We start from the raw sequence: 57,671 nt of genomic DNA, 5'->3' as shown, positions 1-57,671 counted from the left end.
GCGAAGGCGCTGATGCTGCAGCGAAATGATGCGGCGCATAGCGGAATGCGGGCGGCATTGGAGCGGCTGGGTTGAAAAGGGAGGCTCGGCCATGAGCGGGGAGATACGGCTTTTCAGCGCCATTGCGGTTCGGCCCGCCGTCCTTGCTCTCCTTCCCCGGTTCGAAGCGGCCACGGGATTGAAGGTGGCGGTCAAATGGGCGCTCAATCCGGCGATCAGGAAAGAGATCGAGGCGGGCGAAGCTTTCGATCTCGTCATCACCAATCCGGATCATGTCGAGGATCTGACCGCGCTCGGCAAGATCAGGGCGGGAAGCCAGGTCGCCTTCGGGCGGATAGCGATGGGAGTGGCGGTCCGATCGGGCACCCGTGCGCCCGAGATCGGCTCGGTGGAAGCCTTCAAACATGCCCTTACGACCGCCCGGTCGATCGCCTATGCCAGTGACGGAACCAGCGGCGCCTATTTCACCGGCCTGCTGAAGCGGCTCGGAATGGACGGTGAGATCGAGCCCAGGCTTGTCGCCATCGAAGGCGGCCGGACGGCGCCGGCTGTCGGACGCGGGGAGGCAGAGCTCGGCGTCGTTCCCGTGACGTCGATCCTTGCCGCTGCGCCCGAGGTCATGCTTGTCGGCCGGTTTCCGGACGAGCTGCAAAGCTATATCGACTTTGCCACCGGTATCAGCACCGATGCGACCAATGCCGAAGCCGCCGGAACCCTGTCGGAATTTCTGGCGTCGGCAGAGGTCGATGACATCCTGACGGCAAAGGGCCTTGAATGCCGCTGAACGATCAAGCTCCTCTGCACAGGCGTTTCCGGGGCACCTTCGCTCGCTTGTCTCCAATGCCGTGATGTGATGGACTGACCCTGGGCAATCCCGGGCTTTCCGCCAGCACTCAACTCACTGGTACGGTTGTATGCGCAAACTGGCTGCCGTTCTCTGTATCGATGTCGCCGGCTACAGCAAGCTGATGGGGCGCGATGAGGCCGGCACGCTCTTGCGCGTCAAGGCGGCCTTTGCGGCATTCGATCCCGCATTGGCGCGTTACCATGGCCGCATCGTCAAGCTGATGGGCGATGGTGCCCTCATCGAGTTCGCGAGCGCGGTCGACGCGGCCGTGTGCGCCATTGCGCTTCAGAGCGCGGCTTCGGCAACCGATCCGACGCTTCGCTTCCGCATGGGCCTCAATCTGGGCGATGTGATCGTCGATGACGGCGATCTCTTCGGGGAGGGCGTCAATATCGCAGCGCGGCTGCAGGCCCTAGCCCAGCCGGGCGGTATCGTGCTCTCCGAAACGGTGCGTGAACACGTGGCGGGAAAATTGAATGTCGCTCTCGAAGACCTCGGGACGATCTCGCTCAAGAACATCGAGCGCCCCATCCGCGCCTTCGCCATCCAGGACGAGGCGCCGGCACAGGCTTCCGCCAGCCGCGAGCGGATCGGCATCTGCGTGCTGCCTTTCGCCAATATCGGCGGCGATCCGGAGCAGGATTATTTCAGCGCCGGCGTGACCGAGGATATCATCATCGACCTCAGCAAGCTCTCGGCTCTCACGGTCGTTTCCCGCGCGACATCCTTCAGCATCAAGGCCCAGCGCGCGCGTGCCATCGCCCAACAACTCAATGTCGCCTATGTGCTGGAGGGCAACGTGCGCAAGGCGGGGGAGCGAATCCGCCTCTCCGCCCAATTGATCGACGGGTCGAACGAAACGACCGTCTGGGCCGAGCGCTTTGACCGGGACATCAAGGATGTGCTGGTGCTGCAGTCGGATCTCGCCAAATCCGTCGTCGAGGCACTGAGGCTGCGGCTATTGCCTTCGGAACGCCAGGCGCTGGAGCGCACCGGGCCGACCGATCCCGAGGCGTACAAGCTGTTCCTTCTGGCACGGGAATACAATATCAGCGGGTCGGAGCGACACCTGCCGCTGATCATCCGCCTCTGCCGCCGCGTCTGTGAACTGGAGCCGGGTAACGCACGTGCCTGGGCGCTTCTCGGCGAAACGCTCAATCGCCAAAGGCGCAGCGCCGGCGGCGCCGAGACGGGCGAATTCGAAATCGACCGCGCCCTCGAACTCGATCCCGAGCTTGCCAGCGCCCATGCCGGAAAGGCCTTGCTGTTTCTCTACAGGGGACAATTCGGGGAGGCCGAGCGCCAGAGTGCAATCGCCCTGCAGCTCGACCCCGACGACTACACCGCCAACCTCGCCGCCGGGCGCACCTTCGTCATGCAGCACCGGTTCGACGATGCCATAGGCCATTTCGAGCGGGCCGCAGCACTCGCCCCCGGAGACTACAATGCCGCCGCCATGGTCATCCAGTGCTACCAGGGCAAGGGCGACGAGCCGGCAGCGCTGGATGCCTGCCGCCGCGCGCTGGTGCGCATCGAGCGTATCGTGGCGGCCGAGCCCGACCATAGCGGTGCGATCGGGCATGGAGCCGGCATCCTGGCGCTGCTCGGCGATCACGAGCGAGCCCGCGAATGGGCCTCGCGTGCCAGCCTGCTGGAGCCTGACAATATCCAGCTCCAGTCAAACCTCGTCTGTGCCTGGGCGATCAGCGGCGATGCGCAAGCCGCTCTCGATGTGCTGGAACGCATGGCGCCGAAGATGAGCTCGGAACTGCTGGTCTGGATGGAAAACGACAATGACCTGGACAGCCTGCGCCCGCTGCCGCGTTTTTCCGAGATCATGCTCGCGGCGAGGGCGCATCTTCGGGATCAGGTTTCGCCGACTGCGAAATGACCGAAGACCCCGCCCGTCCTGTCGTCGCCGCTTGCCGGATCTCCGGCGGGCACGGCGACGATTGCAGCAGGTCAGTTTTCAGGGCATCTCATCCAATAGCGTTTGAAGGCCGCAGGCCCAGTGCCGTAGCTGGGAGCCTGGCTCCATGGGTTCTTCGGCGTTTCAATAAACGTGTCGTCGTCGATCGAAACAAGCGTCACCGGCATTACGAAGGACAATGTCGCCTGGCGGTAGCGCGCAACGGCTGCCTGTTGGAGGCGTTTGGCAACCAGGTTGTCTTTCTCAGCGGGTGGAACGCGAAAGCGTTCGGGATCCTGTTTCACCTCGACCAGCGGATCATGCAGGGCCACCCGCAACAGTTCACCGTCGCCGGCGAGGCGCAATTCGAACTCATCCTGTGACGCCGGCGCCGGGCGATCCTGCTCGGAAGACGTGTCGGCGACATGCGCGGTCAGGATTGGCAGAGGCTGATGGTCCGGCCGCATCTCGATGCGGCGGATATGGCACAGGTCAGCGAGTGTTTTGTTTCGCACCTCGGGGCGGGCGGGTTCATCGACCAATGTCCAGTTGCCCTGCATCTTGCTGACGAAGGGAACGGACCCATCCGGGGAATATGACAGGAATGCAGCCCGTTGCGCTATCGTCTCCGCGATCGTCTTCACGGTTTGGATATTCTGCGCGGTCCTTGCTGTATCCTCGGGCTCACCCGGGCATCGCACAAGGAAAGTTGGCGTAGTGGAAGTGGCTGGATTGATAAAACCGACCACATCATCGTTTACCGGAAACACCTCGCCTTGCTGAACGCTGTTTTGCATGACCAGATTGCGCCGCATGCGTGCCACTTCATTGGCTTCGGGATTGTCATAGCCCAGCACATGCATCTCATCCTGAACATTGGAGATCCAAAAGATGGCTGCACCAACAGACAGGCGCAATTCAAATCGCCTTGAGCTGCCCTCCCGGCCCCTCGAACCGTCAAAGATCGGATAGCGTGGATCGGGTTGCTTGAGATTGATGCCGTTGAACTTGCACCACGTCTTCAGTTTGCTTGCGGGCAAGCCGTGATCCGGCGGCAATATCGCCCAGTCGCCAGGCAAGGTCTTGATGAGCGTTTTCGGGCTTAAATCCGCGCCGAAATCGAACATCCGCACCAGCGCCTCGGTTGAAGCCTGCACGCGTTCGCCGACGGTTCCGGCGTTGACAGCGATTGGCGCAGGGGCTGTATCCTGCGCCCGAAGCGGCGATGGTCCGGTCGTGAGGAAGGCGAGTCCCAATATTCCAAGCGTCGTATAACCCAGCTTCGAACCTGGAGATTTGCAATCAATATTTGGCCGCATGCTCTCATCCATCATTGCGATGGTGGCGGGTGTTAACGGCCTGGCATTAACAATTCCCCAGTCGGCTCGTTAAAGTTGGGAATTGTCACAATAATCACATCCACAGGTTAGGGATTGAGGAGAGGTCTTTCGAGGCAGCGGCATCGCTGCCGTTCAATCCACCGGTTGCGGAGCCGGGAATTTCCAGCTTCCGTCCAGTATGGCCTGTTGCGGCCGGTAAAGGCGGACCGTGTAGTTCCAGCCGGCCTCGATCGGCAGGCAGTTGGCAAGCTTGCCGTCGCAGCCTCCGAACTGGATGTCGACGGAACCATCCGCGCCCTTGGCGGCGGTGATATTGTTGACCGAATAGGCGTTGAACGGGTTCTCGACGAAATAACCTGCCGCGTCGTAGCGGCTGATCGACCAGAAACCGTCGACCGGCACGTCACCGGGAACATGCAGCCTGTAGAGGATTTTGCCGTCGTTTCTCTCGGGCGTGACGCTCAGATAGGTCGCTTCGCTGTCGGGATTGCCGCCCCAGCCGGCGGCCGTGCCGATGAGGTGATGAACGGGATCGACTTCGCTCTTCTTGCCGAAGGCCTTGTTGAAACTGCCCATGGACGCATTGAGCGCCAGCAGCGCATTGCGCACGGCATCCTGGCTCGTCTTGTCCCAGACGGGCATGTCCAGCGTACCCGGCCCGCCGGGCTGATCGATCTTGATGGCATCCTGCAGCCTGTGCACCTCGTCGGCATCGCCTGCTCTGGTCGGGTCTATCAGCGTGCGCGCGGCGACCAAGACATAACGCGTGCCGACGCCATCCCTGGTGAGCGTGTGGCTGCCGGCGCCATGCGAGACATCGACCACATAGTGATCCTCGTCGATGACCATCAGCGACATGAAGCGTTTGCCGGCATCCGGCATTGATATCGTCACCGGCCCGGCATTGAGATCGAAGACGGCGCTGGAATAGAGCGTATCGCGGTTGCCGCGAATGACCGTCTGATGTTTCACATCGAAGGGCTCGCGGCGGTGGAAAAGCTTTCCGAGCCCGGCTTCCCCGGCCGAGACCGCCATGTACATGTCGGTTTCGGCGCGCGCGAAATTATCCGGCGTGACCTTGATGGCATCGGCGGCGGATGCTGCCCCCGTCATGAGGAGCAGAGCCACCGACGCGGCGGTGAGAATTGTCTTCTTCGCGGTCATAACTTTGATCTCCTTACATCGGCTCCACATCCGCCAGCGTCCAGGCCTTGTCGAACAGGCGCTGCGTTGGCGCATAGAGGCGAAACATCAGTTCGAACTGGCGGCCTGGAATGGTCGGCACCCAGTTCGTTTCCATGCCCTCCGGCGCCTTCGGCCCGAAATAGATGTCCACCGACCCGTCGGCATTCTTCTTGACATCGGCTGCATTGGAGGCGCGGCTGGCGCGATCGGCACCCTTCAAAAGCGCGTGCGTCTCACGGTCGTAGACGGTGACAGACCAATATTGCTTTACCGGCACATCGGCCGGCACATGCAGCTTGTAGGCGCGGGCGCCGTCATAGCTCTTGCCGGTCTTGTCCTTGATGTTGATCAGGTAGAACTGGCCGACGCCAAGCCGCTTGATCGCGATATAGGCGTAGGTATAGGCGATGCCGCGCGCATCCACGGCATATTTATCCGGTTCGGCATAAGTGGTGGCCTGACCCTGAACGGCATCGGCCAGGGCCGGCATGGTCCAGTGCGTGCCTTCGAAAAAGGCCGGAAAGCCGGCCTCGTAGCGCGCCTCGAGCCAGGCCCTGGCATCGGCAATGCCTTCCTCCTGGGCTTTGCTCGCTGCGGCATCGGGCGCGTAAGGCTTGCCCCTTTCGATGCCGATCGAGCGCAGCTGGTCGATCATCGCCCGGTCGCGCGGCAGCCATGGCCCGCTCTGGACGACACGGTCGAGCAGCGTGAAGAAGCTCGGGTCGTATTTGATGGTTGAAACGAAATCGGCGTCCTTGACGTCGCGGTAGACGGTCTGCGGTGGCGCCTTTATCGCGGACAGGGGATAGAACCTGACGCGCTTGCCATAGGCGATCGATTTCTCGACATCCGCCTCGCCATGGCTCCTGAGGTTGGAGCGCATCAGGAAATAGCCGGTATTCGTTTCGGCCGCGAGCCGCTGGACGCCCTTGGGCAGCTTGCCCTTGAAGCCGGGCGGGGTGATCACGAACTTGACGCCGGCGCCCTTGTCGATGCCGAGCAGGCCGGCATCTTCCAGCGAGGTCTGCCACAGGGTCACGAAATTGGCGTTGAGCGAGCCGTCGTCGCCGGCTGGCGGAATTTCCACCACGACGGGGCCGCTCTTGCCGAGATCATAGAAGCCCATGAAATAGAGCGTATCTGGATTGGGCGTCAGCGTCTGATTGTGCCAGTCGAGCGGCCGGCCCCAGTAGATGATCTCGCCGGTCTTGCCGCCGGCCGCGATCATCTGATCGTACATGAGCAGGGTGTTGACCGCCGGCATGCCCCAGATCACCGCTTCCGTCGCCCGGCTGCGCGCGAGGCGCTCTTCCACCTCCTGCGCCGCGGAATGATCCTGCGCGGCAGCCACACCCGCCGACAGCAGGCCGATCGTCAATGCAAATACCAGGCGCAACATGCGTCACCTCCGGCCCAGATTTCCAGGGCCGAAAGGTGCCACGGCTGAAACCGCCGGCGGAAGTACGTAACGGTAAATGCTGGTGTAAATCGGACCGTAAGCGCGGAGCACGTGCTTTCCAGATTCTCGACGTTCTCTCACGCCCCGCGCGCCAGCCCATGCTCCACCAGCCGGTCGATCACCTCCGCATAGGCGACCCCACTCGCCGCCATTGCCTTGGAATACATGCTGATATCGGTAAAACCCGGAATGGTGTTCACCTCGTTGACGACGAAGCGCATGTCTTCCATCAGGAAGAAATCGACGCGGGCCATGCCGTCACAGCCGAGCGCGCGGAAGGCGCGGGCGGCCATGTCGCGGATCCTGGCTTCGACATCGGCGGGCAGTTCTGCCGGGACTTTGAGGGCTGCGCCATTCTCGTCGATATATTTGGCGTTGTAGCTGTAGAAGCCGTGGCTTTCGGCCGGCGCGATCTCGCCGGGGCGGGAGACGAAGAGGCCGCCGTTTACATCCTCCAGCACGCTGCATTCGATCTCGCGCCCGGCGATGAATTCCTCGGCGATGAGCTTGTGGTCGTGGCTGAAAGCTTCACTGAGGGCGGGGCCGAATTCCTGGCTGCCGGAGACCTTGCGCACACCGACCGAGGAGCCCTGGCGGGCCGGCTTGATGAAGAGCGGCAGGCCGAGCGCGCCTTCCAGCGTTTCCAGTGCAGGTGGCGCCGCCTCATCGAGCGTCACCGAGCGGGCGACCGGCAGGCCGGCGGCCTTCAGGAGCTGCTTGGCGATATCCTTGTCGAGCGCCGTTGCCGAGCCCAGGATGCCGCAGCCGGCAAGCGGCACGCGCGCCACCTGGCAGAGCCCCTGGACCGCGCCATCCTCCCCATGCAACCCATGCAGCACCGGGAAGACGATATCGATCCTGCCGGCTTCGGCGGCTTTTCCATCCGGTGCGATCGCCAGCAGGCGTCCGCGCCCGCCGGGCACGAGGCAGAGTTCGGTGCCGACTTCGGGCCCGTCGAGTTCGCCATTGCTGACGCGGCTTTGCAGCCAGCGTCCATCGCGGGTGACGAAGACCGGCAGGGCGTCATATCGTTCCGGGTCGAGTGCGCGCATCACGTTGGTCGCCGACATGATGGAGATGTCGTGCTCGCTGGAACGTCCGCCGAAAAGCACGGCGATGCGTAGCCTGGGTGGGGAAGGGCTCATCAAAATCTCCTGGCGAAAAACAATTTCAGAAGGCGACCGCGATGCCTCTGTTGGCGAAGAAGCGGTCGAAGGTAGGAAGCGGCAGGATGACATCGGCCTGGCTGGCGCGGTCATGGCCGGAGGGATTGTGGAAGCGGACGCTGGCTTCATCAGCCGCCGTCACCAGCACCAGATGGCCACCCTTGCCCGGCGGCTCGCGCTCCGGCCAGCGGATCGTGCTGCTGACGGAGGCGATGAAGAAGCGATGTCCCGAGAGGATTTCGGGAATGCTTTCCGCCGGCACCTGTGTCCTCACATCGGCTGAAAGCCCGAAGCGCTCGCGCACGAAGGTCACGAAGGGCGCATAGATCAGCCCCTTGATCGAGGCGTCCGCCTCGTTGATCACATAGCCGCCGTAGCTGGTGCAGGCGCGCGCCAGAGACAGGATCGGATGCGCCTCGCCGCGGGCGGCCAGGATCATCTTCAGACAGGCCATGCCACAGACATTCACCGCCCAGCGCGCATATTCCTCAATCGTCTCGGCGCCGGAATTCTTCCAGAGCGGATCACGGTGAAGCGCTGTCGCCCCATCCGTCAGCACGGGCAGGGTCATCTCGGGCGTTTCCCACTGGCTGAAATAGGGCACGTCTGTTTTCACTGGGTTCATGTCGTCTCCGTCAGGCACTGCGATTACGAATCCTGCTTGAAAGTGGCTCAATCTAAATGCATGTTCGTGTTAATATGAAGATCCACTTTGCTCATTGCGCGTGAGCCACTTGAATAAACCATTGGGGAAGTTTGATGACGCTGACGAGAAGACGCGAAGGGCCATCGGCTTCCTTCCGGCCTACGATCGATCCGTCGTCATCAGCGCCATTGCCGCGCCAGCTTTATCTCTCGCTGCGCAACGCCATAACCGAGCGGCGGTTGACCGGCGGGCAGCGGCTTCCCTCGACACGGCTTGCCTCGGCGGAATGGGCGATCTCGCGCGGCGTCATTGCCGAGGCCTATGAGATCCTGATGTCAGAGGGTTTTGCCGTCGCCCGCCATGGCTCGGGCACCTATATCGCCTCGTCCATTCCCGAGGGTGCGGCGCGCATCGATCCCTTGGGCGCAGGCAGCGCGCAGGCGATCCGCCGCGGCGTGTCGGCCGCTGCGACCGCGATCCTCACGCGCGGGCCGAGCCTGGAGCCGCAGAAGGCGCTGCCATTCGTCACCGGCCGCATCGCCCATGACGAACGCACGGCGCGGCTTCTGAACCGCATTGCCGTCAGACACATGAACTATGCCTTTGAAGGCTATGGCGATATCCAGGGCGAAAGGGAGCTCAGGGCGGCCATCAGCGCGCATCTCGCCGTCTCGCGCGGGGTGCGCTGCAGCCCGGAGCAGATCTTCATCACCGCGGGAACACAGCAGGCGCTCGACCTTGCCTTCCGCGTGCTGATGACGCCGGGCGATACGGCCATCGTCGAGGACCCGTGTTATCCTCCCGCCCGGCAATGCCTGGCGCTGAACGGCATCGATATCGTCGGCCTGCCGGTCGACGCTGATGGCATCGACATGGCACGGCTGTTGGACGGTACCATTCCGCCGCCCGCCGCCTTCTATGTGACACCCTCCAACCAGTATCCGGTCGGTTCCGTTCTCTCGCTCTCGCGCCGTCTCGGGCTTCTCTCTTATGCTGAGGAGAACGATTGCTGGATCATCGAGGACGATTACGACAGCGAATTCCGCTACCAGGGCCATCCGATCGCCTCGCTGCACGGCCTCGATAAGACGGGGCGCGTTCTCTACACCGGCACTTTCAGCAAGGCGCTGCTGCCGAGCCTGCGCATCGGCTATCTCGTCATCCCTGCCGACCTCGTGCCCGCCTTCCGCGCCGTGCGCCCCGCCGTCGACCGCTGCCCGCCAAGCTTCCAGCAGCGGGTGATCGCCGATTTCCTGGAGGAGGGCTATTTCCCGGCGCATCTGCGGCGACTGAGGGAGCGGCTGCGGGCGTCGCGCGATATGCTGGCCGGGTTTCTGGGGGAGCGGCTGGCGGAGCATGTGGCGGTGCTGCTGCCGGATCAGGGGATCAATCTGACGGTCAGGAGCACGGGCGGATGGGACGATGATACCGCCGTCTCGGCTGCGGCGCTGAAGAGGGGCGTGGTGGTGATGCCGCTGTCGCGGATGAATGTGGTCTCCACGGATCGGTCGCGGTTGCTGCTCGGTTTTTCCGGCCTTTCCGAGGAGGAGGCGGATATGGGGACGCGGGTACTTGCTGAGGTTTTCAGGGGCGGGGCTTTTGTGGAGGATTAAGGTGCGGGGGCGTCAAGGATCGCGTATGGAGCAAGGTGGAGGCCAACTGTGAGTTCTCTTTCGGCCGCGATGCGCACCAGCTAGCTTATGTTTTCCTTTTGCTTTTTAATTCTGTTTCGTCGCGTATGAACAATAAATGATAATGCCTCAAGCGCAATTAAGAACTCTACCAATAGGATTACTACGAATAGAGCCACGTGCTTGATTATTTCAAAGTCATTTCTGGCCGGTGTAAAAAAATAGTCGATCGCTGTTATCACTCCAAGCGCCACCCATAATTTTGCCCAATGGCGAAAACTCGGTGGAAAATTTATCGCGTCCGAGCAATTTTTCTTCAGCATATTGACGATTTCTTCCTCTGCACTTCCCGTGGCGAATTTCCACGCTTCCTTGGCGCCTTCCGTAACTGGATCAGGATCGTACCTATGAGAACGTGCGGCTGAAACGGTACGCCAAACTCCGAGCGCAACGGCACACGCAATCACAATGGGATTTTGCAGCAACTTTTTGATGCTTCCCAAAACAGACCAGAATAGATCAGGGGCGATCCAGGGTGTGCTTGCAATAAAGGCGGCAATCGAAATTCCGACGGGAGAAATTACCACAATACTTTTTCTTCCAGTCAATAATACTCCTGCAACTGAAATTGGAAATATAATTATTATCGATATTATTGCTGCAATTAATAGATTTAATAATTTCGTTGATATAAATACTAAAAACGCCAAGGCAACATAAAAAAACTTCAATCGCAATTATATTAGAATTTACTCCAGCATCAAATAGTGATTCATAATAGTAAATATATTTATTGGAAATATTTTCTGAAATAGATTCAATTGAAGAAACAATGTAATTTAATTTTTGAAAATATCTGTGGGCACCTTTGGTGACGGCGATGCACGCCAGAAGACCTACTCCAACGGATAAAAGTGAATGCAAGATCAGCGAGTCTTTAGACTTCAGCGCAAGAAGGGCATTCCGCCGTTGGCGAAGCATTCCTATTATTGATCGCTTTATACGCAGTCGTCCAATAGGCATGGTCCACCCTACGCAGTCTGCACCTCGGCATGACGCCGCAAGAGAAGCGAGGCGATGGAGAGGATAATATCGCCGTTGCCGGGCGGGCGCCAAGTATATTTTCCTGATAGGCTTTCACCTGTCTCTTCGCAGGATTCCGATGTGCTTGTGGACCAATTTATCTCGCCTGCGATGACCGCACTCGGCGCCTTGTGGAAGAGGCGGTAGACGCCCTGTCGGCCTGAGCCGTCGTTACCATTCGGCGTTCTACGCTTCCCCTTTACCACTTCACCCGCAGGCCCGCGGTGCCGCTGAGGGCATGGCTGTCGCCAAAATCCTTCAGCGAGGATTTTGCGGAGACTTCGCCGTAGAGCGAGTAGCGTTCGTCGTTCCAGGTGTAGGAGCCGCCCAGCGTCAGGCCGGCCCAGACGGGGTCGTTCCTGGTCTCGAAACCGGTACCGGAGATATCGACGGCGGTCCCGTCCAGGAACTCGCCGTAGAGGTTGGCGATGCCATAGACCTTCGCCAGTGCCGTCTGGCCGTCGGCCCGCTGCAACGTCTCCTCACGGTCCAGCGCCACGCCGAGCCGGCCGACCAGGCTGTCGCCGTCATCGAGCGATACCCGCGCGCCGAAGCGATCATTGAACGTGTCGAAGTCGACGGAGGAATAGATGAGCTGGGCCTGCGGCGTGATCGACCATGGCCCGGAGGCTGCAAAGCGCCGTCCGGTCTCCAGACTCAGCGCGTAGCCGAAGCCGTTGTTGCCGCTCTCCATGGCGCCGTCGACGAGATCGGATTTGAGGTCGGTGTCATACCAGGTGGCCTGGCTCTGCGCGTCGACATAGAAGCCGTTGTCGCCATACCAGGTCAGTGCCGCGCCAAGCCCGAATCCTGTCGTGTCGATATCGCCATTGCCGTAGAGGGAGTCGATATCGCCGGAGATGGTGCCGTAATGGACTGTCAGGCCGCCGATCAGCCGGCCGCTTTGGTCCTGATAGAGTTCGCCGTCCAGGCCGCCCTCCAGCTTGAACAGATCGTAATCATAGCTGTCGATGGTCGTGCTGCTGTCAGGCTCGAGGCTCGCATGCATTCCTTCGGCGCGCAGCCAGACATTGTCAGGACCTTTGGCCGATGATGCTTTGCCATCTTCCGACCGGTAGCGGTCGCCGATGCGCTGCTGCAGCGTGGAAAGCCCGTTGAGAGCGAGCAGGAGTTGCGGATAGGCTTCGTAAAGCGGAACCCCGGGCTGATAGATGGGGCCGATCACTTCGCCGGAGGGATCAATGCGTGTCGAGCGAAGATACCAGTCGCCGTCTCCAGGGGTCGCGACACCGTTCTGATAGAGCCGATAGGCGTATGCACCGCCGACGACGGCCTGATCTCCCCGAAAAACATAGTCGCCGAGCAGCGAAAAACTGCCGGCCGAGGTGCCGCCGACATCGACGATCTTGATGCCCTCGACGGTTTGCGCCCCACCGCCACCGAGATTGGTCACCTTGACACTGGTCGTGCCCGAGGTGTTGCCGGTGACGACGAGGCGGTCGGTCGGCGAGGCATCGCCGCCGAGCACGCTTTCGATCGCGAGCGTGCCGCCATTGCCGATATAGTTGCCCGATATCGTCAGCGTTCCGATCGAATTGCCGGGGGAGACCGTGCCCGAGTTCGTCACGTCGCCGAAGATGGTGCCGCTGCCGCCCAGCGTGCCGAAGTTGGTGATATCGCCGATGACGCTCGAAGCGGCGCTGTGGTCGCCGATCAGCAGCGTGCCGTCATAGATCGTCCAGTCCGTCGCGGTGGTGGCGACGCCCGTCAGCAGCCAGGTGCCGGTGCCGGTTTTCTCGAAGATGTCGAAGTTCTGGTATTGGGCGGCCGCACCGATCGCGGAGACGTTAAAGCTGTCCGTGCCCGAGCCGCCGAGGCGCAGCGTATCAGTGGTGGGCGTGACACCAGCAACGACGTTACCTTCGATCACTGACCCGGCCCGGAGCTCAAGCGTGACTGTGCCCGTCGTCGCCGCAGCTGAGCGCGTGATAGCATTTGCCTGGCCCGCGCCAGCCCGGATTGTGCCGCTATTGATGATGGAGAGATTTGTGCTGGCCGAGTTGCCGACGACGGCGGCCGCGCCCGTTCCGCCCTCGATTGTTCCCGTGTTGGTAAGGGTGCCCGCGCGGTAGAGAATCCCTGAGCCACCGACAGTTCCGCTTCCGCCGCGGATCGTTCCGTTGTTGACCAAAGTCGGCGCGGCGCCGGGTCCTCCGAGCTCGAGACCGGACCCGCCGGTGCTGCCCAGGCTGTTTCCTCCCTGGATCACGCCGTTGTTGGTTGCCGTTGCCCCAAACGTTAGTCGCAAGCCTTGACCGCCGACGCCCGCAGCCGCGTTGCCGCCCTTGAAAGTCCCCATCAATGTATAGGTTCCACCGCCGCTCCCCAGCAGGGTCACCGTGGTGCCAGGGGTTGCGCCGGTACCATCCGCGCCCGAGAGAACAAAGCCCTGCGTATCGATCGTGATCGGCTTGGTTGCCGCAGCGAGGCTTGGTGCGACTCCGACGCCTACGTCGCCGGTCAGCCTGATGATAGAACTTGCGGCGCCATCGGCATTCGCGGCTCTGATCTGATCGTCCAGCTCCCCTCTGGTGGTGGCGGTGTATTCCCCCGCTGACACGGGAGCCGGCAGACAGCAGGCAATGGCCAAGGCCGCGATGCTAACGCCAGCCAGAAGATTTCGTTTTCCAACTATGCCCGCAGCGCCGCCGCCCATGTCTGCTCCTCGATGAATTGATTCGAATATGTTCACACGCTTAAAGGATGTGTTTTTCTGCGCTGCTTCGGCCTATCCCGCAAGCGATCAGCGGATCACATGCAAGGCTTGCTGTTCCAAAAGCGACAGCTTGTTGCAGGGCGGCAACAGGATCTTCAAATGCGACAGTTTTATAAATCAATATGTTATGGCTTTGGTAACTTCCGGGTAGTCGCGGTCGGGACATGGGCAAGCCGGCTCTGCAGCGCGCCGGAAGCGCTCTCGTAAAGGTTGTGGCAAACCGGAGGGGCGAGTGTGGTCAGCGCCGGTAAAGGGAAGGTTCCTCCGCCGGATTTCTGTCGGCCGGGCGCATTCCGCTCTACCCGGTCATTATGCTCACCCGGCCGTTTCGCGCTTCGGGAGCACGAGATCCGCGGCCGTATAGGCATGGAATTCGCTGCTGGAGACCGTGTCCAGCCGCTTGAACTTTTCGGCGAAACAGTATCGGAAAAGAACTCGCCGACATTGCCGGCTTCCTGGATCGCCTCGATGTTGACGACCGTCAGGCCGTCGCTGCTCTTCGCCAGGCTGCTCCAGAGGAAACCTTCCTTCCGTTCGGCGACGTAATGCACTACGTCCTGGATGATCTCGAAGGCTTCTTGCTGCTTTCCGGGATGGGCATGATGATGTTGACGATGAAGGTGGTGGGAGCGGGAGCGCCCGCAAAGGCGACGATCGTTTTGGTGGGATACAGTTCTTGAAGCTGGCCGGGCGGATGTTGCCACGCGGTCGCTTTTGGCAGATTGCGTTGAACAACTCAGGAACTCCGGGATAAGTCGAGGATGGCCTGCGCAAACGCTTTCGGTGCCTCTTGCGGTAAGTTGTGTCCGACGCCAGGAACGATGCGCCGTTCGTAGCTAGCTTTAAAATGCGGCTCATCGCGATCGATCGAGGTGGGTGGGTCGACGCCATCGTCCGCACCCTGGAGAACAATCGTCGGAACCGTAATGTCCGGCTGTCTGGCCAAGAGACCTTCTATTGCTTCGACTTCCGGATCACCGGGGATACCACCGAAGCGATGGCGGTATGAATGGATCACAATGTCCACAAAATCGGGATTATCGAAGGAAGCGGCTGTTTGCTCGAAGGTTGCCTGGCTGAACGACCATGTAGGCGACCAAGTTTTCCAGATGAACCCGCAAACATCAGCGCGATTCTGTTCAAGAGCCCGGCGGCCACGCTCTGAATGAAAGTAATATTGATACCAATAGCGAGCCTCCTCTTCGGGAGGTACTGGCTTTCCGGCTTCGGCGATGTTCTGGATGTTATAACCAGTCCCACAACTCACTAAGCCTAATACCCGTGCCGGCCAAAGTGCGGCCACTATGCACGCCGCTCTGCCTCCCCAATCATAGCCACCGAGCAAGGCTTTTTCGATCGAAAGGGCGTCCATGAGTGAAAGCAGGTCCGCACCTAACGCGGCTTGTTCACCCGAACGCGGCGTTCTCTCTGACCGAAATCTTGTCCCTCCGAAGCCGCGCAGAAATGGTACGATGCAACGATGGCCGTGGCCCGTCAGGATTTCCGTTGTCTCATGATAGGCATGAACATCGTACGGGAAACCATGCAATAGAATAACCGGTGTCCCGTCCGGCGGACCAGTATCGATATAGGCAATATCCAAGGTTCCGGCAGAGACGGTGCGCATTCTGGCCTCCTAGTCTCGAAACAGACAAGAATAACAAAGATTTCTCTTACGCTTGCGGAACTGAGACTACCCAAATTCGAGGCTGCGACAAAGGTCGATCCTGGCGGATGGCGTTAAAAACCCGCCATCGCTGCCGTTGGATCAATCTCGTGAAGCCGCGGCGTCTGTCGGCTCAGCCAGCGCCATTTCGGCTCATGAAGTCCAGGTAGATGCTTTCGCTCTCTTCGTCGGCCGGAAACATCGTTTCGATGCGCATTTCCTCGGCGGCTACCGTCTGCGGCGTTCCGACCGTTGTGATCATCGAGAAGAGGCTGAGGCTATGGCGTTCCGTCCGAAACCTGAGGGGGATCATGGGCAGGGCATCCGAGGCCGATCCGGAATGCAGGTCCTGCGGGACATCGGGATAGGCCATGAGCTCCGTTATGAGCATCTGCGTGCCTTCGTCGGAAACATGACCGATCGCTTCCCTTCGGACCCGTGAAAGAAGACTGCGCGCCGTTTCCTCCCAGTGCATCAGGAAGGGCTGCAACCCCTCGGGATCGAACATCAGATGCAGAAGATTGCGAGGCTTCGGTCGCAGCGAAAGATCGATGAAGCGATTGAAGAAGGCGGGGGCCGATCTGTTCGTGCCGATCACATTCCAATACCGATCCATGACGATCGCCGGAAATGGCTCATGCTGCCGCAACATTCGCCCGACCGCGCGATCGATGCTCTGCATGGAAGGGGCGTCGAGCGGTTCGTCGCGGTAGACCGGCGCGTATCCCGCGGCAAGAAAGATGGCATTGCGCTCGCGCAGGGGGATCTGCAGGGCGTCGGCGATATCGATGATCATCTGCCGGCTCGGTGTCGATCTTCCGGTTTCGACGAAGCTCACATGCTTTTGCGAGATGCCCGTATCCAGCGCGAGTTCCAGCTGCGGCTTGCCCCGGATTTCTCGCCATTGGCGCAACAGCGCGCCTGATGTCGTCGGATGGGAAGGCCGTGGGGCATGAAAGGCTCTGGTCATGGGGTCCGCTGGATCGTGGGAGAGGCTGGCCGCCGGAGCGGCCGAGCCCATTCTATATCAGGGCTTTATCCAGGCGTAGGCATCAAACGGCGGCTCCAGGGCAGGGCGGGTGACGCTGCCGGTATAATTGGTGATCGTCGAAGCGGCGACAACGGCGATCACCTCCAGAAGCTCGTCCTCGCCGAAGCCCGCCTGAAGAAACGCGTCGGCATCGGCTTCCGGCAGTCGTCCGCGGCTCTCGATCAGTGTGCGGGCGAGCTTTGAAAGCGCTGCCGCCTTCGGTTCGCCCGGCAACCCGCCGCTTCTGATCGCTTCGACATCGACAGCCGGAATGCCCTGCCGGATGGCCAGAAACGAATGAAAGCCGACAGCCCACTCGCAGGCATTCGTCACGGCGTTGGTCAGCAGCAATACCTGGATCTGCGGCTCGCTAAAGCTGCCGCCATGCACGTTCTGGAAAAGCGCTGCCAGGCAATTGATGAGCACGGGCGAAGTCGACATGGCGCCTGCGATATTGGGGACAAGGCCGAAAGCATCATTCAGGCCGCGCAGGGCGGATTGCGACGCCTGTGGCGCCGTCTCGAGGCTATGGATCGGAAAATGGGGCATTGCATGACCTTTCAGATATTCGGGCTGAGGATCGCGGGTGGTGACCGCGCCTGACCCGGACCATCTGAAAAACTCGGTATTGCATCAATTACCAGGGAGGTAGTAGCCGCGGGCAAGCGGGGACCGAGAGACCGGACGGACGGAAGGGCAGAGACCTCGCATTGACGAAGCACTTCGCTCGCAGGGTCAACGTGACTTGACGAACAGTACAGATTTGAGGTACGTACATCAGCATGGCGCGATCGTCCGGCCATGATGCTGTGGGAGGCGAATGCAATGACGGAGTTCAGTGTCGATCCAAGATTTGTCGTGAGGGATGAACAGGCTCTTCGGGAGCTGTTTCAACCGACGCATGCTCTGGCCGCTCAGAAGTGTCTGGGCGTACTCGACAGGCACGCACAGGAGTTCATCAGGCGATCGCCATTCCTGTGCATCGGCACCCAGAACCAGGATGGCAAAGCAGATGTCAGCCCGCGCGGCGATCCGGTCGGCTTCGTGAAAATCCTTGATCCGCACACATTGGCGATCCCGGACCGACCGGGCAACAATCGCCTCGATACGCTGGCCAATATTCTCACCAATCCCAGCGTTGGACTGCTCTTCATCATTCCGGGATTTGACGACACGCTTCGCGTGAATGGCGAAGCAAGGCTCGTGACCGACCCTGAAATCCTTGGGGATATGGGTGTCGGCGATCGTTTGCCCAAGCTCGCGATATTGGTCAGGGTGGGCGAGGTCTTCCTGCATTGCGCCAAGGCATTCAGGCGCTCTCATCTATGGGACCCGGAGCACTTTCAGGATCGCAGCGAGATGCCCTCGCTTTCAAAGATAATCCTGGATCAGACGACTGGCGCTCCGGCCGATGATATCGAAATGCGCAAAATAGATGACGCACTCGAAGACGCCTACAGGACGTCGCTCTACTGACGGCGAAGCCCTTGGCCCCGCGCCCGCATTGGATCGACCTGGCCGAGCCGATCGAGCGTCATGTCGGAAGTTGATCTCACAGCGCGAGGACCGAGTACGCTTTCTCGCAAACGATCGAGAAACGGCTGCTTTAACGATGCGCTGTTGCGAGCTTTGCGGCCAGCCCGACGAATACGAGGCCGGCAACGCGGTTCAGAATGACCTGGCTTCGGTCAGAGCGCTTCAACCAGGTGCTTATCGACCCGGCAAGCAGCGAGATGACGGCGAAAGACGTGAAGGCGCAGATGATGAAGATGCCGCCAAGCTGGAGCATCTGAAAAACGATGCTGCCGTTGGCGGCAGAGGTAAACTGGGGCAGAAATGCAAGGAAGAAGATCGCGACTTTCGGGTTCGTGACATTCATGACGACGCCGCGCGCCATCATTTGCCACATCGGCTTCACTTTCGCGGTTCCAGCCTCGAGTTCGTCCGGCACTGCCCGGAAGGCCTTGTAGGCCAGGTATACAAGATAACCCGCACCGATGAACTTCAGTGCATCGAAGGCAAATTGCGACGTCTGGAAAATTGCCGCGACACCCAAGGACACAGCGACCGTGTGAAAGACAAGGCCTATGCACAGCCCTGCGGTCACGGACAGCCCGACACCCCGGCCGTAGATCGCCGATTGCATCAACACGAACAAATTATCCGGACCTGGTACCCAGCATAGGATAGTTGCTGCGGCAGCAAACGTGATGACGGTCTCAAGTGAGAGCAATATCGGGAACTCCTGGGGCTAACGCCCAATACCACGCGGGATCTGGCGAAACTACCGATACCGGTGTGGACACAGTGTTATCTAAAACAGTTCCGCACCGGGCATGAGCCAGCGACACGGCGCACTCTTGGCCGCCGCGTCGCCCGAGCCTCCGCGTCGTGACGCCGACATGGTGTCGGCCAGAGTCAAAGTTAGCCTGTAAGGTGTCCGCCCATCACGTCGTTCCGTAATGACCCCTTGTCTGATCGGCAACGACCGATATGGCGCCGTCCACTGGTTCAGGTCCGGCGTCACTACCGCCTGGCGGTGGGGCTTCAAACGAGGGCTCGCAGCGGCGCCAGCGACAGTAGCGCGAGGGCCGAGATCGCGGCACCGGCGATCGCCAGCGGCGAGAGACCGACGGAGATGTAGGGAGCGACGGCCGTCGTTCCGAGTGCCGCTATGCCGAGGATCGCTGCGATGACGATTGCGGCGGCGCGCGAATGATCGCCGCGGGCAGCCGATATTGCCCGATGAAAGCCGATCGGCCCGCGAATGCCGAAGCCGAAATTCACGACCGCCCAAAGCGGGACGAGTGCCGAGAGGCTGCTGGCGCCTGTGAGTGCATAGGCCAGGATTGCCAGAAAGGCGCAGGGCATGATGGCCGTGCCCGCGCGGATCGTCCGCAGGGTGCCGAATTTTGCCGCGAGCCATGCAGACGAATTCGCGGCCAGAATGAAGATGGCGATGCCGCAGACCTGCAGCATGACGAAGTCCTCGATCCCCCTGTCGAGCGGGCCGGTCAGGACGGCCGGCAGGCCGAAGACGAAAACGAGGAGGGCGCCCAGGCTCAGAGCCTGGCTCGACGCATAGCTCAGAAATTCGCGGTTCTTCAGAATGGCGAAGTAGCTGTGGTGGTCTTCCATCTGCTGTCGACGCGGGAAATGGGCGCGCTGCCAGAAAACGGCTGCGGCGACCAGCGCAGAGAGCGCTGCCAGCAGGACGAAGGAAATCTCCCAGCCGCCAAATTCCAGCAGCCAGGCTCCGGCGATGGGGGCGAGCGCCGGCGCCAGGGACTCGACGGAACCGAGCCGCCCCATGGCGGCGGCCGCCTTGTCGGGCGGATAGAGGCCATGGATAAAACCCGGCGCAAAGACAGCCGGGCCGGAGCCGAAGGCACCTTGAGCAAAGCGCAGCGCAATCAGCCATTCGATCGACGGTGATTCAGCCGCTAAGAGCGAAGCAATCCCGAACAGGGCAAGCGACCAGATCAGCAGCTTGCGTGGATCATGCCGCGCACCGAGTTCGCCGAAGGTCAGCAGCCCGACCAGCGTGCCGAACGCGTAAGCCGCCAGCACGAGCTGTGCGGCCTCGATGCTTCCCCCGAGCTGCCCCGGCAGGCTCGGGATGGCCGGAAGCACCAGATCGGTGCCGGCAATGCCCAGAACGGTTCCGCCGGCGATCAGGATGAACAGGACTGAGGGTTTCGAGCGTGTGGTCATCGGTCTCTTGGTATCAGAGCCGGATCTTGCGACCAATTGCGTCCCGTTGATTTCTGCTATTCAAATGTTTGATCTTTTTGAGGTGTTTCAGCGGGGCCGCGTATGGCGCAGAGCGGGCAGAGAGGTGATCCACCGGCGACCCTCACTTTGGGACAGGCACGGATCGATGGGTATCACAGACGCGGCGCGCTGATGGCCGCCGCGTCGCCGCATCGATCAATGCGTTGCGGGTTCGAGATAGCGGCGCAGATTGTCGCTGATCTGTTCGATCGCGGCTTCCGTGGAAGGTACATTGCGGATCGCGTTCAACAGCACGAAGTCATGGATCGTGCCGTTGTAGCGGGCCGCAGCCACGGTCACGCCGGCTTCCTTCAGTTTGCGGGCATAGGCCTCGCCCTCGTCGCGCAGCGGATCGTTCTCGGCAGTGATGACGAGAGCCGGCGGCAGGCCCTTGAGCTGATCAATGCTGGCGCGCAGCGGCGATACATAGGGGTTGTCGCGGGTCTTGGCGTCGGGCGCGTAGAGATCCCAGCCGTATTTCATGAATGCGCGCGCCAGGAAGCGCTGCTCGCCATATTCGTGATAGGAGCCCGTGTCGACGCTGGCATCGGTTGCGGGGATCAGAAGAGCCTGGAAGCTGATCTTCGGGCCGTTGCGGTCCTTGGCCATGATTGTCAGCGCTGCGGCCATGTTGCCGCCGACCGAATTGCCGGCAACCGCGATCCGGCTTCCATCCGCACCGAACTCTTCAGCGTGAGCCGCCACCCATTTCAGCACGGCATAGGATTGATCGAGCTGCGTGGGAAAACGTGCTTCAGGCAGGGACGTATATTCGACGAAGACGCCAACCTGGCCGGAACCAACAACGAGATCGCGCAGAAGGCGCTGATGGTTTTCAAAATTGCCGACGATCCAGACGCCGCCGTGAATGAAGAGCAGCACGCCGGGTTTGCCGGTGATGTGCTCGGGCTTCATGATGTAGATCTTCACGCTCAGCCCATCCTCAGTGATGGTCTGCTCGGTCGTGGTCACACCCGACATGTCGACCGGCGTCATGTTCTGAAGCCCGGTCAGGATCTCCTGGGGCTTGGGCTGCGGCAGTTCCCAGAACGGGCTTGGATCCTTGTTGATTTCGGTGAGGAAGGCACGGACCTGGGGGTCGATCCGCGGGTCGGTGGCAGCGTCCGGCGCCGCTTGAGCGGGCTGAATCATGAGAGTTACTCCGAGGCTGAGGGTTGCGAGTAGGGGCAAGAGTTTCACGGTCTTTCTCTCCGGGAAGGTTGCACGCGCCCTATTGGTAGCCCCCGACCGGAAGCTTCCGCTTCTGTCAAATGACCAGTCCGGTGACAGGTCGGTGGTCAGCTTTCAGGAGTTACGGCGTCAGTCAGAATGGGACGCAGCCCCGAGCGCGACGTGACGCCGGTCTTCGCAAAGATGCGATGAAGGTGGTAGCCGACGGTGCGATGCGACAGATAAAGCCTGCCGCCGATTTCCTTGTTCGACAGACCCTCGGCAGCAAGCTGGGCGATATGCAGCTCCTGTGGGGTCAGCATCTCCCAGACATATTCGGTTCGCCTGCGGCTCGTTTCTCCCGAAGCGCGCAGTTCCTCGCGCGCACGCTCGCTCCAGGGCAGGGCGCTCAGCGCATCGAAGATGTCGCGGGCCTCGCGCAACGGCGCTCTCGCATCGGCGGACCGACGCTGGCGGCGCAGCCATATGCCATAGGCCAGCAGAAGACGTCCTCTCAGGAAAGGCCACTTGCTTGCGCCCGGCCCGAGACCCTGCAGATAGAACCGCTCGGCCTCCTCGGGTGTTGCGAGCAGTGCCTTGCCATAGGAGAGCATCGTTTCGACCCACGGCACTGGCGACGGACCGGCGACACGCTGCATCTCCTCGATCACCTCCTCGGCGGTTTCGGCATGTCCGGAGAAGACTGCGGCCTCCACGAAATCAGCGAGACCGAAGAATTGCAGGCCGGAGTTGAAAGCCGGGTCGGCAGGGATAAAAAGACGCCGCAGATGCTCATAGGCCTCCCAATGCCGGCCTGCGCCGATGGCGGCCGTGCCGCGCGCGATCTGCAGCATTGCCAGCAGGAAACTCGCGCCGACAGAGACGACCAGGCGTTCTGCCTGGGCCGCATAGACCTGTGACTGGTCCAGATTGCCCATCATGCCCGCAAGCCTCGCCTTGACGATCGTGGCCGCGGCAATCCAAAGCGTTCCTCCCGTTTCTTCGGCGAAGCGAACAGATTCTTCGGCCTCCCGCATCGCGCCCGTCCAGTCGCCGACTTCCATTTCTGCCCAGGCTTGAGCAAAGAGCACGCGCGCGAGGTCGCTGAGCCGCGCCTGATCGCGCAGTGCGGCAGCCGAATAAGTGAGGAAACTGACGCCGAGGTCGAAGGCGCCGATGACATTGGCCGCACTGCCGAGAATGCGCGCCGCGACCGGATTGCCACCGCTCGTGCCGGCAAGCTGCTGGAGCTTGCCCGATATTTCGCCCCCAAGATGAAGCGGCTCAACGTAAGCGGATATCGCGATCAGGCATGGATCGGTATCGGGCAATTCTAGCCTGTTTGCCGCCATCAGGATGCTTTTGCGAAGATCCCCGTCCGCATTGCTCCACCAGCAGCGCTGCGCGGCGCGCCAGAGCAGGTTGCTTGCGAGATCCGTGGCGCCGGCAGCATTGGCCTCAGCGGCGAGGCCAACCAGACTGGGGATTTTTCCGGGATCGTTGACCATCGGAGGCTGGCCCATCTCGCGGCACCAACCGATCCGCGCCGATGCGACAGGATCAGGCTCGCTGACATTGGCCTGGCGCAGCAGACGCTCCAGCAGGTCCGGCTGGCCGAGATCGGCGGCAAGCTCGGCGGCGCGCAGGAAACGGTCGCTGCTGGCTCTCGGCGTGCTGCTCAGTGCCGCCGCTTTTTCGAGAACCTCGATTGCCATGGCGACGGCACCTTTGCGCAAGGCCCGGCCGGCCATGGCATCATATTCGCCCGCCAGTTCTTCATCCGGTCCGATCGTCGCTGCCGCACGATGCCATAAATGCCGGTCCAGCTCTTGATGAACGATCTCGGCAAGGGCGGCATGGATCCGGTGCCGCGTCGTCAGATCTGCCGCCTGGTGCATCGCCGAACGCACCAGCGGATGCCGGAACTGCACCTCCGTTTCGTCAAGGTCGATCAGCCTGGCGGCAATGGCCGGCGTCAGGGCGCTGACATCCACCTCTTCGCCCAACACGGCTTTTCCGGCGCGCAGGACTTCGTGGAGCGATGTCCCGTCGTTTTCCGCCGCCACGAACAGCAGCATCCGGGTTGCAGCGGGAAGATCGGTCAGACGGGACGAGAAGGCGCGTTCCAGGCGTTCCGTCAGCGGAAGCCATGTCGTATCCTTGATATCAGCCGCTCGCCTGTCGCGCGGCAGTTCCAGCAGTGCGAGGGGATTGCCCGCGGCCTCCTCGAGGAAGCGGCTGCGCAGATCGGCCGAAAGATCAGGCGCATGGGCGTCCAGCAGGTGCCCGGCGTCGGCTTCGCCAAGCCCCGAAAGCCGAAGCCGCAGGTGGGAGGGATCGTCGAACAGGCGGTCGAAGCCATCGCGCATGGCCGCGAACAGAACGATAGGATCCGAACTCAGCCTGCGTGAGATGAAGGCCAGCACCTCATAGGTCGCCTCGTCCAGCCATTGGGCATCGTCGGCAATGAGCAGGATGGGCTTCAGCGCCGCACTTTCCGTCAGAAGGGACAGTGCCGCGAGCGCCACCAGAAAGATGTCGGGTGCGCCCGTGTCATCATGCATGCCGAAAGCGGAGAACAAGGCAGATCGCTGACGGGGAACCAGGTTGACGGCCTCCTTCATCAGCGGGCGAAGCGCCTGCTCGAGCGCTGCGAAGGGCAGATGAACCTCAGCCAGAACGCCGGTCATGCTCAAGACCGTCAGATCGCGCTCGCGCGCCCGATGCCTGGCCTGCTCGAGGAGTGCGGATTTTCCAATCCCTGGCTCGCCGCTGATCACGAGCGTCGATCCGCCCTGGTCGATCCGCGCGATCATCTTGTCGATCAGGGCAATGTCGCGGTCCCGGCCTTGCAGGAATTCAGACCGGGAGACGGGGGCACCCTTGCGCTGTCTGCGCCGCGGCGACCCGATCTTGTCCGACTGCTTGGCCATCAACTTACCGCTGCTTGCTCTGATCCGCGCGGAGGAATGCAGAGGGATCGAATTCCTGGCTATGGTTCAGCAACTGCCGAAGCGTCGCCTTATCATTGAGCGTGCCATTCACGGGCATATCCGTAAAGCAGCTTCCACCCGGGACGAGGAACCCGGATTGCGGCCAGGAGGAATGAGCGCTGCCGCATGCGATCAAATAACGCCGATGTACAGCGACGTTCGCAAATTTGTCATATCCGCTGGTTAGAAGCGGCGATCGGCGCGCAGCCTGTCGAGGGACTCAGTTGCCGCGCCTTCTTTTTCCTGGAATGAGACCCATGCAGAACAATCCGGCAGTGATCATCGAGGGCGCAACCGTGGTTTTCGGAGACCGTCTGGAGCGCGCTTCCGTGCGTATCGAAGACGGCCGGATCACCGGTATCGACGGTCAGCGCGACGGAGCTGATGTCGTTGACGGACGCGGCCATCTGCTCGGTCCGGCTTTCGTGGACATTCATGGCGATGCCTTCGAGCGGCAGGTCATGCCGCGGCCCGGCACCATGCTGCCTGTTCCTGCCGCGCTGCTCGAAACCGACCGCCAGCTTGCCGCTAACGGCATCGCGACGGCCTATCATGCGCTGACGCTCAGCTGGGAGCCGGGGCTTCGCTCGGTCGAAACCGGTTATGCCATCGTGCGTGCGCTCGATGCGCTCACGCCGCGGCTGACCGTGGACAATCGCGTGCAGCTTCGCTGGGAAACCTTCTGCTTCGAAGCGGTCGATCTCATCCGCGAGGCGCTGGCCGGTCCGCGCCTGCCGTCGATTGCCTTTAACGATCACACGTCGATGGTGATGCTGCATCCGTCGATCCCGCTGCAGGAGCGGCCCTTCGACCTCGATCCGGCCTTCCCGACAGTGGATCCCGAAACGCCTGCCTTCGCCGAGAAGATGGCGGAACGCGCCAAGCGGGCGAAGATCCCGGTGGCGGATATGGTGGCGCTAGTGCGCAACATGTGGGAGCGCCGGCCGCAGGTGCCTGACGCGATCGAGGAAGTGGCAGCACTCGGAAAGGCCGCCGGCGCGCCGATGCTGTCGCATGACGACAGCCAGATCGAGACGCGCGATTTCTTCCGCCAGCGCGGCGCGCGGATCTGCGAATTCCCTATGAACCGGCGGGTTGCGCGGGCCGCCCGCGATGCCGGTGACTTCATCGTCTTCGGCGCACCGAACGCCACGCGCGGCGGCAGCCATCTCGCCTCGATTGGCGCGGCCGACATGATCCGCGAAGGGCTCTGCGATATTCTCGCCTCGGACTATTACTATCCGGCGATGCTGCTCGGCCTTGCAAGGCTCAAGGCCGATGGCGTGGCGCCGCTCCATGCGCTCTGGCCACTCGTCTCTGATAATCCGGCGCGTGCCTCGGGGCTTGCCGATCGCGGCGTCATCGAAGTCGGCAAGCGGGCGGACCTCGTGCTGGTCGATTGGCCCGAGGGTGCGGCACCCGCCGTGCGGCGCACCTGGGTCGGCGGCCGGCAAGCTTATGGCGCAGCGCCCGCTGGCCAGCTGGCAATGGCCTGACAGCGGCGGCATATCGCCGGACGCTGTCCAAACCGGCCGTGCGCGCTACATCGCAGGTATGGAAACGCTCTATGTCATGTTCATCTTCGCCGTAGCCATCGCGATCATCTATCTGGGCGGCAGATGGAATACGTCTGACGTCGACCATTATATGGGCTTCGATAATCTGCGCTCGCCCAACAAACCGAAAGCGTCTGATGGCGACAAGGATGCGGAGAAGGAATGAGGCCGCCGATACTTGCGGAGGTGTTCGGGGGCGGGGAGTTTGTGGAGAGGTAGGCTTCCGTCCTCACGACTGAAGACCCCGCCCCAAACCCCTCCCCACAAGGGGGAGGGGCTTAAACTGCCGCACCCGTCTTGCAAATTTTCGACGTTTCGGGAAAAGCGAGCCGGTGCTCCAAGGTAGTCCCTCCCCCTTGTGGGGAGGGGTTGGGGAGGGGTTTTTGACGGCACCAACGACTTGATCAGGAAGCCTCGCTAAATCTCGCTGAAGCCTCTGGCCTGCACACCGGCGATGACTTCGTCCGAGACCTGTTGCAGTTCCTGCCGCGAGGCGCCGTCACGTGCCTGGACGGACAATCCCTGCATGACGGCCACAAGATAGCGGGCAAGGGAAACTGCGCGTTCCTGGTCCAGCCACTGCCCCAGCGTCTCTGCGATCGTCTCCCGCATCGTGTTTCGCTGCTCTGCCATCTCGCGCGCCAGGTCCGCATGGTCAGGCCCGCACTGGATCATGCCGCTTGATATCATGCAGCCGCGCTCTCCCGCGGGGTCGGTAACGGCATCGATCGCCTTGTGCAGCAGCGTCTCGATCGTCTCCTGAAGGGTCGTGGTCGTTCTGATATGCCACAACGCCCCCCGCAGCCCGAAATAGCGATCGAGCGCCTCGCGGTAGAGCCCCGCCTTGCTGCCGAAAGCCGCATAGAGACTTGGGGGCGCGACGCCGATTGCGGCCGTCAGGTCATTCAGCGAGACACCTTCGTATCCATGCCTCCAGAAGAGGCGCATGGCGATATCGATCGCCTGATCCCTGTCGAAGCTTCGCGGGCCGTTGCGGCGTGTTTTCACAACCTTATCCATAGTGATCACTAAAGACTGCTTGACAGCAAAAGGCAAGCCGCTAGTTTGTAGTGATCACTAAAAATAAGGATTTTAGCATGGTGAAAATAATGCGCGGAATTTTAGTCGTGGTCCTGCTGCTGGGCCTGTCTTCCATGGCGATGGCGGCGGAGAAGGACTACACGGTGAAGGCGCCTGACGGCGTCGAGATCGCGGTTCAGGAATCGGGCGATCCCGCCGGTCCGGCGATCGTTTTCATCCACGGCCTGCTCGGCAGCCATCTGAACTGGGACATGCAGGTCGCCAGCCCCAAACTGCGGAACTATCGGCTGATCAGCTACGACATGCGCGGCCATGGCCTGTCGGGCAAGCCTGATGATGCCGAAGCTTATCGCGACGGGCGCCGCTGGGCGGACGATCTCTCGGCGGTCCTGAAGGCGACGGGTGCGAAAGAGCCTGTTCTCGTCGGCTGGTCGCTCGGCGGCGTCGTTATCTCAAACTATCTTGCCACCTATGGAGACGACGGCATTGGCGGGATCGTCTATGTCGATGGCGTCATCGAACTCAATGCCGCGCTGATCACATCCCATCCCGATGTCTATGCAGGCATGGCTTCGGATGATCTGAAGGTGCATCTCGATGCGGTGAAGACCTTCCTGGCTCTGTGTTTTGCGACGAAACCCGACACGGCAACCTTCGAGCGCTTGCTGTCCAATGCCGCGATGGCCTCTTGGGTCATGACGCGGACCGTCCCGTCGATGACCGTTTCCGCCGCCCAAGCCCTGCCCAAGGTGCGCGTGCCGGTGCTGCTGCTCTATGGCGGCAAGGACGATCTGGTGAATGTGGAGCCGAGCATCGCACGCGCCCGGTCGCTCAATCCGGCAGTCGAAACCAAGATCTACGCGAAATCGGGGCATGCGCCCTTCCTGGAAGAAGCGCCGCGCTTCAACCGTGATCTGGCAGAGTTCAGGGACGCGGTTGCCGGCAACTGAACTTGGGGAGAGGGGGCGGGCAGGGTGCCTCGCTCCCTTTGTGTCTTGTCCGCCCCCGGCGCAAAGCAATCGTCAGGCTGCAGCGCCGCGCCCGAGTGCTGCCGATTGCTGCAGGGTGATGGCATGGCGGAGTGGGTCGGCGTGGCGGTGCGCAAGCCGCCACTCTCCGCCCTCGCGCTGATAGACGAGCGTTACACGCAGTGCCCAATCCTGTGCGGGCAGGCCGCCGACTTCGACATTGGCGCGCTCGACGACGACAAGCACGATCATGTCGGTGCCGGCATAGGTCTGGATAAGATCCTGTTTCAGCGTGCCGTTCCTGAAGAAGCGGCTCATGCCATCCCAGGTCTTCTCGGTGATGTCGGCCTCGCGCGATGGCGTGCCACCGAAGGGTGACATGAGGGTGAAATCCTGCGTGCGCGGCACCAGCGTCCGGTAGGTGGCGACATCACCGCGCATCAGCGCGGCATTGGCTTTCTCCGATATCAGGGCGAGATCAGGCGCCTGCAGAGCCGCCCGGCTGCCGCCTGCACCGGCGGCAAGGGAGGCGAGACCGGCCGGGCCGGCAACGAGGAGGGATCGGCGAGACGGCGACATGGCATGTTCCTCTGCAAGGCTGGGTTCGGAAACGCGGTTGCAAAACCCGTGCTTCAGACATGCCCGTTTCCCGATGCTGAAGCCAATGATATGATTTCAGCGATATGCTGAATGAAACTGATCTTTCGCGGGCCGATCTCAATCTCCTCGTGCTTTTCGAAGCCGTCATCGAGGAGGGCCATGTCGGCCGCGCCGCCGACCGGCTGAACATCTCACCATCAGCCGTCAGCCACGGGCTTGGACGCCTGCGGCGCATGCTCAACGATCCGCTCTTCGTGAGGACGCCCAGAGGCGTGGTGGCGACCGCGCGCGCGGTTGAGCTGGCAGCACCTGTCGCCGATATCCTTGCCCGGGTGCGAAGCGTGATTTCGACGGCCGAGCCCTTCGATCCGGCAAGGTCGAGCCGCCGTTTCACGCTGGGGGCGCCGGATGGCGTTTCCGCGGTCTTCCTGTCCGCGCTGCTTGCCGGATTGGAAAGGACGGCACCCGGGGTCGATATCAGCATACGCCAGCTGCTGCCGGAACAGGGCGAGAGTTCGCCTGCGCGGGCCTGGCGCAATGCGTTTGCCGATCTGGAAGCCCGCGCCATGGATATCGCAGTGGTGCCTGCCGATGATATTCCGGCGCGCTTTCATAGTCTCACGCTCTACGAAGAGGATTTCGTCATTGCCATGCGCGCCGGCCATGCCTTCGCGCGGGAGGCGACGCTCGAGCGCTATGTCGGGATGCGGCATCTGGTCGTTTCGCTTGGTGGTGACCCGCACGGTTTCGTCGACACGGCGCTTGAACAGCGGGGCTTGAACAGGCGGATGGCGCTGACGGTGCCGAACTTCATGTTCGCGCTCGCCATCGCCGGCGACAGCGACATGCTGGTCGCCGTCCCCCGCCGCTTCGCCGCACTCTACGCCCCGCGCTTCGGCCTGGTGACGGTGGATGCTCCATTGCCGCTGCCGCGTTTCAAGCTGAGCGCGGTCGCCCCGCGCGCCGCGATGATGGATGCCGGCCTGAGCTGGCTGTTCGGGATGCTGCGGTCGGCATGCGAGGGTTCTGCGGGATCGGCCTGACTAAAGCATTTCCGGTTATCTCCGAATCACGGAAATGCTCTATCTCTTTGTTTTCACGCAATTCCGGACGCAAAACCGCTACACACTTTTGCTGGAATTGCTTTGGGAACGAAGGAATGCTTTCGGCTCCTGGCGAACAGAATGCTCATCGACTGCTCGCTCCAGATTGTCCCGTCAGTTCGTAGCGGGCGCGGCTCAGGCTGACCAGGCTGGCAATTGCCGCGCAGCCAGCCGAAAGGACGACCGCAAATTCGAGCGCGGCAGAGAGCGGCAATGTCGCGAAGATGAGCGACATGGAGATTCCGCCCAGGGTCTGGCCGAGAAGCCGTGCAGTGCCTTGCATCGCACCTGCCGCGCCGCTTCTGGCTTTCGGAGCCGAGAGAAGCAGAATGCGGTTGTTCGGCGTCTGGAACAGGCCGAAACCCAGGCCGGCAATCACCGTGCCGACCAGAAACGCGATGCCTCTCGGATCGGGCGGGCAGAGAGCCGCCACAAGGAGGCCGGCAGCCAGCAGCGCGCCGCCTGTCGCGCAAAGCCATGCGGTCTTGACGCGGTTTGCAAGACGTCCCGAAAATGGCGCGATGATCGCGGTCGCAACCGGCCAGGGCATCATGTAGAGACCGGCCAGAACCGGAGTCATGTGCAGCCTGTTCTGGAGATAGAAGGGCAGCGCGATGTAGCTCAGCATCTGGCCGCAGAAGCAGGATACCGAGGCCATGACCGCCACGCGGAATGCGGGTGCCGCCAGGAGATCCGTCGGAATGATCGGAGCATCGCTTTTGCGTTCCAGGCGCAGCAGGATGACAAGGCAAGCTACCGAGGCGGCAATGAGGAGCGTGCCGCTTGCCGGCGCAGTCGCTATCCGGTCGGTGCCGCAGAAGAAGAGGATGAACATCGATGTGTTGGCCAGCAAGGCCTTGACGTTCAGCTTTCGCTTCGTGCCCTGGATCTTGCCCAGCAGGCCGCCGCTGAGCAGCACGATGATGCCGAGCGGTATATTGACCGCAAAAAGCCAGGGCCAGGTCGTGACGGATAGGATGGCGCCGGCAATGCCTGGACCGGCAGCGGAAGAAATCGCGATGACCATGGCATTGACGCCGATGATCGGACCGAGCATGTGCTGCGGCAGGGCCGAGCGCAGGTTCATCATGGCAAGTGCCATGATCGCGCCCGCGCCGAGGCCCTGCGCGAAACGGGCAAGGATCAGCAGGGAAAGGTCGCCCGCGAAGGCGCAGGCAGCCGAAGCCGCGGTAAACAGCGCGACGCCGATCAGGAAGACCCGCCGCGCGCCGTAGATTTCCCCGAGCGCGCCACACGGAAGAAGGGCGACCAGCACGGCCAGCTGATAGGCTGAGACGACCCATACGGTGCTGCCCGCTTCCACGTGCAGCGAGAGCGCGATCGAGGGCAAGGCGACGTTGGCAATGGCGCCGTCCAGAACGACAAGAACAGCTGAGAGAAGGATGAGTGTGATGGCCATGTATTGTCGAGGCGATGCCGGGCCATCCTGAGAAATCGATGCGGTGGAGGCGAGGGACATTGAGAAACTCCCAATCGTTATCGGATGGCCTACTAGTTAAGCCTTGCCGATTGCGAGCGCCAGACGCAACGAAGTCAAACGACTGTTGCATAAAACGCCTTGCATGAGTAAACTGAGTCATGTCCGATCTCGACCTCAACCTCCTTGTGGCTCTGGATGCGCTGCTGCGCGAGAAAAGCGTATCGGCCGCTGCGCGCCGGCTTGGCCTCAGTACGTCAGCCATGAGCCGGACGCTGTCACGCTTGAGGGCTGCGCTCGGCGATCCGATCCTTGTGCCGGCCGGGCGCGGCATGGTCGCAACGCCCCATGCCCTGGCGATTGCCGAAGACGTGCATTCGTTGAAAGAAGCTGTGAAAGCGGTGCTCAGTCCGCCGTCAACAGTGGAAATCCGCGAGGTGCGCCGCGATTTCACCATCCGTGCCAATGAGGCGTTCGTGCTTATTTTTGCCGCGGGCCTGAGCGCTGCTGTGGCGAACGCGGCACCAGGCATAAGGCTTCGGTTTGCGCCGCGATCGGACAAGGACGTTCAATCCTTGAGAGACGCGGCCGTGGATCTGGATATCGGCGTCCTGCCGACGGAGAGCGGGGAACTACGTTGCCAGACCCTTTTTCAAGACCGGTATGTGGGTCTTGCACGGACAGGACACCCGATTTTCGATGCAGATCCGATCACGGTCGAGAGCTATGCCGCCTGGGGCCACGTACTCTTCTCACCGCACGCGGATTTTGCCGGTCCGGTCGACAGGGCGCTCGCCGAACTCGGCGTCTACCGCGATGTCAGACTGATCGTTCCAAGCTTTCCAGCAGTGATCGCGGTTGCGGCGGCATCCGATTTGATCGGCGCGATTCCGAATTCTTATCGCAAATCCGCCGCAACAAGCCAGATCAGGACGTTTGACCTGCCGGTCGCCGTGCCGGGTTTCGACATCGTCCAGGCGTGGCACCCGCGGATGGATGCAGATCCCGTTCATCGTTGGCTGAGAGCGCTGATCTTTGAAACGTTCAAGTCAATGAACTGAGTGTGCGTTCGATCGTTGAAGAGTCGCGGCGCCGAAGAAACAAGACCCCGCCCCACGAGGGGGAGGGGCTTAACCTGCCTCTCCCACTTTCCACATCTTTGACGTTTCTGGAGGAGTGAGGCGGGTGCCACGAGGAGTCCCTCCCGCCCTTGTGGGGAGGGGTTTGATCGGGCTCCACCTTTCCTCCGTCATCCCAGGGGCGGGGCGTTCGTCGAGAGCTAAAGCGCAACTGCGGTCTGCCGGTAAGCTTCTTCGCGACAATAACCGGACCCGCGCTTTGGCGCGTGCCGCTTTGCCCGCCGATTGACAGACCATCAACAGGTCATCGGCCAGCTTGTTCCCGCGTGATCGACATATTCATCCGAATATAACGCCGTTGTATACGGCCGAATATCATGCTAGCGGTCGGCTTCATCCTGGAGAACCTATGCCCATGATCGCCCGTCTCGCTTTCGTTGCGAAAATCGCCATTGCTATCAGTGGTTTATTGCTATCTGCCCCGGCCTGGGCCGACCGTCTGGTTACCGACCAGATCGGCAGAGAGGTGGACATCCCGGATGTCGTCAGCCGTGTCGTCATCCTGCAACACCAGACGCTCAACATCGCCGTGCAGATGGATGCGATGGACAAGGTGGTCGGTGTACTCGACGAGTGGAAGAAGCAGCTCGGCGCCAATTATGTGCGTCTCGCACCGCAGCTTCCGAACCTTGCCATGCCGGGTGGCCTCACCAAGGTCAATATCGAGGAGTTGCTGAAGCTGAAGCCGGATGTGGTGTTCGTCACCAACTACGCGCCGGCCGACATGGTCAAGCAGATCGAGGATGCCGGCCTTGCCGTCGTCGCCATCTCGCTGCTCGACGTGCCGCCGGCGGAAGCCGTCAAGCTCAATCCGAGCGTCAAGGACGAGCCGGCTGCGATCGACGCCGGTTTCGCGACCGGCGTGCGGCTGATCGCCGACGTGCTTGACCGCAAGGAAAAGGGCGAGGAGATGATCGCGGTCACCAAGAAGACCCGCAAGCTCGTTGCCGACCGGCTCGCCGACATCCCGGAAGACAAGCGCGTCGCCACCTACATGGCCAATCCGGACCTCTCCACCTATGGCCGCGGCAAATATACCGGCCTGATGATGGAGCGCGCCGGCGCCCGCAACGTTGCGAACTCGATCGCCGGTTTCAAGCAGGTGTCGATGGAAGACGTCCTGAAATGGAACCCGGCTGTCATCTTCGTCCAGGAGCGTTATCCGGCCGTCGTCGACGAGATCAGGAAGGGTGCTTCCTGGCAGACGATCGATGCCGTCAAGGACGGCAAGGTCTACCTGATGCCGGAATATGCCAAGGCATGGGGTTATCCGATGCCGGAAGCCATGTCGCTCGGTGAGCTCTGGATGGCCAAGGAGCTTTATCCCGAGCGGTTCAAGGATATCGACATGCAGAAGGAAGCGGATGCCTATTACAGGGAGTTTTACCGCACCGACTATCGCCCTGCGCAATGAGTGACGACGTCTTCCCGCGACGCCCGCCATCCGTGATCATCGCCATCCTGTCGGTCATTCTGGCGCTCGTCGCGGTCGCTTCCCTTGGCATAGGCCGTTACGACATTCCGTTCGCGCGGGTAATCGAGATCCTTCGGGCGCCGATTTCCCCGCCGGACGTACCGGTAACGCCGACGGAGGCAAATGTCGTCTTCACAGTGCGCATGCCGCGCATCCTGCTGGCGCTTCTGACCGGCGCGGGTCTCGCACTCTCCGGCGCCACGATGCAAGGTGTGTTCCGCAATCCGCTCGTGGGGCCGCAGGTAATGGGCGTCTCCTCGGGTGCTGCCTTCGGTGGTGTGCTCGCCATCCTCTTCGGCTTTCCGCGTTACGGGCTGCTTGGCTCGGCCTTCGTCTTCGGGCTTTCGGCACTGGTTCTGGTCTATGCGCTGAACGGTATCGTCGCGCGGCGGAATATCCTGGCGCTGGTACTGGCCGGTGTCGTCGTCACCGGCTTCTTCGGCGCCCTGGTGAGCCTCGTCCAATATCTTGCCGATACGTAAGACAAGCTGCCGGCCATGGTCTTCTGGCTGCTCGGCAGTTTCGCCACCGGCAATTGGGAGAAGTTCGGGTTGATCGCCGCACCCGTTCTGATCTGCAGCTTGCTGCTGCTCGGCCTGCGCTGGCGCATCAATCTGCTCTCCATCGGCGATGAGGATGCCCGCGCCCTCGGCGTCAATGTCGAGCCGCTCCGTTGGCTGATCCTGATCCTCGTCTCCTGCATCGTATCGGCGCAGGTGGCGGTCAGCGGCATTATCGGCTGGGTCGGGCTGGTCGTGCCGCATATGGCGCGCATGCTGGTCGGCCCCGATCACCGGGTGATGATGCCGGCCTCGTTGATCATCGGCGCGCTCTACCTGCTGATAATCGATACCGTCGCCCGCACTGCCACAGCCACGGAAATCCCGCTCGGTATCCTGACCGCGCTGATCGGCACGCCGGTCTTCGCGCTGGTGTTGAAACAGACCCAGCGAGGCGCACGTGGATTCTGATCCGGTCATGCTGCGCATCGAGGCCGTCAGCCAGTCCTATGACGGCGAGCGCTGGCAGTTGCGCAATCTCGACTTCGACCTGAGAGCAGGGGAGATCACCGCTATCCTGGGGCCGAACGGCCGCGGCAAATCGACATTGCTGCGGGTTCTGGCGGGACTTCTGAAGCCAACCTCCGGCCGGATGGAACTCAATCGGGGCACCGGCTTCGTACCACAGGAATTCATCGGCTCCTTTCCCTATTCGGTGCTGGATGTGGTGCTGATGGGCCGCGCCCGGCATATCCCGGTTTTCCAGACGCCGCGAAAGCGCGATGTGGAAAAGGCGATGGAGGCACTCAGCGCCACCGGCATGGCCGACTACGCGTCGCGCAATATCGAGGCTTTGTCCGGCGGCGAGCGCCAACTCGTGCTGATTGCCCGTGCGCTTGCGGGTGAGAATGCGGTTCTGTTGCTCGACGAGCCGGCTTCCGCACTCGACCTGAAAAATCAGGATGTCGTGCTCTCCCTGCTCAGCGAATTGGCCGACCGTGAAAAGCTCGCCATTGCCTTTACCACCCATCAGCCCAACCACGCAGTCGCCGTGGCTGACAAGGTGCTGCTCATGCTGCCACAGACGAGAACCATCTTTGGCGCAACCGAAAAGGTGATGACGGAAGCCCATCTGGAAGCCCTTTATGGCATTCCGATCCTGTCAGCACGCCTCGGCAGCGGTGAGCGTGAAGAAACCGCTTTCGTACCGCTCTTCCGGCAAAGAGATCGAAAAGGCGAACGTTGATGACCCAATCCGTGAAGGTGCTCTCCGCTGGCAGCATGCGGCATGTATTTCCTGCCATCATTGGCGCTTTCGGGCAGATGACGGGTATCGGGATTTCGCTGTCACTTGGACCTGCCGGCCTGTTGCGCGAGCGGATCGAGGCGGGCGAAGCATTCCATCTTTTTGCTTCGGCCAATATGGCGCATCCGCGACGTCTCGCTTCTCTCGGCATCACGGAAGAGCCTATCTGCTTCGCGCGCAATCGGCTTTGCGTGATCGCACGCGCCGATCTCGGCCTCGCGACGGAGAATTTTCTCGACATCCTGTCAGATCCTGCGGTGAAGATCGGCACGTCGACGCCAGGCGACGATCCTTCCGGGGACTATGCTTTTGAAGTTTTCGACCTTGTGGAGGCGAAGCATCCAGGCATGGGCGTCGCGCTGAAAGCTCGCGCGCGGCAACTGGTCGGCGGCCGCAATTCGCCGCCGACACCGCCCGGCAAGGATGGCGGTTATCTGATCGCTGACGGCGAAGCTGACCTTTTCCTGAGCTATTATTCCAACGCCCGGCTGCTGGAGGCCGATCCGGCTTTCCGCGTCGTCGAAATCCCGGCGGAATTCTCTCCCAAGGTCGAATATGGTTTAGGGCTGTGCAAGGGCGCTCCGAACGATGCGAGAGAACTGCGCGATTTTCTCCTATCCGATCAGGGACAGGAGATATTGAAAGGAGCAGGCTTTTCGCGGGTCGGCTAGATTTTGCAGATGCAATCCCGAACTCCCTCGCAAAACTTGGCCGATCCAGAACATTTGTTGGCAGCTTCGCGAAATCCGGCCCCCATCCGGAATGCTAGTCTCGCCCCACTTGCTTCCATTTCGAAAGGCCGCTGCCCGTGCTTCTGGATCGTTCCCGTCTCCCCGTCGTCTTCATCCGCACCAATGCCGATGAAGAGGCTTCCATCAATGATCAGATCGAGGCCCTGCTGGAGGAGCGGCGGCCGTTCGTGCTCGTCACGGATCACGCGCCTGACGATCACGAGGAGGAGACGCAGGAGAAGCGCAAGGAGCGGGCGCTGTTTTTCAAGAAGATCAAGGACCGGATGAGGGCCTATTGCCGCGGCATGATCGTCATCGATGGCGGCAGGCCGATGTCGCCAGCGATCAAGATCGCGGCTGTCACGGCCGGAAAGGCGTTTGGCTTCGCGATCGTCTTTGCGGCGAACGAAGCGGAGGCGGAGCGGAAGGGACGGAGCCTCATCGGCAGCAGGGACGATGCGTGGTTACTCTGACCTCCGGCTTCTGTGATAGAGCAATACGCCGTCGGTTGAGTTTGCCTGTGAGGATCGGCAATGAATATTCAGGATAGATTTGACCCCTCCGTGATCGACGAGGTGTCGCGCCCGGCCTTCAGTTTCATCACCGAGACGACCTTCGTTGGCGAGTCCGAGCCGCATCGCCACGGCAAGGCGCAACTGCTTTACGTGATGAGCGGCGTGCTGACGATGAGGGCGGCCGGCGGTGTCTGGACGGTGCCGCCGAACTGCGCGCTGTGGATCCCGGGCGGCACCTCCCATAGCGGCCGCGTCTGCGGCCATGTCAAGATCGGCAATCTCTATGTCGACGCGAGATTGACCGGCGGCCTGAAGGACGAATGCGGCATTCTCTTTGTCCAGCCCTTCCTGCGCGAACTGATTTTTCGCCTGGAGCCGCGCCCCGACAGTCCGGAGATGGAGCCGGAGCGGCTTCACCGTCTGGTTGGCGTGCTTCTCGATGAGCTGAGGGCAGCACCGCTCGAGCCGATTCATCTGCCGATGCCCACTGACCGCCGGCTGCAGCGGCTGGCCGAAGCGATGGTCGCCGAGCCCGGGTTGCGGTTCACCATAGACGAATGGGGTGCACGGGTCGGCGCAAGCAACCGGACGCTCAGCCGCCTGTTCCAGCGGGAGACGGGCATGTCCTTCGTGCGCTGGCGTCAGCAACTGCATATCGGCGTCGCGCTGCAGCGGCTCGCGGCAGGGCAGCTCGTGACCGTCATTGCCGGCGATCTCGGCTATGAAAGCGTCAGCGCCTTCATCGCCATGTTCCGCCGCATGCTCGGAACAACGCCGACGCGCTATTTCAGCGACCAGATGCCGGCGAGCCCGCGCAGGCTGGAAATCACGGCGGATTGGCGCGCGGAACCGGGCGAGCTTGCCGGCCCGGATCTTGCGAAGGGTTCTGCGTCCAATCTCGTGCCGTTCAGACGAGAGCCGAATTGACCCCGTTCACCCCGTCTCGCTCTGCCCAATCCTAGAAAAGCATATCCGCATCATCATGAGACCGCTTGAGGGGCCTGCCTTCCTGAAAATGGCACGAACCGGGGCGGACTTCCGCTACCTGCAGCACCGCGACATCACCTGAAGGGCTGATGTGAAGCGCGGACAGGATATTCGTCGCGAAGGCGCCGGTATCGATGGCAATCCGGTTCGGGAAAATCTCGACGCGTTCGCTTGCGGTAATCGTGTGCCCGTGGACGACGATCTTGCCGAACGAGGCGCTGGCGTTCAGGAACTCGCCGCGAATCCACGTCAGCGTGTGCGCATCCTGCTCGGCCAGGGGAATGCCGGGTTTCAGGCCGGCATGGACGAGGATGTGGTGGTCGAGTTCGACATAGCGTTCCGCAGCGCGCAGGCATTGCAGGCGCTCGTCTCCAAACCTGCGGCGGATCTCGTCTGCGGTGATGGCTGCCCCACGGGGCAGGCCGTAGGACAGCATCGCCTCGCTGCCTCCGAGGTCTTGCCAGTGGTTCACAAGATCTGCCTGAACGGCCGGGTCCATCTCGTCGAGGATCTGAAGAGGGAGGGCGTCGTGATTGCCGCGTATCAGTTTCGAGCCCGGCCTGTCGCGCAGCGTCGCGATGACGAGATCCAGCGCTTTGCGGCTCTCCGGCCCACGGTCCATGATGTCGCCAAGGAAGACGATCCGGTAGTCGATCGTCTCGTCACGCGCCTTGCCGGCAATGCCTGACAGCATCTCCTCCAGCAGGTCGGCACGCCCGTGGACATCGCCGATGGCAAATGTGTGAAGAGAAGCGGTCCCGGTCATCGATGGCTCCGTCGTGGCGTTCGGTATGGCATTGTTTATGAGCTGCGCCAAGTGGGCGGAGAAGGTGCAGATCGTGACGAAAATGGATGTACCCGACGCGACGGCTGAAACAGGTTCGCGTCGTTTCTTGAGGGCGATTGTGCTGGGGAGAAAGACCCCGCCCCAAACCCCTCCCCACAAGGGGGAGGGGCTTAGACTGCCGCACTCGCTTTCCACTTCTTCGACGTTTTGGAAGGAGCAATGCGGGCGCCTCGGGTTAGTCCCTCCCCCTTGTGGGGAGGGGTTGGGGAGGGGTTTTTTGATGAGCATAAAGCTCCGCCTGCCAGCCGCGCCCGAATGCTGACTCCAGGTTCAAAACCCAGATGGGGAAGGTGAGCGGGCTCATTCGTCGCCTTCGCCAACAGTATCGGCCCGGAAATCGGAGCCGATTTTCGGAAGGCGTGATGCGTCGTTTCAAAAGCTCAGAGCGTATTCCTGATAACGCCGACCCAGGCGTGACGCGGATCCGCGATCTTGCCATTGTTGGTGACATAGGTCGTCTTGGTCACGGAGTCCGACACGTTACCGCCGATGACGTCGACTTCGCCGGGGCGGATCGCGACGACGATATCGGCATGGCTGCAGAAGAAGCCGTCCCTCTTTCGAAGCGCCGTCAGCGCGCCGTCAAAGCTTTGCGGTGGTGTGCCGCATCCCGTGCCCGATCGGCCGGCCCAGATCAGGTCTCCGAGCTTCAGATCGGTCTCTGCCGGTTTCTCGATCGTGATTTTGGGATTTCCGGCTCTCATTCCCTTCAGGATCTTCTGGCAATAGCCGTAGTGGCCTTCGCTGTAGGGAAAATCGTCTCCGGCATTGGCCGTCTTGAAGCAGAATGAGATGAAAGCGGCAGACCATGGCTTGTCTGTCAGGCCGTTGCGCTCAGGCCGGTTCACCACTACCCAGTAGTCATGCACAAATCCCACAAAGGGCTGCTTTCCCTCCAGCCCCGCGATTGCCTTCGGCCTGTGAAGGGGGGCTGCGGAAAATCCCCATCTTTCCCATTCGTCAGACGTGACTTTGACAAGTTCCTCGTTAAACGACATGGCGCTCTCCCTCACACAAAATCCTGTTTCGATGCGCTCCAATGCTTGCCGGTCAGGACCGCTCCGGCTTTATCCAGAGCGGTCTTCAAGGTCTTGATGCGGTCGGGATAGGCAATCGAGCCAAGTGCCAGCAAGGCATCCCGCGTACCCGTCCCAAGCGCCTGGCGGATCGCCGGATATTTTGCCCGTCCCTGGTGCAGAATGTCACAGATGATGGCGCATCGATCCGCGGCTCGCCCGTCGAGCCCGAGATTTCGGTCCGCAGCCGCCATCTTGTCCTTGAATGTCCCGATCATGTGAAAGGCCTGCAATGCCTGGGCGGCCGCATGGTTGGCGGTCCAGTGTATGAACTTGGCGGATGCGACGACTTCGTCATCCTCGATATGCGTGGTCGTCGGATTGAGGTAATTCATCAGGGGCTTCGTCGAGCTCGCGTTTTCGAGCTGAGCTTCCCCGATTGTCGAGAGCCTGACGATCCGGCCGCCTTTGACCATCAGGTCCGGAAAATAATCCCTGGCCTCGGGTCGCCCCAGCATGTCGCGGAAGTAGACGACAAAATCGCCGTCCGGCACATGCGCCGCAAATTGGCCGAAGCCGAAGGTGAATTTGGCGCGATCATAGGTATTGAGCGTCAGGTAGTTGCCGCCCTCGCATTTCGAGGTCGGCTCAATGAAATCAGCCCAGAATCCGAATGCCGGTCTCTGATCCGCGGCGGAATAGAGCAGCTTCGGAAGCCCGTTTGTCGGAACGTTGAAAAGCCCGTGGAAATCCTCGCCCGAGCTCCTGTCCCGGAAATGGGTCGACAGCCCGATGAAAAACGCTGCCGCGCCGTCTGCTCTTGCCTTGTAGGTCCTGTCACTGCGTTCGATTACGAATTCGATTGCCATCGACGCCCCCTCTGATCGAGACACGTGGAAGATTGGATGTTTCGTCGTCCTTAATTCTGCAATTTCGGATTTTCGTAAGTTGCGGCAGGTCTGCTGTTGCTTACCCGCCTCTTCCAGCCCTCTTGACGATCCGCCACCTGGCTTGCCCGATCGCCTGGCGATTGGCGATCTTTTCGGGCGGCGTGCCGGTAAGGACCGCCTTTATGTCGTCGCGCATCTGCGGAAAGACGCGGTAATATTGGTGGTTCTCCGGCTCCGATGGGGCGAGGATGGCGCTGACATCGACGGCCGTCACCTTGTCGCTGATGGTGCCCATATTGTCGGGGCCTTCGGCGCCCAGGCGCGGTCCGTTGAATTTCGTGCCGCTGCTGAGCGTGCTCAAAATCCAGTCCTTCTCCGAATAATAGACGGTGATCGACCTGCAGATCCGCGGCAGGAACTTGAATTTCTGGGGGTCGTCGAAGGCGTCGGCATCCTCGTCGGCGGCAGCCAGGATCACCTTGTCGAAATAGCGGCGCAGGGAGGATGATGGTGCGCCGTCAAGCGAGGTCATGGCATTGACGGCCGAGAGTGTCGGGGAGGCGGGTTCGGGCAGTTTCATCAGCGCCTGCAGCGCGTTTCGCATGACATAATTGCCCATGCTGTGGCAGATCAGGTGAATGGCCTGATCGCAGCGCTCTTCCTGACTGAGCTTGTCGACGAAGTCGCTCAGGCGACGCAGGGTTCTGGCGATCGCCATGCCCGATGCCTCCGCGGTCCTTCGGTCATGGGCGTAATCGCCAAACGGTGTGGGTATGGGCAGGAGCGCGGCAATCGACGGCCAGGAGAAAACGAATATGTTGACGTCGAGACCGTAGAAGGCGCTCAGCCAGCCGGCGCGCTCGACGGAATCGACGAAACTGTTGCTGAAGCCGTGGATGAAGGCGATCGTCGGCTTGTTGTCGGTCTTCATCGAGGCGCGGATGGCGTCGAAGATCGTGTCGCTGCCGAGCGTCGGCGCCTCTCCCTCGGCGAAGAGAAGCTGCTGACTGGCAACGGCGAGCGAGCCCGGCACGAGCACGTTCGTCTTCTTCGACAGATTGACGTCGACCTTGGCGCTTCCGTAGCGCACATCGATGCCGCTGGTCGGCCCGAGTTCGGAACCGAAGCCGATGATCCGCTGATGCTGCGGATCTGTGGGATCGAGCAGCGGCTGACGATTGGTTGCGAAGTAAACCGTCTTTATCATGATCCTCTTCGCCTCCGGATGGCGCGACCGATGCGGCTCTCGTTGCACGATGATTGCAATAGCAAGCAGACAGTAAATCCCGCCACGGTTGGCGTATTAATTGCGCCTTTCCATGTGGATTTTGCAGTATTCAATTTTTCTTTGAATATTTCCTCAAGAATTAGCTAATGCAATTTAGTGGCGATTGCAACAGGAATCGGGTTATCCCGGAGTTCGTCCGAGAATTCATGTGGTCCGGCATGATCCATGCGAAGAGCCGTTCGGCGATCCACCGAGAGAGTATTCCTCAGCCGGTACGATCAGAAGACGAAAACCTGGAAGAGATGAAGCCCAACCCGCCTCTTGAAGGAGAAAAGATGAAACGCATCGAGATGGAAGTGAGCGGCGGCTGCCAGTGCGGTGCCGTGCGCTACCGCGCAAGCGCGCCTGAAGGTCTGGGCAGCGGCAAATTGTACCACCTCTACCGTATCTCGCTACAGTACGTACGGCGGTAACAAATGCGGATATTCAATGGATTTAGTCAGCTGCACCGGCCCGAAGTAAAGACGACAGTTTCTCGGTAAATTTGGGATCTGGCCCTTCGAGGTAGTGATAGCGTGGGGATTAGCACGACCGCCCAGAGTTCCCGGCACTGGTTGGTGGATATGTCATCCACCTCCGCTTTTGGCGCAAAGCAGCAGCTGTTTGCACCCGCACGTCACCCTCACACCAGCGACCGTCTCGCCACCTCGATCACTTTCTGCGTCAGGGCCGTAAGCCGGTCTGCGGCAAGACGGCTGATCTGCCAGTAGAGCACGACATCGAGAGGCGTGCCTGATATCAGTTCGACGAGCTGACCGGCCTTGATGTGGTCCTCAGTCAGGTGGGTCGGGATCATGCCCCAGCCCATGTCGAGCAGGCTGGCATCGAGGAAGCCCTGTGCGGTCGGCAGCCAGTGCGTCGGTGCGTTGATATCTGTCGCGAACGTGCGGCGGATCCATTCCGCCTGCAGGCGGTCCTTCTGGTTGAAGGTGATGGACGGGGCGCGGGCAAGCGCTTGCGGGGTGACGCCGTCAGGGAAATAGCGGCGGACGAATTCGGGGCTGGCGGTCGCGTGGTAGCGTAGCGCGCCGAGCGAGTAGCGGCGGCAGCCGGAGACCGGCTTTTCCATGCTTGTGACGGCGGCGATGACACGGCCGCGTTCGAGCCATTCGGCCGTGTGGTCCTGATCGTCGATGGAAATGTTCAGGAGGTAGTTCGAGCTTTTCGAGAAATCCGCCATCGCCTCCAGAAACCAGGTGCCGAGGCTGTCGGCGCTGGTGGCGATCTGCAGCGTGACGCGTTGCTCGGGACTGTCTCGGTCGCTGAGTGCCGGCAGGTGTTCGAGCAATTCGCTTTCCAGCATGCCGACATTTTCCATGTGGCGGCAGAGCCAGTCGCCCTTTTCCGTTGCCGTGCACGGCGTTCCGCGCACGACGAGGGCGGCACCCAGGCGCTCTTCAAGCTGCTTGATGCGCTGGGAGACGGCCGATGGCGTGACGTTCAGCACGGCGGCGGCCTTTTCGAAGCTGCCGGTCTGGACGACGGCGAGCAGCACGCGAAGGGCGGGATAATCGATCATGGGTAAGTTGCGCTTAATTGACGTAAGGATGATTAATTAGCCTAATCCGGGTGATCCGTCTATGAAGCGTCTCAGCAACGGGACGGAAACCTCTGATATCATGGACCTTACGACCTATTTCACCGGCTTGGCCGCCGGCCTCAGCCTGATCGTGGCGATCGGCGCACAGAATGCCTTCGTCCTGCGGCAGGGGCTGCGAAACGAATATGTGTTTGCCGTCTGCCTCGCCTGTGCTCTCTCCGATGCGATCCTCATCGTCATCGGCGTTACCAGCCTGAAACAGGTGGTGGATCTCATGCCCTGGCTCGATCCGGTCATGCGGTATGGCGGGGCGGCATTTCTCATCTGGTATGGGGCAAAAAGCCTGTATTCGGCGGTGCGGTCACCGGGCGTGCTGCAGGTTTCGAACGGGGCGGGGGCGAGCTTCGGCAAGACCATGGCCATGTGCCTTGCGCTCACCTGGCTCAATCCGCATGTCTATCTCGATACGGTGATCCTGCTCGGCACGATCTCGACGCGTTTTGCCGGGCATCAGGCGGCGTTCGCCGCAGGCGCCGTGACCGGCTCCTTCCTGTTCTTTTTTTCGCTTGGATATGGTGCTGCCTGGCTTCGCCCCATCTTTTCGCGGCCGGTTTCCTGGCGCATTCTCGAAACCATCATCGCCTGCGTGATGTGGCTGATCGCGTTCAGGCTCCTGAACGGCATGTGAGGGGGCAGGGGCGCTCCGGTGCGGAAATGGGCCGATCAGAGGAGAGCCGGCCCGCTCCCGATCCAGGGGGCTTTGCAACGGAGCTGTCGTCAGGATGTCACGCCGATTTTGCGACGAGGCCTGAAGAATTGCTGTCCATATTCGCCACCTGATAGACAGTCTTGCTGCCGTCCAGCAGTGACAGCAACCTTTCGGTTGGCCTCGCTTCGGAGACGACAATGTCCATCTCGGAGATCGACCCGAGACGAACGAGTGCACGGCGTTCGAATTTGGTGCTGTCTACCGCCAGGATGACGCGGGCCGCCTGACCCATGGCGGCGCGAACAGCCGACACTTCGGCGTAGTCGTCGTCGCCTATGTCGCCGTCATTATCGACGCCACTGACGGAGATGATGACATAATCGAACTTGAATGCCCGGATGAAATTCTGCGCATTTTCGCTGAAGACCGCCGCATCGACATTGCGGATGAAGCCGCCGGGAACGGCTATCGTGAAATCCGTGTTTTCGCTGAGGGTCGTCGCCACTCTCAGGCTATAGGTCACGACACGAAGGTTCCGGCGCACCGTGAGCGCCCGGGCAATTGCTTCGCAAGTCGTTCCGGTGTCGATGAAAACCGAGCAGTTGTCCGGGAGAAGCTCGGCTATCTTGTTGGCAATCTGGCGCTTGGCCTCGGCATTGTTGACGCGACGCTGATGATAGATGCCGGTTTCGATCGGAAGCGAAATGACAGCCCCGCCATGTGTTCGGCGCAGCTTGCCCTGCCGTTCCAGCGCCATGATATCGCGACGCGCGGTCTGCGCCGTCACGGAACAGAGCGAGACGATGTCGTCGAGCGAGATATACTGATATTGCTCAAGATAACGGATGAGAAAATCCTGCCGGCGCTCCTTCTTGCCGCCATCATCGTGATTGTCTGCAAAATGCATCGTGGTGCCGGCCTTTCCGGGGTGTTCAGCATATCAAAACCCCGCACAACGCTTATCAAGCGGCGTGCGGGGTGAAAACTCATTTGATGAAAACTAATTCAGGAAGAATAATGCGGCAAGGCGTCAGAACCTGACGCCGAGATAGCCATTGATGCCGTTCTGGCTGGCGCCGGAACCAAACTGGCCGGTATAGGAGACGGCCAGGGCGGCGTTCGAGCCGAGATCGAAATTCACGCCGGCGTTGACCACGGCAACATTTTCCGCAAGCGGCGCACCGTTTACGTCAAACGAGCTGCCGCCCGAAAAGGCCATCTTCGTCTCTGGCTTGGTATCGCCATTGGCATGACGCAGGCTGACCGAGCCCTGCAGTCTTCCAACCGTTTCCTGCAGGTTGAACTCCGTTGCGGCTCTGAGACCGATTTCCGTGAAGATCGCCTGCTGGGTCGTGCCTTCGACGGAAAGCGCCGTTGCGCCTCCGTGTTCGGAGAAAGCGTCGTTGCGGAAATTCACATAGGCGAGATTGGCGAAGGGTTCCAGCATGACGGTTCCGATCGACTGCTGGTAGCTGATTTCGCCGAAGACCTGCGATGTCGAGGCGTTGTAGTCGGCGGTCAGCCGCTCGCTGAAGGTCGGGAGGAAGACCGAACGGGCGCTATCGATACTGTTCCATGTATGGGCAGCACCGAACCGAATGCCGACCGGACCGAGATTGGTGCCGGCATAGACGCCGAGATCGATCTGATCGGTGTCGCTTTTCGACGCCAGCGTATCGATGGAAACGGCCGTGCGGCCATATCCGCCGAACACGCCGACCCGCCAATCGTTGCCGAGCGTTCCGTCCGCGCCGACGATGATTCCGCCCGCGGAATGGTCCACGCCATAGGCATTGCCGTCGCTGTCCTTTTTCGTCCAGGCTCCGTAGCTCTTGTTCCAGATACCGAGCGCCTGCTCACGGCCGGCAGGGGTGTCCGCGCCGATTTCGGCTTCGGTCACGGCCCGATCGGTGACGCCCATTCTCGACCGCAGGCGATCGAATGCACCGTCGCGGACGATGTCGCTGTTGTCGAGCAGCGCACTGTAGGTCGATGCATGGATTTCCCCGCCCAGCTGGGCGAAAGACGTACGGGCGCTTTCCGCATCGAGCGATATGATCGCATCGTAGACGGTGGAGCCGAAGCCGAGGCTGTCGATACCGTAGGCCGCACCGCGCTGGTTTGACGTCGTCGCGACGTCGGCGAAGGCCGTAGCGTTGCGTTCCAGCCGCATCGTCAGGCTGTTGCCTCCATAGGTCAGACCGGGGTCCAGGAAGGCGAAGTTCGAGGTGATCGCATCGAAGGAGCCGGTGATGCCGGCGTTCGAAGTGAGAATGGAGTAGTTCGTGAGCGGCTTGTAGGTGGCGCCCGCCACGATATTGACGGCCGCACCCGCGGCAATCACCGTCTGGCCGGTGACGATGATCTGATCGGTCCTGCCGGTTTCGTCAATTTCGACGTCGTAGACGGAGCCCGACGCAAGGTTGAGATTGCCGGCGACGTGCAGCGTCCCGACCGAATTGCCAGGCGCAATCCTGCCGCCATTCGCGACGGCAAGGTTGCCGACAGTGCCGTTGCCGCCGAGTACGCCGCCGTCATAGACGGTGGTCATGCCCGATGTTGCGATGGAGCCGTTGACCGCAAGGCGTCCGCCCTTGACGCTGGTGTCACCGGTATAGGTATTGGTCGCCGTCAGATTGAGCGTGCCCTGGCCCGTCTTGGTCAGACTGCCTGCGCCCGAGATTGCCCGGTCCACGACAACGGCATTGGCCGTATTGGCGACATCGAGCGTGCCGCCGCCGGATTCCAGGACCACAGACCTGTCAAGTTTCTTCATTCCCGTGCCGGCGATGCGCAGCGCGCCATTATCGAGACGCAGGTTCGCCTCGGTGCCGCCGAGAGCCAGGTCCTCGTCGACGATAACGGTGCCGCCATCAGTAACCAATGTCTCGCCGATGAAACTGTGATCGTCGATGCAGTAGTCGATAATGGCCTGGGCAAAGCGCGGATCCTTGCTTTTGCAGTCGAGCAAGGTCTTCTTCTCGGCCTCGGTGAGGCCGGTCAGGATCGGCTTGCCGTCCGCATCGGAAACCTGGCCGAGATAGACGTCGCGGCGCATGTTGTTGCGCGACAGGTAGAATTCCTTGCCGTTACCGGCAAAGGTCGTGGCGTCCTTGCCCCATACGAGACGTGTCTTGTCGACCTGTGCACCGTTGACCGTCTGCTGATAGGTCTGCAGGCTCGGTCCGATCCATTTGAATTCATGGGCGACCGGATCATGGTCGGACAGGGGCGCCTTGGTGCCATCAGGCTTGGTCACATAGACGTCACGGATGACACCCAGATAGGGATCGTTGGGGTCATCTGCGATCGTGTACCACTTGCCGAACGGCCGTGAGGCCAGGAAGTGATCGATCTTCACCCGGTGCCAGCTGCCCCAGGTGTTCGTATCGTCCTCGCCCGCCGACGGCCAGGTTACGCTGCCGTCATTGAGTTCGTGGGGCTTGAACTGCTCCCTTTCGCGGTCGGTCTGGAGAAGCATGAACTGCTTCTTGAGGACATTCATCGTCTGCGGCGTGTTGCCGGCGACGGGATAGGTCTCGTCCTCGAAAAGGCCGGAGGGAATGGTCGCCGCATCGATCGCCGCGTCGTTCTTCGGGCTCCAGTCGGCGATGAATTTGTCCAGCGCCGTCTTGTCCTTGGCATATTGCTGGAGCAGGCTGTAATAGAAGGAGTTGGCGTTTTTCGTATAGATGCGCAGCAGCAATTCCTGCTGGCTCTTCGAATGCAGGCCGCGCTCCGATACGTCGCCGGCATTGAAATCGCCGCTCACGATCACCGGATTGGCTGAAGACTTCGCCCAGGCGTTCAGGGCCTTGGCTTCCTTGACGCGCTGGTCTGCCTTGTCGGCGTAATCGAAGTGAACCGTTCCGACTGTCGTCACCGGCCGTCCGGCCTCGCCGTCGAGAACCTGATAGTTCACGTAGCGTCCCTGGGAGCTGAGACCCGGAGCGGTATAGGTGCCATAGGTGCCGGGAAGTCGCGAGATCACGCCGACGTCACCGATCAATTGGCCACTATAGGTTCCAAGCCCCGCATTCTGCAGCATGCCGGGAATGTCGGAGACGTATCTGCTGCCGTTGGCTTCCTGAAACATCAGCACGTCCCAGTTACCCGCGACCATGAAATCCCTGGTCAGTGCAGGCGTCTGCTTGAACTGGTTCCAGATATTCAGCGACAGCAGCCGAAGGGTGCCATCGCCTGCATGAGCCGAACCGGCAACCAATATGGATAGGGCTGCACCCGATAGCAGGCGAACTGTCAGTTCACGCCTCTTGGTAACAGGCCTCGAAATTGCATTTTGGATAAACACGTCACACCCCGCTGAAATAAGAATTCCACACGAGTGCGAGAAGCCGAAAAATCTCCCAACACCGTGCGGCGATTAACGGGACGTCATCTTTCATACTTCAATGTCAGTTTTTTTACATTTTGGGCCGGACAATCATTTTGCAGGCTAGTGGCTTGGTGCAAAATTGGAGTTGGCCGGTGGAAGGCGCCATTCCATCGTGTGAGCCTGGAGCACCATTTGCGCGTCCATCCGGACGCATAAAAATCGACATAATGATTTGAATCTCCACATCAATCTTTCCGAAAATCAATTGCGGTTTCGGGCCGGCGCTGATCGCGCCTGTCGATGCCGGGTAATGTCACGGAGACAAGTTTTCGTTGGGATATGGTGCGACCTGGCTTCGCACCATCTTTTCACGGCCGGTTTCCCGGCGCATTCTCGAAGCCGTCATCGCTTGCGTGATGTGGCTGATCGCGTTCAAGCTCCTGAACGGCATGTGCGGCTGCATACCTCTCAGGGAAATCAGAATGTCATTCGATCCGCATCATCTCGCGCTTGTCTTCACCGCCTATATCATCGCCGCAGCCAGCCCAGGCCCCAGCAACATGCGCATCATGGGCGTGGCCATGCATCAGGGTCGCCAGTCGGCGCTGATGATCGCCGCAGGTGTCGTCAGCGGCTCGCTCTTCTGGGGCTCGATGGCGGCGACCGGGGTTTCTGCCATTCTTGCCCAATATGTCCAGGCGCTCATCATCCTGAAGGTCTTCGGCGGTCTCTACCTGCTGTTCCTTGCCTACAAGGCCGGCAAATCGGCCATGACCTCCGATGAGAAGCAGGGCAGGGCGATCGATGCCATCAGGCCGGCCTCTGGGTTCAGCCTCTATCGCCGCGGCCTGCTCATGCATCTGACCAACCCGAAAGCCCTGCTCGGCTGGATCGCGACCATGACGCTCGGCCTCGGCCCCGGCGCGACGCCGACGACCGTCGCCATCATCCTTGCGGGCTGCGCCATTCTCAGCGTCACGATCTTCTGCGGCTATGCGCTGGTCTTTTCCACTGCGCCGATGATCCGCATGTATCGCCACGCGCGGCGCTGGATCGAGGGCACGCTGGCGCTCGTCTTCGGTGCGGCGGGCATGAAACTCCTGCTGTCACGCGCATAGAAGGGACGTTGTCGATGCCGCTTTTCCACGGTCTTTCCGCCTTTCCGATCACGCCGACTGATGCCTCCGGCATCCCCGATACCGGCGCGCTCGCCGCGCTGCTGACCCGGATTCAGGCCGCCGGCGCCGATTCCATCGGGCTGCTCGGCAGCACCGGCGCTTATGCCTTCCTGTCGCGCGACCAGCGACGCCGCGCGGTGGATACGGCCATGTCTGCCGTCGGCGGCAAGATCCCCGTCATCGTCGGCGTCGGGGCGCTCAGGACGGATGAAGCGCAGGCGCTGGCCGATGATGCGCGGGCGCTCGGGGCGGATGGCCTGCTGCTGGCGCCGGTCTCCTATACGCCGCTGACGGACAATGAGGTCTACGAGCATTTCGCTGCCGTGGCCGATGTCGGGCAGCTGCCGCTCTGCATCTACAACAATCCGGGCACGACGAAATTCACCTTCAGCACCGAGCTGATCGCCCGGCTCGCCAAGCTCGGCACCGTCAAAGCGGTGAAGATGCCGCTGCCTGCCAATGGCGATATCGCAGCCGAGATCGCAAGTCTCCGTTCGGTGACGCCCGATGATTTCGCGGTCGGTTATAGTGGCGACTGGGGTGCAGCGGATGCGCTTCTTGCAGGCGCCGATGGCTGGTATAGCGTTGCCGGCGGACTGTTGCCCGCCGAGGCACTGAAGCTGACGAGGGCCGCTCAGGTAGGCGACGCGAGCGAGGCAAGACGCATCGACGATGCCTTCGCGCCGCTCTGGGCGCTGTTCAAGGAATTCGGCAGTTTCCGCGTCATGTTTACGATTGCCGATCTCATCGGCCTCGGCCGGTTTACGCCGCCGCGCCCGGTGCTCGGCCTTCCGGAGCAGGCGCGTGAGCGGGTGCGTGAAGCGCTTGCAAACCTCGGCGCCGCAGTCGGCCGCTAGGGCCAGGACCTCGGTAACGGAGCCGGAAGATGAGCCCTCAACCTAGCTGTCAGACTGAACCTGGCTCGGTTGCAACTCCGGCGGAGTGGCCAGCCTGGCATGCACTGGAGCAATGCCGAACTGTGCTTTGAAGGCCCTGCTGAATGCCGCGTCGGAATCGTAACCGACCTGTCGCGCCACGTCGCTGACCCTTGAATCGGCCTGGCGCAGCAGGTTGAGCGCAAGGGTCAGCCGCCACCGGCTCTGATAGGAAAGCGGCGCTTCCTTGACCAGCGCGGAGAAGCGTTCGGCAAAGCTCGAGCGCGACATGCCCGCCACATGCGCAAGCTCGACCACGCTCCAGCGCCGGAATGGCTCGTCGTGGATGGCTTTCAGGGCGCGGCTGATGCGCGGATCGGCCAGCGCGCCCAGCCAGCCGGTATCGCCGGCCTTTTCCGTCTGCACCCAGGTGCGCAGGATCCGGATGACCAGCACGTCGATGAGCCGCGAGATCATGATCGACGAGCCGGGATGGACCTCCTGCGCCTCGACCATCATGAAATGAGCGAGACCCTCCGCCCAGCTTGCCGTCTGGCCTCCCGCCTTCGGGATGTGGATCACGGCCGGCAGCGACGAGACGACCCAGGGCATGGACTCGTTCTCGAAATGAAAAGCGCCCGCGATAAGTTTGGTTCGGGCGCCATCGCCACCGTGGCGCACGCTCAGCCGCTCGGTCGTGAACTGCTCGCCCATCAGTTGGCTCACCGGCGCCGCGGCTGAACCGCCGCCGTCGCTCAGGATATGCCCCACGCCGCGCAGCAGCATGACCAGATCACCGGTCACGGCGCGGATCGGTGGTCCGTCGGCAGCCAGAACTGTCAGCTCGCCCTCGAGAACGACGAAAAAATAGGCCGATCCGGGCTCGAAGCGCAACGCCCAAGGTTGTGTCAGCTCCGCCGCGAACACCAGCTCTCCCTCAAGCCTGATCAGCGTCAGTATCTGCGACAGGAGATCGACCCGGGCCGCAAGCATGCTCGCATTTCCGGACGATGGAGCATGACTTGCGGGGTTCGGGTCATGGCGCCTCATCGCTTCAGATCCTATGTTTTGGGTGTGTTCAGCGAATAAAATCCTGAACATACAGATGCTTATGAAAAAATGAGCGGATGGTTCTGACAGGCCTGCCGATGGCCAGGATATTGCAGATTATCCGGACTGAAATCAACCCCGCAGTAAATGCAACCAAATGAGCCCCCAATGAAAAACCTCATTTTCTCCGCCCTGATGCTGTCCACCGCTGTTTTCGGTGCTGCGCCGGCTTCCGCCCAGCCGACGCTTCCCGCCGGCGTCGTCAAGAATATCGTGCTGGTTCACGGCGCCTTCGTCGACGAGACGAGCTGGAATGGCGTCGCCGCCATTCTGACGGCCAAAGGCTACAAGGTGACCGCCGTCAGGAATCCGCTGACCTCGCTTGCCGACGATGTCGCCGCCACGAATGCGGCACTCGATGCGCAGGATGGACCGACCGTTCTCGTCGGTCATTCCTGGGCTGGCGTGGTGATCGGCGAAGCCGGCATCAATGCCAAGGTGTCGTCCCTGGTCTATGTCTCGGCCTTCGCGCCTGACAAGGGTGAAACGGTTTCGGCGCTGGCGGCAAGCGGACCGGCGACCGCCGGCGTCAAGGCCATCCGGGCCGACGGCAGGGGCTATCTGACCATCGATCCGGCAGTATTCCCAAGCGCCGTGGCAGGCGACTTGCCCAAGAATATCGGCGAGTATCTGGCCACCCATCAGATGCCGCTCAATCACACCGCCTTCGACGAGGTCACCAAGATCGCCGCATGGCATGTCAAGCCGAGCTGGTACGTTCTCAGTGCACAGGATCAACTCCTCGATCCGCACGCTCAGACCTTCTTTGCCGAACGGATGAAGGCCAAGGTCACGACCGTCGACGGCAGCCATGCCTCGCTGGCGTCGCACGCCGAAGAGGTGGCGGCGGTCATCGAATCCGCTGCGGGCGCGAAATAGGCCCACCGCAATGCGACGCTATCGGTTTCCGCGTGGTAACCGATAGGTGGCCCGCCCGGAGTGATCCGGACGGGCCTGATGTTGTCAGGCTTCGCGGGGTATTCGGAACCAGGCAACATACAGAGCAGGCAGGAAGAGCAGCGTCAGGACCGTGCCGACGACAATGCCGCCCATCATCGCGTAGGCCATCGGCCCCCAGAATATCTCCCTGGAGATCGGGATCAGCGCGAGCGTCGCTGCGGCCGCCGTCAGCATGATCGGGCGCATTCGATGCTCCGTCGCTTCGATGACGGCTTGCCAGGGTGGCATGCCCTCGCTTCGAAGGTGTTCGATCTGGACGATGAGGATCACCGAGTTGCGGATCAGGATGCCGATCAGCGCCAGGACACCGAGGATGGCGACGAACCCCATGGGCGAATTACTGAAGAGCAGCGCTGCAACAACGCCGATCAGCGCGGTGGGGGCAACGGCGAACACCAGAAACAGCCTGCTGAAACTCTGCAGCTGGATCATCAGGATCGTCGCCATGACGAACAGCATCAGCGGCGCTACCGCCACGATCGGCCCCTGCGCTTTCGCGCTTTCCTCGACCGAGCCGCCATCGACGACGCGGTAGCCGCTCGGAAGGCCGTTGCGGAACTCGTCGACCTTCGGCTGCAGTTCGGTGACGATCGTCGCCGGTTGCGTCGGTCCTATGACCGCAGCCTTGAGGGTGATGGTCGGCGTGCGCGTGCGCCGCCATATCGTCGGCTGCTCGAGCTCGTAGTGGAATTTCGCAACCGCGGACAAGGGCACGGAGTTGCCGTTGGAGCCGGCAAGCTGAAGGTTCTGCAGCGTCTCGATCGACCCTCGCTCCGAGGTCTGGGCGCGGCCGATGACATCGACGAGGTAGATGTCGTCGCGGATCTGCGTGGCCGCCGATCCCTCGACGATGCTGTTGAGCGCCGTTGCGATATCCTGCGACGAGACGCCCAGCTGACGTGCCTTGTCCTGGAGTACATCGACCTTGACCACGCGCGATGGTTCGTTCCAGTCGAAGGTCATGTTGGACAGCAGCGGATTCTGCCCGACGATGCCGGCAAGCTGGTGAGAGAGATCACGGACCTTCTGAATGTCAGGCCCGCTGACGCGATATTGCACGGGCTTGCCGACCGGCGGGCCGATGTCGAGCAGCTTTACGAAGGCGTCGGTGCCGGGGAAGGTCTTCGTCAGATAGGCCTGCAGCTCTTCCTTGACCTTGTCGCGGACGTCGAGCCCCTTGGTGACGATCACGGTCTGGCCGAACGAGACATCGGGCGTCTGCACATCGAAGGACAGGATGAAGCGGGGAGCGCCCTGGCCGACATAGCTCGTCCAGTGGTCGATATCCCCGTTGTTGGCCAGCATCTCGCTTTCGAACCTGGCCATCTGCTTGTTCGTTTCCGAAATCGAGCTGTTCTGCGGCAGGTTCCAGTCGACGATCAGTTCGGGCCGGTCGGAGGAGGGGAAGAACTGTTGTTGCACCAGGCTCATGCCGCCGATGGAAAGAGCGAAGGTTGCCACGGTCGCGCCGATGGTTATCCAGCGCCAGCGCATGGCCACGCTGAGCAGCCACGCAAAGGCCCGTGCAAAACGGCCTTTCTGGTCATGATGCGATTTCATGGTCTTCGGAAGGATGGTCACGCCGAGCAGCGGCGTGAACAGGACCGCGACGACCCATGACACCAGCAGCGAGACGGCGATGACCACGAAAAGGGTGAAGGTAAATTCGCCGGCGGCGCTAGAGTTGAGGCCGACGGGGATGAAGCCCGCGACCGTCACCAGCGTACCTGTCAGCATCGGGAAGGCGGTCGAGGTATAGACATATGTCGCCGCTTTTCGGAGGTCATCGCCGACCTCCAGGCGGGCCACCATCATTTCCACGGCAATCATCGCGTCATCGACCAGAAGACCGAGGGCGATGATCAGCGCGCCCAGCGAAATACGCTGCATCGAAATACCCGAGTAGGCCATGACGAGGAAGGTGATCGCCAGCACGAGCGGAATGGAGATGGCAACCACGAGCCCCGCGCGAACACCGAGGCTGATGAAGCTGATCGCAAGCACGATGACGATCGCCTCGAACAGCGCACGCGTGAAGCCCGACACGGCCTCATCCACGACGGCAGGCTGATCGGAGACGCGCTCGACGTCTACGCCGATCGGAAGGTCTGCCGTGACCTGCTCGATCTCCTTGTCGAGCGCTTCGCCGAATTCAAGCAGGTTTGCGCCTGATTTCATGCCGATGGCGAGCCCGATGGCCGGCTGGCCGTTATACCGGAACAGCGAGGAGGGCGGATCGACATAGCCGCGCTTGATCGTCGCGACATCGGTCAGCGGAAAGAAGCGATCGTTGACACGAAGATTGATCGATTTCAGGCTTTCCTCCGAGGTGAACTGGCCGCTCACCCGCAAGGCGATGCGCTCGGGACCGGCGTCGACGAAGCCCGACTGTGTGACGGCATTCTGCGCCTGCAGTGTCTCGATCACCGATTGCTGGTTAAGCCCGAGTGCTGCGATCTTGCGCGTGGAGAATTCGAGATAGATCGCCTCGTCCTGCGCGCCGATAACATCCACCTTGCCGACATTTTGAACCGTCAGCACTTTTGCGCGCGCGTCCTCGACGAGATCGCGAAGCTGGCGCTGTGTCAGCCCGTCGCTGGTGAAGGCGTAGATATTGCCGAAGACATCGCCGAAGCGATCGTTGAAGAACGGCCCGATAACGCCGCTCGGGAAATCTCCCTTGATGTCGCCGATCATGTTGCGCACGCGCACCCAGATGGCATTCACATCTTTGGCCTTGGTCGTCGGCAGGAGTTCCACGAAGATCGTCGTCTGCCCGGCAACCGTCTCGCTGCGGGTGAAATCGAGCGATTCCAGTTCCTCGAGCTTCTTTTCGACGCGGTCGGTGACCTGTTTCGTCACTTCCTCGGCAGACGCGCCAGGCCATTGCACCTGGATGATCATGGTCTTGATGGTGAAATTGGGATCTTCTTCGCGGCCGAGACCGATATAGGAAAAGGCGCCGGCCAGAATGAAGACGATCATGAAGTACCAGACGAGCGAACGATGTTCGAGCGCCCAGTCGGACAGGTTGAATTTTTTCACGGGGATTATTCCTCAGTCTACTCTGACGGCCTGGCCATCGACAAGCTTGTGAACACCGGCGACGACGACGCGATCGCCCGGGCTGACGCCCTCGGCGATGCGGACGGAGCCTCCCTCGACGATGTCTCCAACGATCCTGATCGGGCGTATGGAAACTTTGGCGGCGGCGGTATCGACCACCCAAACGTTCGGCTTTCCATCCTTCGTCAGGATGGAGGAGGAGGGGAGCAGGATCATCGGCTCAGCATGGACGGTTGCGGTTGCCGTGACGACCGAGCCCAGGCGAAAGGCTGGCGGCGGATCGACGAGCGTTATCTTCGTGCGCCGCGTGCGCGTCGTCGCCTCGGCTTCCGGCGCGATCTCCCTGACCGTGCCGCTCGTGCGGATGGTCGGGTCCAGCTGGAGGGCGACCTCGAAGGGCGATCCCACCTTGAGACCATCGAAGCTTGCGACCGGTATGTCGATCACTGCATCGCTCTGTTCGGGGCGGGCGATGGTGGCGATGCTCTGGCCGGCGGCCACGACCTGACCCACTTCGGCCGAAGTCGCCGTCACGACGCCGTCGAATTCCGCCCTGAGCTGCGTGTATCCAAGCTGCTCTTCGGCCTTGTCCAGATTGGCCTGCGCCTTGGCGACCGCAGCTATGGCGCTCTTGCGCCCGAGTTCGGCCTCTTCATAGGCTGCTTCACTGCCCGATCGGCTCGCGAGCAGGGAGCGCTGGCGTTCTTCTGACGATGCGGCATTCGCCAACTGCGCCTGGGCATTCGAAAGCTCGGACTGCGAGCTCTTGACCGCAAGCTCCAGCGCCAGCGGATCGATGGCAGCAATGACATCGCCCTTCCTGACGACATCGCCGACGCTGACCTTGCGCGCTATGACCCGTCCGAGGACGCGGAATGCAAGCTGGGTCTCGATCCTGGCCTGGACCGTGCCCGGCAGGGTCAGTGCGGAGGCCGCGGTCGGCTTGACGACGACGGAAAGGACGGGACGCGGCGGCTGCTCATGCGCTTCCTCCTGCTTCTGGCAGGAAGCCAGCAGCAGTGACCCGAGGATCGCAAGGCCGGCTGTAATACGGATCTTCATTCTGCGGCTCCCTTGCCGTATGCGACGACTTCGCCCGATCGCAGGAATTTCGTGCCGTCGACGACGACGATGTCTCCGGGGGAGACACCCGCGCGCACCGCGAAACGGCCGGTCTCATAATCGGAGACATCGACCGGATGCAGCGACACGCTCGAGGAGGCGGGGTCGACGATCCAGACGGCCGGCTGGCCGCTCTTGGAGGCCATTGCCGACCACGGCAATTCGATCGCGTTCTGCGCCTTGGAGCGGAAGGAGCCGACGACAGGCGCGCCAAGCTGCATGTCGGGCGTCGCTTCGAGGCCCACCTTGACCCTGATCGTTCCGGTCGACGGGTCGATCGTGGGTGAGATTTCGCGCACGGAAGCTTCTATCTTGTGCGATGGCGCCGAGAGGGAGCTGACGGCGACCGTGTTTTCAAGGTTTCGGCCGAGATAAAGGGACTCGAAGACGTTGAAGACGGCGTCGCGCGGTCCATCATGCGCAAGCGTGAAGATGAGTTGCGCCGCTTGCGCGACCTGGCCAACCTCGGCGTTTCTGGCGGTGATGACGCCATCGGCATCGGCGCGCAGTTCCGTGTAGGAGAGCGCGTCCTGTGCCGTATCGAGCTGAGCCTGCGCGAGTTTCACGCTGCCCTGGGCGGTCAGCAGCGCTTCCTGCGCCTGATCGAGTGCCGCCCGGGTCGCAACCTGCGTCCTGAAGAGGTTCTGCTGCCGGTCGAATGCCAGCTGGGCTTGCGTCTGCTGAGCCACTGCCGACTGCAGGTTCGCGGTGGCGACGCCGAGATCGGCCTTCTGCTCTTC

Annotated in this window: 47 protein-coding genes and 3 pseudogenes (2 of these 50 cut by a window edge); 21 read left to right on the top strand and 29 right to left on the bottom strand. The window is 61.4% G+C overall.

Annotation, left to right across the window (positions count from 1 at the left end):
• The 3 genes from AC1DNW_RS05845 to AC1DNW_RS05835 form a co-directional block, all read left to right on the top strand.
• Positions 1-75, top strand: the 3' portion of a protein-coding gene (locus tag AC1DNW_RS05845) for a DJ-1/PfpI family protein (protein ID WP_113311351.1). It extends 633 nt beyond the left edge of the window; the window shows 75 of its 708 coding nt (coding positions 634-708); its start codon lies off the left edge, out of view; its stop codon occupies positions 73-75.
• Positions 76-91: 16 nt separating this feature from the next.
• Positions 92-784, top strand: coding sequence for a substrate-binding domain-containing protein (locus AC1DNW_RS05840; RefSeq protein ID WP_113311350.1), 693 nt, complete (start codon positions 92-94; stop codon positions 782-784).
• Positions 785-914: 130 nt separating this feature from the next.
• Entirely contained in the window at positions 915-2,738 is a 1,824-nt protein-coding gene (locus tag AC1DNW_RS05835; protein WP_477852181.1) for a TPR end-of-group domain-containing protein, read from the top strand.
• Positions 2,739-2,809: 71 nt separating this feature from the next.
• Here the strand turns inward: AC1DNW_RS05835 and AC1DNW_RS05830 are convergent, their stop codons facing one another.
• The 5 genes from AC1DNW_RS05830 to AC1DNW_RS05810 all read right to left on the bottom strand — a co-directional run bounded on the left by AC1DNW_RS05830 (position 2,810) and on the right by AC1DNW_RS05810 (position 8,531).
• Complete coding sequence (locus AC1DNW_RS05830) at positions 2,810-4,075, bottom strand: hypothetical protein (protein ID WP_113311348.1); 1,266 nt, start codon at positions 4,073-4,075, stop codon at positions 2,810-2,812.
• A gap of 153 nt (positions 4,076-4,228) precedes the next feature.
• Positions 4,229-5,260 (bottom strand): DUF1254 domain-containing protein, encoded by a 1,032-nt coding sequence (locus AC1DNW_RS05825; RefSeq protein WP_113311347.1) that lies wholly within the window; start codon positions 5,258-5,260, stop codon positions 4,229-4,231.
• Positions 5,261-5,273: 13 nt separating this feature from the next.
• A complete protein-coding gene (locus AC1DNW_RS05820; RefSeq protein ID WP_113311346.1) occupies positions 5,274-6,680 on the bottom strand; it encodes a DUF1254 domain-containing protein in 1,407 nt (468 codons plus the stop codon).
• A 137-nt stretch (positions 6,681-6,817) separates the two neighbouring features.
• Entirely contained in the window at positions 6,818-7,885 is a 1,068-nt protein-coding gene (locus AC1DNW_RS05815) for a D-alanine--D-alanine ligase family protein (RefSeq protein ID WP_113311345.1), read from the bottom strand.
• A gap of 25 nt (positions 7,886-7,910) precedes the next feature.
• Positions 7,911-8,531, bottom strand: coding sequence for a C39 family peptidase (locus tag AC1DNW_RS05810; RefSeq protein ID WP_113311344.1), 621 nt, complete (start codon positions 8,529-8,531; stop codon positions 7,911-7,913).
• Between the two features lie 134 nt (positions 8,532-8,665).
• On the opposite strand from AC1DNW_RS05810, the gene pdxR reads away from it, so the two are divergent.
• Positions 8,666-10,165: a MocR-like pyridoxine biosynthesis transcription factor PdxR gene (gene pdxR / locus AC1DNW_RS05805; protein WP_113311343.1), complete on the top strand. Its 1,500-nt coding sequence runs from the start codon at positions 8,666-8,668 to the stop codon at positions 10,163-10,165.
• An 80-nt stretch (positions 10,166-10,245) separates the two neighbouring features.
• On the opposite strand, the gene AC1DNW_RS05800 is transcribed toward pdxR, so the two are convergent.
• The 6 genes and pseudogenes from AC1DNW_RS05800 to AC1DNW_RS05775 form a co-directional block, all read right to left on the bottom strand.
• Entirely contained in the window at positions 10,246-10,920 is a 675-nt protein-coding gene (locus tag AC1DNW_RS05800) for a hypothetical protein (protein WP_477852179.1), read from the bottom strand.
• A gap of 545 nt (positions 10,921-11,465) precedes the next feature.
• Positions 11,466-13,847, bottom strand: a complete 2,382-nt coding sequence (locus tag AC1DNW_RS05795) for an autotransporter outer membrane beta-barrel domain-containing protein (RefSeq protein ID WP_162748614.1) — start codon at positions 13,845-13,847, stop codon at positions 11,466-11,468.
• Positions 13,848-14,318: 471 nt separating this feature from the next.
• Positions 14,319-14,676, bottom strand: a pseudogene (locus AC1DNW_RS05790) (antibiotic biosynthesis monooxygenase).
• A gap of 63 nt (positions 14,677-14,739) precedes the next feature.
• On the bottom strand, positions 14,740-15,630 hold the full coding sequence (locus AC1DNW_RS05785) for an alpha/beta fold hydrolase (protein WP_113311340.1): 891 nt from the start codon (positions 15,628-15,630) through the stop codon (positions 14,740-14,742).
• A 172-nt stretch (positions 15,631-15,802) separates the two neighbouring features.
• Positions 15,803-16,639 (bottom strand): helix-turn-helix transcriptional regulator, encoded by an 837-nt coding sequence (locus AC1DNW_RS05780; protein WP_113311399.1) that lies wholly within the window; start codon positions 16,637-16,639, stop codon positions 15,803-15,805.
• Between the two features lie 57 nt (positions 16,640-16,696).
• Entirely contained in the window at positions 16,697-17,248 is a 552-nt protein-coding gene (locus AC1DNW_RS05775; protein ID WP_113311339.1) for a carboxymuconolactone decarboxylase family protein, read from the bottom strand.
• A 276-nt stretch (positions 17,249-17,524) separates the two neighbouring features.
• Between AC1DNW_RS05775 and AC1DNW_RS05770 the strand changes: the two genes are divergently transcribed.
• Positions 17,525-18,175, top strand: coding sequence for a pyridoxamine 5'-phosphate oxidase family protein (locus AC1DNW_RS05770; protein WP_113311398.1), 651 nt, complete (start codon positions 17,525-17,527; stop codon positions 18,173-18,175).
• Positions 18,176-18,305: 130 nt separating this feature from the next.
• On the opposite strand, the gene AC1DNW_RS05765 is transcribed toward AC1DNW_RS05770, so the two are convergent.
• The 4 genes from AC1DNW_RS05765 to AC1DNW_RS05750 form a co-directional block, all read right to left on the bottom strand.
• Positions 18,306-18,932, bottom strand: a complete 627-nt coding sequence (locus AC1DNW_RS05765; protein ID WP_113311338.1) for a LysE family translocator — start codon at positions 18,930-18,932, stop codon at positions 18,306-18,308.
• Between the two features lie 314 nt (positions 18,933-19,246).
• On the bottom strand, positions 19,247-20,413 hold the full coding sequence (locus AC1DNW_RS05760) for an MFS transporter (protein WP_113311337.1): 1,167 nt from the start codon (positions 20,411-20,413) through the stop codon (positions 19,247-19,249).
• Between the two features lie 216 nt (positions 20,414-20,629).
• Entirely contained in the window at positions 20,630-21,625 is a 996-nt protein-coding gene (locus tag AC1DNW_RS05755; RefSeq protein ID WP_113311336.1) for an alpha/beta hydrolase, read from the bottom strand.
• Positions 21,626-21,771: 146 nt separating this feature from the next.
• A complete protein-coding gene (locus AC1DNW_RS05750; protein WP_113311335.1) occupies positions 21,772-24,576 on the bottom strand; it encodes a helix-turn-helix transcriptional regulator in 2,805 nt (934 codons plus the stop codon).
• A 317-nt stretch (positions 24,577-24,893) separates the two neighbouring features.
• On the opposite strand from AC1DNW_RS05750, the gene AC1DNW_RS05745 reads away from it, so the two are divergent.
• Complete coding sequence (locus AC1DNW_RS05745) at positions 24,894-26,132, top strand: alpha-D-ribose 1-methylphosphonate 5-triphosphate diphosphatase (protein ID WP_113311334.1); 1,239 nt, start codon at positions 24,894-24,896, stop codon at positions 26,130-26,132.
• Positions 26,095-26,358, top strand: a complete 264-nt coding sequence (locus AC1DNW_RS05740) for a hypothetical protein (RefSeq protein WP_113311333.1) — start codon at positions 26,095-26,097, stop codon at positions 26,356-26,358. The genes AC1DNW_RS05745 and AC1DNW_RS05740 overlap by 38 nt, the downstream gene beginning before the upstream one ends.
• A 251-nt stretch (positions 26,359-26,609) precedes the next feature.
• Here AC1DNW_RS05740 and AC1DNW_RS05735 read toward each other — a convergent pair whose 3' ends face one another.
• Positions 26,610-27,212: a TetR/AcrR family transcriptional regulator gene (locus AC1DNW_RS05735; protein ID WP_113311332.1), complete on the bottom strand. Its 603-nt coding sequence runs from the start codon at positions 27,210-27,212 to the stop codon at positions 26,610-26,612.
• An 89-nt stretch (positions 27,213-27,301) separates the two neighbouring features.
• Here AC1DNW_RS05735 and AC1DNW_RS05730 point away from each other — a divergent pair, with 89 nt between their 5' ends.
• Positions 27,302-28,183 (top strand): alpha/beta fold hydrolase, encoded by an 882-nt coding sequence (locus AC1DNW_RS05730; RefSeq protein WP_477852176.1) that lies wholly within the window; start codon positions 27,302-27,304, stop codon positions 28,181-28,183.
• Between the two features lie 72 nt (positions 28,184-28,255).
• On the opposite strand, the gene AC1DNW_RS05725 is transcribed toward AC1DNW_RS05730, so the two are convergent.
• Entirely contained in the window at positions 28,256-28,780 is a 525-nt protein-coding gene (locus tag AC1DNW_RS05725) for a nuclear transport factor 2 family protein (protein ID WP_113311330.1), read from the bottom strand.
• Positions 28,781-28,884: 104 nt separating this feature from the next.
• On the opposite strand from AC1DNW_RS05725, the gene AC1DNW_RS05720 reads away from it, so the two are divergent.
• Positions 28,885-29,844 (top strand): LysR family transcriptional regulator, encoded by a 960-nt coding sequence (locus AC1DNW_RS05720; protein ID WP_113311329.1) that lies wholly within the window; start codon positions 28,885-28,887, stop codon positions 29,842-29,844.
• Between the two features lie 145 nt (positions 29,845-29,989).
• On the opposite strand, the gene AC1DNW_RS05715 is transcribed toward AC1DNW_RS05720, so the two are convergent.
• Positions 29,990-31,324, bottom strand: a complete 1,335-nt coding sequence (locus AC1DNW_RS05715) for an MFS transporter (protein ID WP_113311328.1) — start codon at positions 31,322-31,324, stop codon at positions 29,990-29,992.
• Positions 31,325-31,503: 179 nt separating this feature from the next.
• Here AC1DNW_RS05715 and AC1DNW_RS05710 point away from each other — a divergent pair, with 179 nt between their 5' ends.
• The 7 genes and pseudogenes from AC1DNW_RS05710 to AC1DNW_RS05680 all read left to right on the top strand — a co-directional run bounded on the left by AC1DNW_RS05710 (position 31,504) and on the right by AC1DNW_RS05680 (position 37,934).
• Positions 31,504-32,403 (top strand): LysR family transcriptional regulator, encoded by a 900-nt coding sequence (locus tag AC1DNW_RS05710; RefSeq protein WP_113311327.1) that lies wholly within the window; start codon positions 31,504-31,506, stop codon positions 32,401-32,403.
• Between the two features lie 427 nt (positions 32,404-32,830).
• Positions 32,831-33,895 carry an ABC transporter substrate-binding protein gene (locus AC1DNW_RS05705; protein WP_477852175.1) on the top strand — a complete coding sequence of 355 codons (1,065 nt, stop codon included), beginning with the start codon at positions 32,831-32,833 and terminating at the stop codon, positions 33,893-33,895.
• Positions 33,892-34,926, top strand: a pseudogene (locus AC1DNW_RS05700) (FecCD family ABC transporter permease). Before AC1DNW_RS05705 ends, AC1DNW_RS05700 begins: the two are co-directional and overlap by 4 nt.
• The gene (locus AC1DNW_RS05695) at positions 34,916-35,701 is read left to right on the top strand and encodes an ABC transporter ATP-binding protein (RefSeq protein WP_477852173.1); all 786 of its coding nucleotides are present in this window, start codon (positions 34,916-34,918) and stop codon (positions 35,699-35,701) included. The pseudogene AC1DNW_RS05700 and the gene AC1DNW_RS05695 overlap by 11 nt, the downstream one beginning before the upstream one ends.
• Entirely contained in the window at positions 35,701-36,432 is a 732-nt protein-coding gene (locus tag AC1DNW_RS05690; protein WP_113311326.1) for a molybdate ABC transporter substrate-binding protein, read from the top strand. The genes AC1DNW_RS05695 and AC1DNW_RS05690 overlap by 1 nt, the downstream gene beginning before the upstream one ends.
• A gap of 137 nt (positions 36,433-36,569) precedes the next feature.
• Entirely contained in the window at positions 36,570-36,965 is a 396-nt protein-coding gene (locus AC1DNW_RS05685) for a hypothetical protein (RefSeq protein ID WP_113311325.1), read from the top strand.
• 60 nt (positions 36,966-37,025) lie between these two features.
• A complete protein-coding gene (locus AC1DNW_RS05680) occupies positions 37,026-37,934 on the top strand; it encodes an AraC family transcriptional regulator (protein ID WP_113311324.1) in 909 nt (302 codons plus the stop codon).
• Between the two features lie 31 nt (positions 37,935-37,965).
• On the opposite strand, the gene AC1DNW_RS05675 is transcribed toward AC1DNW_RS05680, so the two are convergent.
• The 4 genes from AC1DNW_RS05675 to AC1DNW_RS05660 form a co-directional block, all read right to left on the bottom strand.
• Positions 37,966-38,760: a metallophosphoesterase gene (locus AC1DNW_RS05675; protein WP_113311395.1), complete on the bottom strand. Its 795-nt coding sequence runs from the start codon at positions 38,758-38,760 to the stop codon at positions 37,966-37,968.
• A gap of 461 nt (positions 38,761-39,221) precedes the next feature.
• Entirely contained in the window at positions 39,222-39,839 is a 618-nt protein-coding gene (locus AC1DNW_RS05670; RefSeq protein WP_113302018.1) for a DUF2272 domain-containing protein, read from the bottom strand.
• 11 nt (positions 39,840-39,850) lie between these two features.
• Entirely contained in the window at positions 39,851-40,726 is an 876-nt protein-coding gene (locus AC1DNW_RS05665; protein ID WP_113307815.1) for a hypothetical protein, read from the bottom strand.
• 100 nt (positions 40,727-40,826) lie between these two features.
• Positions 40,827-41,954: an alpha/beta hydrolase gene (locus AC1DNW_RS05660; RefSeq protein WP_113307814.1), complete on the bottom strand. Its 1,128-nt coding sequence runs from the start codon at positions 41,952-41,954 to the stop codon at positions 40,827-40,829.
• A 356-nt stretch (positions 41,955-42,310) separates the two neighbouring features.
• Between AC1DNW_RS05660 and AC1DNW_RS05655 the strand changes: the two are divergent.
• Positions 42,311-42,379: pseudogene (locus tag AC1DNW_RS05655) on the top strand (GFA family protein); the annotation flags it as partial.
• A gap of 278 nt (positions 42,380-42,657) precedes the next feature.
• On the opposite strand, the gene AC1DNW_RS05650 reads toward AC1DNW_RS05655, so the two are convergent.
• Positions 42,658-43,554 (bottom strand): LysR family transcriptional regulator ArgP, encoded by an 897-nt coding sequence (locus AC1DNW_RS05650; RefSeq protein ID WP_113307813.1) that lies wholly within the window; start codon positions 43,552-43,554, stop codon positions 42,658-42,660.
• 100 nt (positions 43,555-43,654) lie between these two features.
• Between AC1DNW_RS05650 and AC1DNW_RS05645 the strand changes: the two genes are divergently transcribed.
• Positions 43,655-44,263 (top strand): LysE/ArgO family amino acid transporter, encoded by a 609-nt coding sequence (locus AC1DNW_RS05645; protein ID WP_477852213.1) that lies wholly within the window; start codon positions 43,655-43,657, stop codon positions 44,261-44,263.
• Positions 44,264-44,360: 97 nt separating this feature from the next.
• Here AC1DNW_RS05645 and AC1DNW_RS05640 read toward each other — a convergent pair whose 3' ends face one another.
• Positions 44,361-45,191 carry a DeoR/GlpR family DNA-binding transcription regulator gene (locus AC1DNW_RS05640; RefSeq protein WP_113302024.1) on the bottom strand — a complete coding sequence of 277 codons (831 nt, stop codon included), beginning with the start codon at positions 45,189-45,191 and terminating at the stop codon, positions 44,361-44,363.
• 123 nt (positions 45,192-45,314) lie between these two features.
• A complete protein-coding gene (locus tag AC1DNW_RS05635) occupies positions 45,315-48,596 on the bottom strand; it encodes an autotransporter domain-containing protein (protein WP_477852171.1) in 3,282 nt (1,093 codons plus the stop codon).
• 506 nt (positions 48,597-49,102) lie between these two features.
• Between AC1DNW_RS05635 and AC1DNW_RS05630 the strand changes: the two genes are divergently transcribed.
• Both AC1DNW_RS05630 and AC1DNW_RS05625 read left to right on the top strand, forming a co-directional pair.
• On the top strand, positions 49,103-49,738 hold the full coding sequence (locus AC1DNW_RS05630; protein WP_113307821.1) for a LysE family translocator: 636 nt from the start codon (positions 49,103-49,105) through the stop codon (positions 49,736-49,738).
• Between the two features lie 14 nt (positions 49,739-49,752).
• A complete protein-coding gene (locus tag AC1DNW_RS05625; RefSeq protein ID WP_113307812.1) occupies positions 49,753-50,655 on the top strand; it encodes a dihydrodipicolinate synthase family protein in 903 nt (300 codons plus the stop codon).
• 42 nt (positions 50,656-50,697) lie between these two features.
• On the opposite strand, the gene AC1DNW_RS05620 is transcribed toward AC1DNW_RS05625, so the two are convergent.
• Positions 50,698-51,723, bottom strand: a complete 1,026-nt coding sequence (locus tag AC1DNW_RS05620) for an AraC family transcriptional regulator (RefSeq protein WP_113307811.1) — start codon at positions 51,721-51,723, stop codon at positions 50,698-50,700.
• A 168-nt stretch (positions 51,724-51,891) separates the two neighbouring features.
• Between AC1DNW_RS05620 and AC1DNW_RS05615 the strand changes: the two genes are divergently transcribed.
• Complete coding sequence (locus AC1DNW_RS05615; RefSeq protein ID WP_113307810.1) at positions 51,892-52,662, top strand: alpha/beta hydrolase; 771 nt, start codon at positions 51,892-51,894, stop codon at positions 52,660-52,662.
• An 84-nt stretch (positions 52,663-52,746) separates the two neighbouring features.
• Here AC1DNW_RS05615 and AC1DNW_RS05610 read toward each other — a convergent pair whose 3' ends face one another.
• The 3 genes in view from AC1DNW_RS05610 to AC1DNW_RS05600 are tightly spaced (at most 12 nt apart) and all read right to left on the bottom strand, a layout consistent with a single transcriptional unit that may run on beyond the window.
• Positions 52,747-55,788 carry an efflux RND transporter permease subunit gene (locus tag AC1DNW_RS05610; protein WP_113307809.1) on the bottom strand — a complete coding sequence of 1,014 codons (3,042 nt, stop codon included), beginning with the start codon at positions 55,786-55,788 and terminating at the stop codon, positions 52,747-52,749.
• A gap of 12 nt (positions 55,789-55,800) precedes the next feature.
• Complete coding sequence (locus tag AC1DNW_RS05605; protein WP_113307808.1) at positions 55,801-56,871, bottom strand: efflux RND transporter periplasmic adaptor subunit; 1,071 nt, start codon at positions 56,869-56,871, stop codon at positions 55,801-55,803.
• A protein-coding gene (locus AC1DNW_RS05600; RefSeq protein WP_113307807.1) for an efflux RND transporter periplasmic adaptor subunit crosses the window boundary here: on the bottom strand, positions 56,868-57,671 show its 3' portion. It continues 273 nt past the right edge of the window; only the last 804 of its 1,077 coding nucleotides appear in the window; its start codon lies off the right edge, out of view; the stop codon is at positions 56,868-56,870. Before AC1DNW_RS05600 ends, AC1DNW_RS05605 begins: the two co-directional genes overlap by 4 nt.

Source organism: Rhizobium sp. 05L429 (assembly GCF_056397645.1).
The sequence above is the reverse complement of the archived record's forward strand: the minus strand, read 5'-3'. Positions and strand labels throughout refer to the sequence as shown.

Coding starts and splice junctions, on each gene's coding strand:
- AC1DNW_RS05725 (WP_113311330.1), bottom strand. CDS start 28,780: ATGTCGCCGTCTCGCCGATCCCTCCTCGTTGCCGGCCCGGCCGGTCTC.
- AC1DNW_RS05755 (WP_113311336.1), bottom strand. CDS start 21,625: ATGATTCAGCCCGCTCAAGCGGCGCCGGACGCTGCCACCGACCCGCGG.
- AC1DNW_RS05750 (WP_113311335.1), bottom strand. CDS start 24,576: ATGGCCAAGCAGTCGGACAAGATCGGGTCGCCGCGGCGCAGACAGCGC.
- AC1DNW_RS05735 (WP_113311332.1), bottom strand. CDS start 27,212: ATGGATAAGGTTGTGAAAACACGCCGCAACGGCCCGCGAAGCTTCGAC.
- AC1DNW_RS05710 (WP_113311327.1), top strand. CDS start 31,504: ATGTCCGATCTCGACCTCAACCTCCTTGTGGCTCTGGATGCGCTGCTG.
- AC1DNW_RS05815 (WP_113311345.1), bottom strand. CDS start 7,885: ATGAGCCCTTCCCCACCCAGGCTACGCATCGCCGTGCTTTTCGGCGGA.
- AC1DNW_RS05730 (WP_477852176.1), top strand. CDS start 27,302: ATGCGCGGAATTTTAGTCGTGGTCCTGCTGCTGGGCCTGTCTTCCATG.
- AC1DNW_RS05690 (WP_113311326.1), top strand. CDS start 35,701: ATGACCCAATCCGTGAAGGTGCTCTCCGCTGGCAGCATGCGGCATGTA.
- AC1DNW_RS05760 (WP_113311337.1), bottom strand. CDS start 20,413: ATGACCACACGCTCGAAACCCTCAGTCCTGTTCATCCTGATCGCCGGC.
- AC1DNW_RS05830 (WP_113311348.1), bottom strand. CDS start 4,075: ATGCGGCCAAATATTGATTGCAAATCTCCAGGTTCGAAGCTGGGTTAT.
- AC1DNW_RS05780 (WP_113311399.1), bottom strand. CDS start 16,639: ATGACCAGAGCCTTTCATGCCCCACGGCCTTCCCATCCGACGACATCA.
- AC1DNW_RS05675 (WP_113311395.1), bottom strand. CDS start 38,760: ATGACCGGGACCGCTTCTCTTCACACATTTGCCATCGGCGATGTCCAC.
- AC1DNW_RS05650 (WP_113307813.1), bottom strand. CDS start 43,554: ATGATCGATTATCCCGCCCTTCGCGTGCTGCTCGCCGTCGTCCAGACC.
- AC1DNW_RS05825 (WP_113311347.1), bottom strand. CDS start 5,260: ATGACCGCGAAGAAGACAATTCTCACCGCCGCGTCGGTGGCTCTGCTC.
- AC1DNW_RS05625 (WP_113307812.1), top strand. CDS start 49,753: ATGCCGCTTTTCCACGGTCTTTCCGCCTTTCCGATCACGCCGACTGAT.
- AC1DNW_RS05640 (WP_113302024.1), bottom strand. CDS start 45,191: ATGCATTTTGCAGACAATCACGATGATGGCGGCAAGAAGGAGCGCCGG.
- AC1DNW_RS05605 (WP_113307808.1), bottom strand. CDS start 56,871: ATGAAGATCCGTATTACAGCCGGCCTTGCGATCCTCGGGTCACTGCTG.
- AC1DNW_RS05670 (WP_113302018.1), bottom strand. CDS start 39,839: ATGTCGTTTAACGAGGAACTTGTCAAAGTCACGTCTGACGAATGGGAA.
- AC1DNW_RS05680 (WP_113311324.1), top strand. CDS start 37,026: ATGAATATTCAGGATAGATTTGACCCCTCCGTGATCGACGAGGTGTCG.
- AC1DNW_RS05745 (WP_113311334.1), top strand. CDS start 24,894: ATGCAGAACAATCCGGCAGTGATCATCGAGGGCGCAACCGTGGTTTTC.
- AC1DNW_RS05715 (WP_113311328.1), bottom strand. CDS start 31,324: ATGGCCATCACACTCATCCTTCTCTCAGCTGTTCTTGTCGTTCTGGAC.
- AC1DNW_RS05770 (WP_113311398.1), top strand. CDS start 17,525: ATGACGGAGTTCAGTGTCGATCCAAGATTTGTCGTGAGGGATGAACAG.
- AC1DNW_RS05660 (WP_113307814.1), bottom strand. CDS start 41,954: ATGATAAAGACGGTTTACTTCGCAACCAATCGTCAGCCGCTGCTCGAT.
- AC1DNW_RS05705 (WP_477852175.1), top strand. CDS start 32,831: ATGCCCATGATCGCCCGTCTCGCTTTCGTTGCGAAAATCGCCATTGCT.
- AC1DNW_RS05620 (WP_113307811.1), bottom strand. CDS start 51,723: ATGAGGCGCCATGACCCGAACCCCGCAAGTCATGCTCCATCGTCCGGA.
- AC1DNW_RS05835 (WP_477852181.1), top strand. CDS start 915: ATGCGCAAACTGGCTGCCGTTCTCTGTATCGATGTCGCCGGCTACAGC.
- AC1DNW_RS05720 (WP_113311329.1), top strand. CDS start 28,885: ATGCTGAATGAAACTGATCTTTCGCGGGCCGATCTCAATCTCCTCGTG.
- AC1DNW_RS05785 (WP_113311340.1), bottom strand. CDS start 15,630: ATGCGCACCGTCTCTGCCGGAACCTTGGATATTGCCTATATCGATACT.
- AC1DNW_RS05645 (WP_477852213.1), top strand. CDS start 43,655: ATGGACCTTACGACCTATTTCACCGGCTTGGCCGCCGGCCTCAGCCTG.
- AC1DNW_RS05820 (WP_113311346.1), bottom strand. CDS start 6,680: ATGTTGCGCCTGGTATTTGCATTGACGATCGGCCTGCTGTCGGCGGGT.
- AC1DNW_RS05840 (WP_113311350.1), top strand. CDS start 92: ATGAGCGGGGAGATACGGCTTTTCAGCGCCATTGCGGTTCGGCCCGCC.
- AC1DNW_RS05775 (WP_113311339.1), bottom strand. CDS start 17,248: ATGCCCCATTTTCCGATCCATAGCCTCGAGACGGCGCCACAGGCGTCG.
- AC1DNW_RS05630 (WP_113307821.1), top strand. CDS start 49,103: ATGTCATTCGATCCGCATCATCTCGCGCTTGTCTTCACCGCCTATATC.
- AC1DNW_RS05665 (WP_113307815.1), bottom strand. CDS start 40,726: ATGGCAATCGAATTCGTAATCGAACGCAGTGACAGGACCTACAAGGCA.
- AC1DNW_RS05740 (WP_113311333.1), top strand. CDS start 26,095: ATGGCGCAGCGCCCGCTGGCCAGCTGGCAATGGCCTGACAGCGGCGGC.
- AC1DNW_RS05615 (WP_113307810.1), top strand. CDS start 51,892: ATGAAAAACCTCATTTTCTCCGCCCTGATGCTGTCCACCGCTGTTTTC.
- pdxR (WP_113311343.1), top strand. CDS start 8,666: ATGACGCTGACGAGAAGACGCGAAGGGCCATCGGCTTCCTTCCGGCCT.
- AC1DNW_RS05810 (WP_113311344.1), bottom strand. CDS start 8,531: ATGAACCCAGTGAAAACAGACGTGCCCTATTTCAGCCAGTGGGAAACG.